Here is a 56,673-nt window from a genome sequence, read left to right on the forward strand (position 1 = left end):
GGCGACGATACCTCCTTCATCGCCAAACCGTAGGATTTTTCAGCAGCCTGCTAATGGGAGCTGGGCATCCAGGTGTTCGACGAGGCGTTCGCCCGCGAGCAGCCCTATGACGTGCTCGACGCGACCAAGCTGATCCCCGAGGAGGACGTGCCCGTCCGCATCATCGGCAAGCTGACGCTCAATCGCAACGTCGACAATTTCTTCGCCGAGACCGAGCAGGTCGCGTTTTTGCCGACCAACATCGTGCCGGGTATCGATTTCTCGAACGATCCGCTGCTGCAAGGGCGGCTGTTCAGCTATCTCGACACGCAGAATTCGCGGCTGGGGACCAACAATTTCCACCAGATCCCGATCAATGCCCCGCGCTGCCCGTTCGGCAATTTCCAGCGCGACGGCAAGATGCAGACGCACGTTCCCAAGGGGCGCGCGAATTACGAGCCCAACAGTCTGGCCGAGTTCGGCGAGGATGGCGGCCCACGCGAGAGCCCGACGCGCGGCTTCGTGACGACCAACGCAAGGGCGGCGGCGCGACGCTCGCCGATGGGTCGAAGCGCAAGGCCGATGGCCAGGTTGCAGGCATGCCTTCGCAATTGTTCGACGCGGTGGCGGTGGCGGTGGCGGTGGCGGTGGTGCTGTCGGAGGAGGGCACCGCGATGCTGCTCAAGGAAGCGGCGGCGGTGCAGTTTGCGATGGATGCGTTCGGGCATCTCAAGGCGATCGGCGCGAGCGATTCGGCCACGCCGTTGCTCGACAGGGCGGGGGTCGAGGCCGATGCCGGGGTCACCGGGCTGGGCAGCGATTTCATCGCGGCAGCGGCGCACCGGTTCTACGATCGCGAGCCCAAGGTACGCACGCTGGCGTGAGCTTGCGGCGGTCGTGTCGGGAGAAATTGGCTCAAGCGAGCCGGTCCTTCGATACGCCGCTTCGACGGGCTCAGCGGCTACTCAAGACGAACGGACGGGAATTGGGGCAACGGCGACGCCTCCTCCTCCGTTCGTCCTGAGTAGGGGCTGAGCGAAGGCGAAGACCCGTATCGAAGGGATATTGCCCCAAGCGGGCCGCTCCTTCGAGACGCCATCTCGACAAGCTCAATGGCTACTCAGGACGAACGGTTGCGGGAAGGCCGCCTCACCCCACCGTCACAAAGCTATCCATTACCCGCTTGCGGCCGGCAGTCTCGAAGTCGATCTCCAGCTTGTTGCCCTCGATCAGCGCGACGCTGCCATAGCCAAATTTCTGGTGGAATACGCGCAAGCCGACCGAAACGTCGCCGCGCCCCTTGTTTCCAAGGCTCACCGCCGACGCTCGCACTTCGATGATCCTTGTCGGCTCGCGGACGAACGTCCCGGTCGACGCCGCGCGCTGCCAGCCCGGCCCGCGCCCCGATCCGCGCGCCACGTCGGAAAACGGATCGCCTTTCTCGCTCCAATTGGCGCGCCACAGGCTTTCGCCGCCGGACATCGTCGTTTCGGCTTCGATATGCTCAGGCGGCAGCTCCTCGACGAAGCGCGAGGGCAGGCTCGACGTCCATTGGCCATAAATTCGCCGGTTGGCGGCGTGGAGGATCGTCGCCTTCCGCCGCGCGCGGGTGATTGCGACATAGGCGAGGCGGCGTTCCTCCTCGAGGCTCGCCAGCCCGCCTTCGTCGAGCGCGCGCTGCGAGGGGAAGATGCCTTCCTCCCAGCCGACCAGGAACACCGTGTCGTATTCCAGGCCCTTGGCGGCGTGGATCGTCATGATCGTCACCTGCGCGTCCTGCTGGCGATTCTCATTGTCCATCACCAGGCTGACATGCTCGAGGAATGCGCCGAGGCTTTCATATTCCTCCATCGCGCGCACCAGTTCGGTGAGGTTTTCGAGCCTGCCCGCCGCCTCGGCTGATTTCTCGGCCTGGAGCATCGCGGTATAGCCGCTTTCGTCGAGCAATTGCCGCGCCAGTTCGGCATGCGGCAATTCGCCCGCCATCGCGCGCCAGCGTGCCATGTCGCCCACGAGGTTGCCGAGCGAGCGCCGCGCCTGCGGGGTCAGTTCGTCGGTGTCGAGGATCCGCGCGGCGGCGGTGGTGAGCGGAATGCCCTCGGCGCGCGCGAGCTGGTGGACCTTCTGCACCGCCTTGTCGCCCAGGCCGCGCTTGGGGACATTGACGATTCGTTCAAACGCCAGATCGTCGGCGGGCTGCGAGACGACGCGCAGATATGCCAGCGCATCGCGAATTTCGGCGCGTTCATAAAAGCGGAAGCCGCCGACGATTCGATAGGGCATGCCGATCGCGATGAAGCGATCCTCGAACTCGCGAGTCTGGTGCTGTGCGCGGACCAGGATCGCGAAGTCGTTTAGCGACAATCCGCCCTCTCCGTTTCTTGGGCGCATCTCGCCCTCGATCTGCTCGCCGACGCGGCGCGCTTCCTCGGGGCCATCCCACACCCCGACGACGCGGACCTTCTCACCCTCATTCGCTTCGGTCCACAAAGTCTTGCCGAGGCGCCCGCCATTATGCGCGATCACCCCTGATGCGGCGGCAAGGATATGCCCCGTCGAACGGTAATTCTGCTCGAGCTTGATCACCGCCGCGCCGGGAAAGTCGCGCTCGAACTTCAGAATATTCTCGACCTGCGCGCCGCGCCATGAATAGATCGACTGGTCGTCATCGCCCACACAGCACAGATTTTTGCGCGCCTGCGCCAGCAGCCGAAGCCACAGATATTGGACGCTGTTGGTGTCCTGATATTCGTCGACCAGCATGTAACGGAAGCGCTGTTGATATTGTTCGAGCACTTCGCGATGCGTCCTGAGCAGCACCAGCGCGTGGAGCAGCAGATCGCCGAAATCGCATGCGTTGAGCGCCAGCAGCCGTGCCTGATAGGCGGCGTACAGCTCCTGGCCCCGGCCATTGGCGAATAATTCGGCCTCGCCCGCGTCGAGGTCCTTGGGGGTCATCCCCTTGTTCTTCCACCCGTCGATCAGCCCGCCCAGCTGGCGCGCGGGCCAGCGTTTCTCGTCGAGATCGGCGGCGGCGATCAGCTGCTTCAACAGGCGCAACTGGTCGTCGGTGTCGAGGATGGTGAAATTGCTCTGCAGCCCGATCAGCTCGGCATGGCGGCGTACCATCTTGGCACCGATCGAATGAAAGGTGCCCAGCCACGGCATCCCCTCGACCGCGTCGCCCACCAGCCGCCCGACTCGCTCGCGCATCTCGCGCGCGGCCTTGTTGGTGAAGGTGACCGCCAGGATCTCCGACGGCCATGCCTTGCGGGTGTAGAGCAGGTGGGCCAGCCGCGCGGTGAGCGCCGCGGTTTTGCCGGTGCCAGCGCCCGCAAGCACCAGCACCGGGCCGTCGGTGGTGAGCACCGCCTGGCGCTGCGGTGTGTTCAGGCCGCGCAGATAGGGCGGATCGTCGAGGCTTGGTTGGGGTAGCGACATCGGTGAACAGGTAGGGAACGGCACGCGGCGGGGCAAGCGTTTCGGGATTGGCGCTGGCGGATTGCGGTGGTACACAACGCGAACATCAGCGTTGGGAGTGGGTGATGCTGACCGGACGATGCCATTGCGGTGCGATTTCCTATGTAATGCTGGCGCAGGTGCTGCACCACGCGCTTTGCCATTGCGCCGATTGCCGGCGATCGGCTGGCGCGCCGATGGTGGGGTGGGCGATGCTGCCCGCCGACCAGTTGCAGGTTAGCGGCGAGCCAAAGAGCTATGCCTCATCGGCCGATGCTCGCCGCGAATTTTGCGGCAATTGCGGCACCGGGCTGTTCTATCGCAACGAAGCGATGCTGCCGGGGCTGGTCGACGTCCAGACCGCGACTCTCGACGATCCCGACGCGATCCCGGCGCAATCGCACATCCAGGTCGCCGAGCGGATCGGCTGGATGCAGGGTGTCGAGGCATTGCCGGCGTTCGAGCGCTTTCCGCCGTTCGAATGATCCGGACGCCTGACACCATTCATTGAAAGGAATATCCTGTATGCCGTTGTACCGGCTGGTGTTGTTGGTCCTGTCGATCCTGTTGCTGCCGACCGACGCTTTCGCCGCGCCGGCGCGCGTGCTGGTTTTTTCGCATACCACCGGATACCGCCATGCCTCGATCGAGGCGGGGATTGCGGCGTTCAAGCGGCTGGGGGCGCAGCGTGATTTCACCGTCATCGCCAGTGAAGACCCGGCGATCTTCAGCACGCAAAGGCTGAAGGACGTCGATGCGATCGTTTTTCTGAGCAGCACGACCAATCCCGCCGATGCTTCGTCGGAGTGGCTGGTGGGCGACCGGCGGGCGGCGCTCCAGGCGTTCGTGCGCGGCGGCGGCGGGATCGTCGGGGTGCATGGGGCTGCAGATTCGCATCTGTTCTGGCCCTGGTATGGGCAGATGATCGGCGGCTGGTTCGAGCGTCATCCAGAGGGAACGCCGGTTGGCGCGGTGACGGTCACGGATGCGTCGCATCCGGCGAACCATAATCTGGCCAAAGCCGCGCGGCGCGCCGACGAATGGTATTATTTCAAGGATTTCGACCCAAGGGTCGATTTGCTGGCGACGGTCGACTCGGTATCGATTGGCGAGAAGGACATCAATCCGAACCCGGTGGCCTGGGCGCATGAATTCGAAGGTGGGCGGGTATTCTACACCGCGATGGGCCATAGTGATGAGAGCTATAGCGAGCCTTGGTATTTGCAACATCTGGCGGCGGGCATCGATTGGGCACTTCGCCGCCGATAGAAGCTACACCGCCGGACGGAGATACTCGCTGACCTTATGCGTCAGCGAGTCCCAGCGCTCGCCGATCGAATGGTCATTTCTGCCATCGGGCTGGACGAACGCCAGCAGCAGTCCGGCACCGGCCACCATCAACAAGGCGGTCCCTATCCGATATGTTCGTTTCCTGGCCATCGCCGTTTCCCATCGCGCTATCACCGTTGATTGCATTATAGCATCGAGGCTTAGCGGATGATGAACCTGGCAGCAGGTAATCGGGCGAACGGACCGCCGGGGCCGGTTCCCCGGTAGCCCAGCTACTCGTGCGGTTCGGGCGACGCGGCCATTGCGGGCCTTAGCAAGGTGAGCTTCGCCTTGCCGTGCTTGCGTTCGGCGTCGATTTCGAAGCCGGCGACCTCGACCTTTTCTGTATGGCCGGTCTCGATGCTGATCCAGGTGGCGGGGCCGACCCAGCCGAGCCGCTGAAGCCGGTCGAGCGCCACCACCCCCGCGCCGGTGCCGTAGGGCGGGTCCATCAAGATCACGTCGAGCGGCTTTACCGCCGGCCCGAGCGTCAGCACTGATTGCGCGCGGATGTCGGGCTTCACCCCCAATTTGGTCGCGTTGGTCCGCAATGCGTCGAGCGCGGCCTTGTCCTGTTCGACGAACAGGCACGATGCCGCACCGCGCGACAGCGCCTCGAAACCGAGTGCGCCCGATCCCGCGAACAGATCGGCGACGGCCAATTCCTCGAAGCTGCCGAGGCGGCTTGCGAGCATCGAGAACAACGCCTCGCGCACCCGATCGGCAGTGGGGCGGGTGTCTTCGCCCTTGGGCGCGACGAGTGGACGGCCGCGATACAGCCCTGAAATGATACGCATGATGTTCAGCCCTTACGCGAACGATTGCCGCCACCGGGGCGCTTGGGTGCCGGGCCACGCGGGCCGGTCGGGGTACGCGGGCCGGCCGAGGTGCGCGGGCTGGCGGAAGCGCGCGGTGCGGCGGGAGGACGCGAGGGGCGGGCAGTGCCGGTATTTCGCTTGGGCTTGGGGGCAAGCATGCGGCGGTCGGTTTCCATCTGTTCGGTGCGTTCGGCCTTGGCGCGCGCACGAGCGTTGCGCGCGCGATCGGCGGGGGTGAGCGGGGCGCTGGTGCGCTCGATCCGCTCGTCGCGGCGATCGCTCGCACCAGGGCGCTCGGGACGCCCGGGGCGGGGGGCCTCGACCGCATAGGTCGGGGTTCTTGGCGGACGCGGTGAGGCGGGGGCCGAAACCTTGCGACGGCCTTCGGGTTCGCGGCGTGCGGGGGCAGGGGCCGGTGCAAGCTCGATCGGGCGGGCCTTTTGCGCGCGCGGTTTGATGTCGAGTGGTTGGTCGCTGCGTGCGGCGGCGGGCAGCTTCAGCTCGCGGCGGAACGCGACCAGATCATGCTGGCGAATCTCGTCGACCATCCCGGCGGGCATATTGGCCAGCGGGATCGGCCCATAGCTGGTGCGGATCAACCGCGAGACTTGTAGCCCCAGATATTCTAGCACGCGCCGCACTTCCCGGTTCTTGCCCTCGGTCAGCGTCATTTCGATCCAGGTATTGGCCCCGGTGCGCCGTTCCAAATTGGCGTCGATCGAGCCATAGCGAACACCTTCGATCTCGACCCCTTCGATCAGGTCTTCGAGCTGCGCTTGGCTGACGCTGCCATAGGCGCGCGCGCGATAAGTGCGCTTCACGCCGGTCGCGGGCAGCTCGAGCTGGCGCTTCAATTCGCCATCGGTGGTGAGCAGCAGCAGCCCTTCGGTATTGAGATCGAGCCGACCCACCGGAATCACGCGCGGCAGATCGCGCGGCAATTTGTCGTAGATTGTCGGGCGGCCCTTGGGATCGCGCTCGGCGGTGAGCAGGCCCGGCGGCTTGTGATAGCGAAACAGCCGGGCGGGTTCGGCGGCTGCGACCGGGTTGCCGTCGACCGTCACGCCGCGAAGCGAAGTGATGATCGTGGCCGCAGTTTCCAGCGGAACACCGTCGATTGCGATCCGCCGCTCTTCGATCATGCGTTCGATCTCGCGACGCGACGCGATTCCGGCACGGGCCAGCAGTTTGGCGATACGTTGCCCCTCTTTGGGGCCGTCTTTGGGATTGGTTTGTGACACCAGGGCGCTGATAGTCGAAGCTGGGCCGCGCGGCAAAAAGATTGCGACGAGGATCGTTGGGTCGATCGCCCGGTCGGTGTAAGGAATGCTGCGATCGACCGGCGAGCTGTTGCCGGAGTCGCGTAGGAAACGAGATCAGAGATGTTGTTCGGGAGGAAGAAGCGGCGGATTACGCGCGTCCTTATCGTCGAGGACGAGCCGCTGGTTGCGTTTGATACCGAACATTTCCTGACCGCCGAGGGGTTTCAGATTGTCGGCACGCTCGACAGTGTTGCCGATGCAACGGCGGTGCTGGCGGCAGACGGCGATGTCCATCTGGTCCTGGTCGATTTGAAACTGGCCGATGGCAGCGGGATCGACGTCGCGCGCGCGGCGGGCGGTCGCGGTGTGCCGGTGCTGTTCGTCACGGGTAGCTGCCCCACCGAAGCAAAGGATCTGGCCGCCGGTTGCCTGGCCAAGCCCTATCCCCAGCGTGATCTGTTGTTGGCGATCCGCGCGATCGAGGCGGTGTTGGGCGGCGATACGCCCAAAAAGCTGCCCGCAAGCCTTGCCCTATTCGCCCGCGCCGCCTGACATATCCCGCCGGCGGCAAACGGTTCGGCGTGTTGGTGGCTATCCTTCTGCGTGCGTTCGACTAGGTTTGCCGCGATCATAGCGGGGATTGACGTTGGACGATAAGTTGAAGGGGTTTGCACTGGTGCGGGCGGCGGTGCGGAACCGCAAGACGACGGCGATGCTGGTGCTGGGCTTTGGATCGGGCCTGCCCTTCGTGCTGCTGATCGGCACGTTGAATGCGTGGCTTGGCGAACTGCAGGTCAGCTTGGCGACGATCGGCGTGCTGTCGTGGATCGGGCTTGCCTATGCCTTCAAATTCCTGTGGTCGCCGCTGGTCGATCGCGCGCAATTGCCGCTGTTGTCGCGGCTGGGGCGCAGGCGATCCTGGCTGGTGCTGTGCCAGGGGGCGCTGGCGATCCTGCTGTGGATGCTCGCTGCTACCGATCCGCTGACCGCGATGGGCAGCTTTGCCGCGACCGCGGTGATCGCGGCGTTCCTGTCGGCGACGCAAGACGTGGTGATGGATGCGTGGCGGATCGAGATTGCCGACGAGGCGGCGACGGTCGATCTGCTTTCGGCAGTATATCAGCTCGGCAACCGACTGGCGGCGCTGTCGGGCGGCGCGCTGGCGCTGGTGCTGGCGGCACGGCTTAGCTGGCCGACGGTGTATTTCGGCATGGGTTTCGCCATGCTCGGGGTGCTGGCGATGACGCTGTTCACCCCCGAGATCAAACGCGATCTGGAGGAGGAGCGCTCGCCGCTCGCCGGCCATGCGGTGCCGCGTCCGCGTGAGCGGGCGATCGCGCTCGGCATCGTCGCGCTGTGCTGGAGCTGGGCGATCATCACGCTTGGCAGCTTCATGGTGACCGCGCTGCGGCCGCCGGTGCCGGGCGAGACGCCGGCATCGGCGGGCGTGTTTACCCAGACGATGGGACCGTGGATCATCCTGGCAACGGTCATCCTGCCGGCGCTGATTGCTGGCTGGACCAACCGTCTGCCGCATATCGACGGTGCCGATCAACAGCGCCAGGGCGCGCTGCAAACCACCGCCAATCATTGCTATCGCGCGTTGATCCTGCCGCTAGCCGAGATTGTGCAGCGGCTGCGCTGGGGCGCGTTCCTGGTGCTGGCGCTGATCCTGCTCTATCGGATCAGCGATTCGATCTGGGCACCGTTCGCCTTCCCCTTTTACCTCGAATATCTGCAGTATACGAACGACGAGGTCGCGTTCGCGTCGAAGCTGTTCGGGGTCATCATGACGATCGTCGGCGTCGGCATCGGCGGGCTGATGCTGGCGACGCTGGGACGGATGCCGACCTTGCTGACGGGCGGCATCGTCGCGGCGGCATCGAACCTGCTCTATGCCGATCTGGCGATGGGCGGAAGTTGGATCGACGGCTTTGCCGGCGCGCTGATGCTCGACCAGACCGGCGTGGACCCGCGCATGCTTAGGCTGATGCTGGCGATTTCGGGGGAGAATATGGCGGGCGGCTTGGCGGGCACGGCGTTCGTCGCGTATATTTCGTCGATGGCGTCGCGTGAGTATAGCGCGGTGCAATTCTCGCTATTGTCGTCGATGACCTTTCTGGTTGGCGCTGTTGGCCGCGCCGCGATCGGCGAGGCGCTCGACCGGGTCGGCTATGCCCAGATTTTTCTGTTCACGACCGCGCTTGGTGGAGTGGCGGTAGTGCTGGTGCTGATCGAATGGTGGCGCGGTGCGGCGACAGACGCTGTGGTTGCGCCGGGGCCGAAAGAACCCGCAGCGACGCTTATCTGAGCGGTAGCCCAGAATCGGCGAAGGCCTGTGCCACCAGATGCGCGGTCACCGCGACGCCCGATGCGTCGCGTATGCCCAGCAGATCGGCGAGCAACATGCCGGCGGTTTCGGGATTGGCGTCGATCCGGCGCAGGATGGTCAGCAACGTCGCCTCGGCCCCGGTCATGCGGTGGCAGCACCACGGCGCGATCTGGATAGGCCGCGCCGCGACCTGCGACATTTCGTGCATCATCGTTCGCAGCAGGATCAACGGTCGGCGGAAATCGACGCCGAACGCGGTGAGGAATGCCTGCGCGCAAGCGGCGTCGTTCAGGCCATGCGCGCCCATCTGGCGCATCCCGAACAGCAACAGCCGCGCGCCCGGATCATCGGGCTGGGTGTGGGGCAGGGTGCTGGCGAGGCTTGGGGTGGTGAGGTTCAAGGCGAGTCTCCGCTGGCGATGGCGGCAATGTCGCTGCTTGGTTATTGCAAGTCAATATCAATAAAGGGTCAGTGCGGGAGTTCGTCGTTTGCGGCGAGCACTTCGCCTGCCAGATATAGCGAGCCGAGGATGACCACTTGGCGCGGGCGATCGGCAAGCGACTCGATTGCCGCCGGCACATCGGCTGCCGGTGCGGCGTCGATGCCGAGGGCGCGGACACGGCTTGCTAGGTCGGCGGGGTCGAAATGGGCATGGCCCGGTACCGGTACGGTTCGCACCGATGCCAGATGGGGAGCCAATGCGGTGAGAATGCCGTCGGCATCCTTGTTTGCGAGGACGCCCAGGATCGCGTCGATCGGCTTGCCTTGGCCGATCGATGCAAGCGTTTTGGCGAGCGATTCGGCTGCCGAGCGATTATGCGCGCCATCGACCCAAATCGCGCTCCCGCCGGGCAGCCGCGCCAGCAGCGGCCCCGCGCTCAGCCGCTGCATCCGGGCGGGCCACTGGGTCGCGCGGGCGGCGGTGTGCAGTGCCGCTATCGGAATGGTAAATGCCGTTTGTTGACGGAGCATCGCAATCGCCAGGCCGAGATTGTCTGCCTGATGCGGTCCGGGCAATGCTGGAGCCGACAGCATCAGGCTGATCCCGGCATCGCGGTAGAGCAGATTGCGGCCCTCGACCCCCAGGCGCAATTGCCAATCGCGACCGCATCGGAAAAGGCGCGTACCCGCCATTTCGGCAATCGAATCGATTCGGGCGACCAGATCGGGTGCGTGGCGCTGCGTCACCAGCGGCACCGCGCGCTTGGCGATACCGGCCTTCTCGCCGGCGATTTCGATCAGGCTGTCGCCCAGAAACGCCTGATGATCGATCCCAAGGCCCGCGATGCCGGTCACCAGCGGCTGCACGACATTGGTCGCATCGAGCCGCCCACCAAGCCCGACCTCGATTACACAGGCATCTGCGGGGGTGCGGGCAAAAGCGAGAAACGCCGCCGCCGTGGTTACTTCAAAGAAGCTGGCACCGATGTCGCCGCCCTTGTCGAGCACTTCGGCGAGCAGCGGCCCGAGCGTCGAATCGTCGATCAGCGATCCCGCCACGCGAATGCGCTCGTTGAAACGCACCAGATGCGGGCTGGTATAGACATGGACGCGATAGCCCGACGCCTGGAGCGCGGTGCGCAGGAAGGCGCAGGTCGATCCCTTGCCGTTGGTGCCCGCGACGTGAAAGACCGGTGGCAGCGCAAGATGCGGATCGCCGAGCCGCGCGAGCAGCCGGGTGATCCGATCGAGGCCGAGCACGTCGGCGCCTGGGCCGAGTGCGGTCAGGCGGTCGAGTTGTGACTGGACCAGGGGGTCGGAGGAGCGCGCGTGATCCACTTCAGTCCCCCTCTCGGGAGTGGCTAGGCGAGGGCGTGTTTAGTCGCCGTTGCACATAATGAGACAGGCCCTCCCCCGACCCCTCCCGCAAGCGGGAGGGGGGAAGAATGCTTACGCCGCCGCGCGTTCGCTGCACAGATAATCGGCTAGATTGGCGAGGGTCGTCCGTAGATCCTTGCGCTCGACCACCATGTCGATCAGCCCGTGGTCGCGATAATATTCGCTTGTCTGGAAATTCTCGGGCAGCTTTTCGCGGATCGTCTGTTCGATCACGCGGCGACCAGTGAAGGCAAGCGTCGCCTTGGGCTCGGCGATCTGGACGTCACCCAGCATCGCATAGGCCGCCATCACCCCGCCTGATGTCGGATCGGTCAGCACGACGATATAGGGCAATCCCGCCTCGTGCAGCATTTCGATCGCCACGGTGGTGCGCGGCATCTGCATCAGGCTGAGGATACCCTCCTGCATCCGCGCGCCGCCGCTGGCGGTGAAAACGACGAACGGCGCGCGCGCGGCGATGGCAGCTTCGACCCCGGCGATGAAGCCTTCGCCCACCGCCTGGCCCATCGATCCGCCCATGAAGGCGAAGTTCTGGACGCCGATCACCATCCGCTTGCCCAGCACCGTGCCGCGCGCATTGACGAAGGCGTCCTGGTCGCCGGTCTCGGTGCGGGCCGCCTTCAGCCTGCCAGCATAGGGCTTGGTATCGCGGAATTTCAGCGGGTCTTCGGCGACGCGCGGCATCGGCAGGCGCTTGCAGGTGCCCTCGTCAAACAATTGCGCGAACCGCTCATTCGGGCCGATCCGCGAATGATGATCGCACAGCGGGCAGACGTGGAGATTCTCCTGAAACTCCTTCACGAACACCATTTGGCCGCATCCCTTGCACTTGTGCCAGAGATTGTCGGGGGTTTCCTTCTTGGTGACGAAGGCAAGCGCGTTGCGGACGTTGTTCAACCAGCTCATGCAAAAGTCCTTGCGCTCGCCAGGGCATCGGCCAGCGAGCGGATATAGGGGGTGACGGCGGCGGGGGCGGCGGTGCCATGCTGGCCCACCAGTTCGACAATCGCCGATCCGACCACGACGCCATCGGCGACACGGCCGATCTGCGCCGCCTGTTCGGGGGTGCGAACGCCAAAGCCCACCGCGATCGGCAGGTCGGTCGATTGCTTCAGCCGGGCGACCGCCTCGTCAATCGAGCCTTGCGCCGCTTGCTGCAATCCGGTGATCCCGGCGACCGAGACATAATAAATGAAGCCCGACGCGCCATCGAGCACTGCGGGCAGTCGCGCGACATCGGTGGTGGGGGTGGCGAGGCGGATCAGATCGAGCCCGGCATCGCGCAGCGCCGGCCCCAGCGCATCATCCTCTTCGGGCGGCACATCGACGCAGATCACGCCGTCGACCCCCGCTGCGGCAGCCTGGCCCGCGAACCAATCTGGCCCGCGCCGAAGCATCGGGTTAGCATAGCCCATCAGGATCAGCGGCACCGCCGGATGGCGCGCGCGAAAATCCTTGGCGATGGCAAGGATGTCGGCGGTGGTGGTATGCGCCGCCAGGCTACGCAGGTTTGCGGCCTGGATCGCGGGGCCATCGGCCATCGGATCGGTGAAGGGCATGCCCAGCTCGATCACATCGGCCCCGCCCGCGACCAGCGCGTCGAGGATCGCCGGGGTGGCGGCAGGCGTAGGATCGCCCGCAGTGACGAACGCGACGAGCGCGGCGCGGTGGTCGCGCGCGGCGGCGGCGAAGGTGGCGGAAAGGCGGGTCACTTACCGACGAGCTCCTGCTGCATCACGAGATTGTCGGCGCTTGATCCGACGCTGGTCGAGCAAAAGTGCACCCCAAAAAAGAAGTATGAAAATTGGCAGGAGAACGGTCGATTGTTGAATGGTAGGAAGCGATTTACCCAACATCCAATTGAATACATTCAATCCTACGAAGAGGAATACAGCGCTGAAAACGGCCCGGATCACGATGCTGGCGGTCATATCTCCACCCCCAGCGCCTGCGCGACGGTGAAGATGTCCTTGTCGCCGCGGCCGCACAGGTTCGCCAGGATCACGCCATCGCGCGGCATCTGGCGCGCGCGCTTGGCGACGGCGGCGATCGCGTGCGCTGGTTCGAGCGCGGGGATGATCCCTTCGACCCGGCACAGCAACTGAAACGCATCGAGCGCTTCGGTATCGGTGATCGAGGTATATTCGACCCGGCCGATGTCCTTGAGCCAGGCATGTTCAGGGCCGATGCCCGGATAATCGAGCCCAGCCGAGATCGAATGCGCCTCAGCGATCTGGCCGTCCTCGTCCTGCAGCAAATAGGTCTTGTTGCCGTGGAGCACGCCCGGCGATCCGCCCGCGAGGCTGGCGGCGTGCAGATTGTCTAACCCATGACCCGCAGCCTCGACGCCGAGCATCTTGACGGCGACATCGTCAAGGAAGGGATGGAACAGCCCGATCGCGTTCGATCCGCCGCCGATCGCCGCGACCAGCAGGTCAGGCAGGCGGCCGGTGCGCGACAGCATCTGCGCGCGCGCTTCCTTGCCGATCACGCTCTGGAAATCGCGCACCAGCTCGGGATAGGGATGCGGGCCGGCGGCGGTGCCGATGATGTAGAAGGTGTCGTGGACATTGGCGACCCAGTCGCGAAGCCCCTCATTCATCGCATCCTTCAGCGTCGCCGCGCCCGAAGTGACCGGGCGGACTTCGGCCCCGAGCAGCTTCATGCGGAAGACGTTGGGCTGCTGCCGCTCAATGTCGCGCGCGCCCATATAGATCACGCAGGGCAGGCCGAAGCGCGCGCACACCGTCGCGGTGGCGACGCCGTGCTGCCCCGCGCCGGTTTCGGCGATGATCCGCGTCTTGCCCATGCGGATCGCCAGCAGGATCTGGCCAATGCAATTGTTGATCTTGTGCGCGCCGGTATGGTTCAGCTCGTCGCGCTTGAACCAGACTTCAGCCCCCATGCCGTCGTCGGCGCTTTCGCGCAGCGTGTCGGTGAGCCGTTCGGCATAATAAAGCGGGCTGGGGCGGCCGACATAATGTTCGAGCAGGTCGTCGAACTGCGCGGCAAAGGCGGGGTCCTGCTTGGCGGCGCGATATTCGCGATCGAGCTCCAGGACCAGCGGCATCAGCGTTTCGGCAACATAGCGGCCGCCATATTGGCCGAAATGGCCGCGTTCGTCGGGCTGCTGGCGCAGACTATTGGATGCGTTCATACGCTGCGCTTTAGCATAGGCATCGGGTGTGTCGAGCGGGGCGAAGGGTGGGGTAGCGCCTCGCCCGACTGCCACAGACTTCGGCGGCATTCTCAGTGATGCGCGACAGCCGCCAGGAACGCGGCGATCCGCGACACGTCCTTCAACCCCGGCGCACTTTCGACGCCCGAGGAAACATCGACGATCGGCGCGCCGGTTCGCGCGATCGCCTCCCGGACATTGATCGCGTCCAGCCCGCCCGACAGCGCCCAGGGCAGCGGATGGCGATAACCGTCGAGCAATGCCCAGTCGAAGCGCAGGCCCATGCCGCCGGGCAGGGCCGCTCCTTCGGGGGTTTTTGCGTCATACAGGACGCGATCGGCCAGTTCGCGGTGGTGGCCGGCGGCATCGAGATCGGCGCGCGTCCGCACTGCGATCGCCGCCCAGATCTCAAGGCCATGACGCTGCCGAATCGCCGCGATCCGTTCGGGCGCGGTCTTGTGGAGTTGCAGCACGTCCAGCCCGCCAGCGTCGATCGCTTCGCCCAGCAGCGAATCGTCGGGATCGACGAACACGCCGACCTTGCCGACATGGCCGGGCACCGGTGCGGCGAGCATCCGCGCCTGATCGAATGACAAATGGCGCGGCGAGGGGGGGAAGAAGACGAAGCCGACATGGCTCGCCCCGCCGCGAAGCGCAGCGGTGACGGTCTCGGCAGTCGAAAGGCCGCAGATTTTGGCGGTCGTCATGTTGTGGCTTTCTTCGGGCGCGGCGCTGCGCCGGTCAGAGCGTTGCCTCGATCGCGCGGGCGGCGACATCGGGGTCCGCCGCCTGGGTGATCGGGCGTCCGACGACGAGGATCGAGGCACCGGCATCGAGCGCGGCGCGCGGCGTGACGATGCGTTTCTGATCGCTGGCATTGCCGCCAGCGGGGCGGACGCCGGGCACGACGAAAAAGCCCTGCGGCCAGACCTTTTTCGCCGCCGCAACTTCAAAGCCCGAGCAGACGACGCCGTCGATCCCGGCATCTCGCGCCAATTCGGTCAGGCGAACGACTTGCTCGTGCGGATCGGGCGCATGACCGATCGATCGCAGGTCTTCGCCATCAAGGCTGGTGAGCATCGTCACCGCGACCACTTTGGTACCCGGCTGTGCCGCTGCCTTGGCATCCTCCATCATCGCGCGACCACCCGATGCGTGGATGGTCAGGATCGCGGGATTGAGCGGCCCGAGCGCCTGAATCGCCTTGGCCACGGTATTGGGGATGTCGTGAAACTTCAGGTCGAGGAAGATCGGCAGGCCGATGTCGGCCATTTCGCGGACACCCGATCTGCCATTGGCCATGAAGAACTCAAGCCCCAGCTTGATGCCGCCGACATGGTGGCGAACCGCGCGCGCCAGCGTCCGCGCGCGTTCGATGTCGGGGGTGTCGAGCGCGACATATAAAGCGGAACTCATGGCTTCGAACTCACGGTTTTACCTCGCCAAAGGGGCGTGCTTCCGGGGTGATAGGGTCGACAAGCGGCTCGTATACTGGCGGGGCGGGTGCGGCATCGACCGCATCGGCCTCGATCGCCGGAACCTCGGACGGCTGCGTAGCGGCACGCAGGTCCGCCAGCGCGCGCTCGGCATTGCTCAATCGTGACTTCAACCGCCACTGGCCAGCGGCATGCACCAGATAGAGCGGGATGAAACCGATCGCGAAGGCTATCGCCAGCAGCAGCGGCAGATTGATGTCGGCGATCAGGCCGGCCCATAGCCGAACCGGCACCGTCACCCAATTGTTGATCGAAAAGGCGACGACGATCCCCGCCAGCAATACCCAAATCAGCGTTCGCAGAAACTGCATTGGCCCCAGCCCCCTTGCGCGTGTGACCTTCCGCTTAACCCCTCCGCCAGCGCATGGCCACCCTCAGCCGATTTCGGCGCGAATCGATGCGATCAGGCCGGGGGTGGCGGTTAGCCGTGGTTCCTCCTCATCGAGTATCGCCAGGAACAGCGCGCGCTTGATCGCATGGGCGCGGCCAGGCTTAAGGCGGATGGCGGCGGGCAGCGTCGACAGCACGATGTCGGTGAGCCGATCGGCACCGTGCAAACGGCCCCACAAATAGTCGTTCTCGCGATAGGCGCGGCTGAAGAACGCGCCGAAATTACTGAACTGTACCCCTTTGAGCGTTGCCGCAGCGCCGCCCGCCCGGATCGCGGTGGCATCATCGGGGGCGATGCGATCGACCAGCACCGGATCGAATTCGTCCAGCCCTTCGCCCTGCATCAGCGGCAACGTGGCGATGTCGAAAAAGGGAAAGCCCAGATAGGCCAGCAGTAGCGAGCGGCGGGCATCGCGTGGCAGTTGGCTCAAAGCAGCCGCAATCCGTTCGTCCGCGCGCGAGTCCAGCGAATCCAGATCCAGCGCCGCCTCCAGTTCGGTCAGCAATCCGTCGGCATCGGCGGGAAGTTGCCGAACACGGTCGCATAGCGCCGTCATGTGCGCGGCGCGGTGGCGATCGAGATAGGCGGCGAGCGAATCATACACCGCCTCGCGTATCTCGCGCAGCTCGGCTCGGTCATGATCGCCGTCGAGTTCGGTGATCCGGCGCACCATCAGCCGCAGCCGGCGAATGCGAAAGCCGAGGTCGAAGCCGCGCAGCAGCGCCACCGCTTGCGGGCTGGCCCCATTGGCGTGTTCGGTCCCAACCTCAAAGCCGCCGCGTGCGCGAACCGCCTGCGCCACCGCAAGGCGGATCGACCGCCGCCGCTCCTGGCCAGGCTGATCGCTGATGTGCTGCAGGATGCTGGTGATCCGGTCGATCACGCCTTCGGCCTTGACCAGCGCATAGCCGGCATGGCCATAGCCGGCCTTGCCCGCCGCCGCCGCCTGCGCCCGCCGCCGCCAGGCGACCAGCCGCTTGGGCGTCGGGTAATCGAGGAAAAACGTGTAACCGAACAGCGATTCGACCTGCCGCTCGACCTCGCCGCGCAGTTGGTCGAGGATCGCCAGCTTGCGTTCGATCTGGTCCGATCGGTCCATCAGCAAATCGAGATCGTCGCGGATCGGCTGTTGGCGCGGGATTTCGGACAGCGCTCCGGCCATCGTCTGGAAGAAACCCGGTTTGCCATCGGGCCGGCTGCCAAAGGCAAAGCGGAAATCGGGCACCGGATCGATGAACACGAACCGGCGATCGACCTGTCGCCGCGCCGGTCGTTCGCGCAGCGCATCAATGGCCGGGCGGAACGGCGCATTGGCGAGGACCGAACCGTCGATGAACGCGGCTTTGTCGATCGTGTTCGCGGCCATTTGGCGCGGCAACACGCGCGTGAGGAAGGCAATCCGCCCCGGCCAATTGGCACCGCGATCAGCCAGCACTTCGTCGAGCTCGCTGACCATGAAGGCCGGAAACGCCCCCGGAAAGCTCGACGTCGATCGCGCCGCAAACGCCAGTTCGGCGTGATCGGCCAGCGTATCGACGGGGTTGCCGTTATCGCTGAACGACAGCACCAGGCGATGTTCGGTCTCGACCACTTCGGCCGGCGAATGCAGCCGCAGCCGTTCGGGATGGCCGCCGAAATCGGTGACGGTGACGAACAGGTCGAGCGGCTGGCCGGGGGGCAACAGGCGCGGGCCACGCGGGCTTGCGTCCATCGCGGCGAAGGCATCGAGCAGCATGCTCACCATCCGCTTGCCCCCGAAAGGTGGCTCGAACCAGCGCGCGCGCACCAGCGTGTCGAGCTTGGTGCGGATTTCGTCGCGCGCTGCATGCTCGACGGTTTCCTCGATCGCTTTGGCACCGCGCGCCATCCAGGCGAGCGGGCGCGCCCAGAATTTGGTCATGCCCGTCGCCGGTGCCTGATCGGGATCGATCAGCGAATCGATGTCGGCCTGTTCCAGCCACATGTCGGTCAGCGGATCCAGGCTTTGCCCGGTGCTGATTGCCTGTGCGAGGAACACGCTGTTGATCCCGCCGGCGCTGGCCCCCGCCAGAATATCCACCAGCACCCGAACCCGCAGCCCCGACGCCTCGGCAATTTCGGCGAGCAGGGTGCGATAGACATCCTCTTCGCGACTGCCGGCGTGGGTGGCCGGATCGCAAAAGGCCTGGCTGGCACGCGCCAGCCGCCAGACCTCCTTAGTGATGCCGTGCATGTACACCGCCAGGCTGATGCCGCCATAGCAGACCAGCGCCAGCCGTAATTCCTTGTCACGCATCTTTAGCGGTCACCCTTGCCCAGATCGGCAGATGATCGGACGCGGTACGCGCCACCATGCTGTTGTGGACCCCGCATTCGGCGATTGCCAGATCGCCGCTGACCATGATCCGGTCGAGCCGCGCGATCGGGCGGCGGGCGTGAAAGCTGGCCCCGGTATCCGCCTGGGTGAAGCTGCGGCAGAAATCCTGGACACAGCCGGCGGTGGGCCGCCATTCGTTCAGGTCGCCCATCAGGATCGTCGGCAGCGGCTCGCAATCTTCGAGATGCGACAGAATGGCATGCGCCTGTCGCCGTCGCCATAGTCCCGACAAATCCAGATGCATGCCAATCACCCGGACGGTGATTCCGCGCAGCCGCACATCGACCGAAACCGCTCCGCGTGGCTCCAGCGCGGGCAAGTGGATCGGGGTGCAATCGACGATCTCGGCCTCGCGCCGCACCAGCAGGACATTGCCGTGCCAGCCCATGCTGAGCGCGCGCACCGCGATCGGCACCGCCTTATAGTCGCTATGTTCGGCCAGCAGATGCGGGGTGAAGATCGCCTCGCGCCTGCCGAAGCGGCGATCGGCCTCTTGCAGCGCGACGATGTCGGCGTCGATTTCGCGCAGCACCTCCAGCGTGCGCTCGGGCCGCCTGCGGCGATCGATGCCGACGGCCTTGTGCATGTTGTAGCTGGCGAGTGTGAGCATGGGTTCCGGGGGAATGCGGGAGGGGTGGGGAAGTTCCTGATGCAGCCGATCAGCCGCGCGGCAATTCGATCCGGGCGACCAGTCCGCCGCCGTCGCGGTTGACTAGCGAAACCCGCCCGCCGGCATCGCGAACGATCGCGCGGGTCAATGCCAGCCCCAGCCCGATGCCGCCGGTATCGCGATTGCGCGAGGTTTCGATTCGCGTGAACGGATCGAACACCGCATCCAGCTTGTCATCGGGGATGCCGGGGCCGCGATCGGACACCTCGATCGCCACGCGGTGCGGCTCGACCACCACGCGCACCGCACAACTACCCGCATATTTCACCGCATTTTCAATGAGGTTGCGCACCGCGCGCCGCATCAATGACGGGCGCAGATACATGCGGGTGCGCGGGGTTTCTTCGAACGCGACTTCGTGGCCCAGGTCGCGGAAATCATCGACCACGGCATCGACCAAAGCGGCGAGATCGACATCGGTCGGCGGTTCGCTGGGGCGGCCAAGCCGCGCGAGTGACAGGATGTCTTCGAGCATCCCGGTCATCTCGTCGATCGTGTCGGCCATGCGCTGGCGATCATTGTCGTCCTCGACCGATTCGATCCGCACGCGAAGTGCCGCCAACGGCGTGCGAAGGTCATGGCCGATGGCGCCCAGCATCCTGTCCTTCTCGTCGAGCATCGCGCTTACGCGCTCGGATAATCCATTATAGGCGGCGATTACCGCGCGGACATCGCCGGGGCCGCGCTCCTCGACCGGGGCAGGCGGGCCGCCCGGCGTGAAGGCATGCGCCGCCCTGGCCAAGGTCTGCAGCGGCTGCGCCACCCGCCGACCGATCCACAGCACCGGCAGCAGCACGAAGGCATAGAGCACCAGCGTCTGCGCGATGAGCTGCCAGATCAGCATCCGCTCGGTACGCGGCCAGGGCGCGTTCAGCACCAGCCAGCCGCGACCGGGGACTTCGACGGCAACCACCAGCACGCCGCCCATGCTGGCGAAACGCTTGGCGCGGTTATCGGAAATCTGGCCGAGCCTAAGTTCGCGCCGATCGAAATCGCGGATGCCGGCGGCGATCGTGCCGAGGCGCAGTCCCGAATCGAGTGCGCCTTGCCTGATGCCTTCCTCCACCTCGTCGACGCGCGGCCATCCTGACGCGACAGGGTTGTTGGGCAACAACCGAATGCGCGCGCGCGGCCGCTCGAACGGCGCGATCCGCCCGTTTTCTAATCGTTCGGCTGCATCGACCATCCGGGTGATCGCGGGCGCGGTGATCTGGTTGAAGCGCAAGGCCTGGCGTTCGCGGTACAGCAGGCCGAAATTGATCGCCTGCGCGACGAACAGCGCCGCTGCAACCAGCAAGGCGATTTGTCCGCCCAGGCTCGACGGCCATAGCCGGAGGCGTTTCACAGCCGGGTGACCTCGCTGGCCAGTGTATAGCCGCCGCCCCACACGGTCTTGATGAGCGTGGGATTCTTGGCATCAAGTTCGATCTTCTTGCGAAGCCGGCTGACCTGATTGTCGATCGCGCGATCGAACGCCGCCGCCTCGCGCCCTTGGGTCAGGTCGAGCAACTGATCGCGCGTCAGCACCTGACGCGGCCGGGTAACCAGCGCCAGCAGCAGATTATACTCGCCCGTCGACAGCGGCACCGAAAGCCCTTCGCGATCGACCAAAGTGCGCTCGCCGGTTTTCAGCACCCAGCCCGAAAAGGAATAGGCACCGGACTCGGGCGCGTGCTGGCGGGTGCCGCCGGTCTGGACGCGGCGAAGGATCACCTTGATTCGGGCCAGCAGCTCGCGCGGCGAGAAGGGCTTCACGACATAATCATCGGCACCCATTTCGAGACCGACGATCCGATCGGTCTCCTCGCTGCGCGCGGTGAGCAGGATGACGGGGATTTCGCCGGTTTCGCGGATATGGCGGGTCAGGCTCAGCCCGTCTTCGCCGGGCATCATGATGTCGAGGATCGCCAGGTCGATCGAATAGGCCGCCATTCGCGCGCGCGCGCCTTCGGCATCGCCCGCCTGAGTCACGCGAAACCCTTGCTTGGTCAGATATTGCGCGAGCGGTTCACGGATCGATCGTTCATCATCGACAAGCAGCAAATGAGGTTGGTCGGCCATATCAGCCATACAAGCATCCTTTGGCCCGGTTCCCAAGGGGGAGGGCGAACCGGGCGGGGTGGCTGATGCCCCGCCCGGTTCGTTTCGTCAGTTGGCAGGGGCGGCCGGCGTTGCGCGGGCATCGCGACGATCGGCCATTTTTTCGCGACGTTCGCCACGCTTTGCGTCGATCGCTGCCTGTTCGGTCGCATCGACGCGACCGTCGCCATTGGTGTCGATACGGGCGAATTGCTTCAACGCTTGCGCGCGGAACTCTTCGCGGCTGATGTTGCCGTCCTTATTGGTATCGACGCGCGCCAACATGCGGTCGGCACCCCGCCCCCCGCGACCCCAGCCCTTCTTCATCGCGGGGCCTTTGCCGTTTGCTTCGCGGCGTTCGGCTGCCATCTCACGCATGGCGGTGCGCTCGGCCTGGCTGATCTGGCCGTCCTTGTTCGTATCCATCCGGGCGAACATCTGGTCGGCGCGTTGGATGACTTCGGCGCTGGTGGTGGGCGGGGCAGGGCGCTGCATTTTCTGGCCGGCGGGAGCGGGTGCGCCTTGCGCGGCGATGGCAGTGCCGGTGAGCGCGGTGACGCCTAACAGCGATGCGAGAATAAATTTCTTCATCGGGAATTCCTTGATCGAGGCCGGGATCATCCCCGGCGATGAACAAGCTATGCCCCGCGCCTGTCGCGAGGGTTTGTCGGCAGTCGGCTTTATTGTCGCAACTTGTCGCAGTTGCGCCCTCAAAAAGGTATCTCTTCGCCATCCCAGGCGAAAACCTTGCCGCTATCGACGGGCTTCAGCCCCTCGATCACATCGAGCAGTTGCAGCGCCGCGCGTTCGGCGTCGAACAGCTTGCCCGGCGCGACGTTGGTCTGGAACGGCTTGGAAAGGCCGGTATCGACGGTGCCGGGGTGCAGTCCGACGATGATACAGCGTTCGCTCTTGCGCTTGGCCTCGATCGCAAAATTTCGCAGCATCATGTTGAGCGCGGCTTTCGACGCGCGATAGCCGTGCCAGCCGCCCATCCTGTTGTCGCCGATGCTGCCGACGCGCGCCGACAATGCGGCGAATACCGGCTCGCCGGTGCGGGGAAGCAGCGGCAGGAAATGCTTGGCGACCAGCGCCGGGCCGATCGTGTTGATGACATAGACGCGCGCCAGCCATTCGGCATCCAGGTCGCGCAGCGCCTTTTCCGGGCCGCGCTCGCCTTCATGCAACAGGCCGGTCGCGACGAATATCAACGTGGGGGCAGGGCCGGTCGCAACCTGTGCCGCCGCCGCCGCGATGCTTGCCTCGTCGGTCAGGTCGAGATGACGATCGCCGTCAAAGGCGCGCGCGAAACGCCAGACGCGGTCAAAGCCGCCTTCCTCCTCTATCGCGTCCGCCATTGCCCGGCCGATCCCGCCCGATGCACCGATAATCACTGCCGATTTCGCCATGCTCCTGCGCTAGCCGCCGCAGGGCTTTCCGTCAAAGCTGAAGGAAACTCTGGCGTTCAAAGAGCGTTCAGTGATGTTAGGCGACAGCGCTGAAGCTTGCACAGCTTGAACCTGCGCGCCGGGACTTATAGGGATTGGGGCAGCCCCCAGAGGAGAAGTATATAATGTCGATCGTTTCCAAAACGGCTCTTGCCGCGATGCTGGCGCTGGGAACCTTGGGCGCTGTGGTTGCGACGCCAGCCGACGCCCAGCGCAAGAAGAAGGGGCAGGAAGAAGCCGGCCCACCCGCAATGAAAGTCGGCGAGCCGTTCCGCGTTGCTGCGGTTGCCGCGCAGGCGGCGTTGCAGGCAAAGGATCTGGCCACCGCCGAAACGCAGCTCGCCGCTGCAGAAGCACTGATCCAGAATGATGACGAGCGTTATTTCGCTGCACAGCTCCGTCTGCCGCTCGAGGCGCAGAAGAATAACAACGCCGGGATCAAGAAGGCGCTCGACGTACTGATCCCCAGCCCGCGCACTGCCGCCGTGGATGTTGGCCGGCTGAACTTCGTGCGCGGCACGATCGCTCGCAACGAAAAGGATTATGCCGGCGCGATCCAGTATCTGTCGCGCGCGCGTGACCTCAATTTCGACAATCCCGATCTGCCGCTGTTGATCGCGCAGACGCAGGTCGATTCGGGTAATGTCGCTGCGGGCGTGGCCGAAATCGGGCGAGAGATCGAGCGCCGAAAGGCAGCCGGGCAAAAGGCTCCCAATGAATGGTACAGCTATGCGATTTCCAAGCTGTATCAGGCCAAGCAGCCGGTCGAGACCGCAAAGTGGCTGCGGATGCAGCTGATCGATTACCCGACCACAAAGAACTGGCGCACTTCGCTGCTGGTGTATCGCGATGCGGTGACGCTCGACAATCAGGCCAAGCTCGATCTGTTCCGCCTGATGCGCAGCACCAAGGCGCTTGCCGACCAGAACGACTATATCGAATATGCCGACATGGCGTATCGCGCGGGCTTGCCGTTCGAGACCAAGGCGGTGCTCGACGAGGGGCGTGCATCGGGCAAGTTGCCCGCCAGTGCCGGCGGGCGGCTGTATACCGATGCGCAGACGGCGATCAAGAACGAGGGTTCATTGGCTGCATTGGAGAAGCCGGCACGCTCGGCCGGCAGCGGGACCGCCGCTGTGCAGTTGGCCGACGCCTATCTCGGTAGCGGCAACAATGCCAAGGCGATCGAATTCTATCGCCTGGGCCTGGAAAAGGGCGGGGTGAAGAATGACGAGGTCAACACCCGCCTCGGCAACGCGCTGGCCAATGCAAGCCAGCAGCCCGAAGCCAAGGCGGCGTTCGATCTGGTCAAGGCGCAGCCGCGCGCCGAACTGGCGACGTTCTGGAAGCTGTGGATCGATCAGGGCATGACCGTCGTCGCGGGCTGATTGCCGGTATAGAACGGAAAAAGGGCCAGCGCGGCGATGCGCTGGCCCTTTTTGATTCGCTGGTCAGCGTCCAGGCAGAGCCTGCGACTTCAGGCGGCGGGCACCGGGATGCCGGGGAGCAGCTTGGTCGTGCGGATGGTGAGGGAGGTTTTCACACTTGTGACATTCGATGCCGTCGTCAGCCGGGTCGTGAGGATTTCCTGAAAATTCTTCAGGTCGGGCGCCACGATCTTCAGGATGAAATCGATCTCGCCGTTCAGCATATGGCATTCGCGCACCTCGGGGATGTCGGCGACATGCGCTTCGAACGCGGCCAGATCGCTTTCGGCCTGGCTGCGAAGACTGACCAGGGCGAACACGGTGATGCCATAGCCCAGCGTCACCGGGTCGAGCGTGGCGTGATAGCCCTTGATCGCGCCGGCCTCTTCCAGCGCCCGAACCCGGCGAAGACAAGGGGGCGCAGTCAGCCCCACCCGCTCCGCCAGTTCGACGTTTGTCATCCGGCCATCTTCCTGTAGCAAGGACAGAATTTGGCGGTCGATACGGTCGAAACTCATGGGTACTCCAGCTTGGTTATTTTCGGATTGGACGGGCCAGTAGCAGCATAAGATAATTGCTTCAAAGCGCAATTGTCCCATAACGCGACGGACCGAAAATGACTGGTTTCGGGCGGACGTTCGAAGCGTTAAGAAATGGTTACGGCACGCCCTTCGGCGGTCGGGGGAACAGATTACATTGCGCTTCGATGATACCCTCGACACGGTTTTGGCGACGGACCTTTCATCCCCCTTCGAACAGCAATCGGTCTATCGCCAGCTGGTGGACCTGATCGGTAGGGGACGGGTGCCTGCGGACGATCGGGCGCTGACGACACTGGCCCAACTGGCACCGCTGGTTCCGCTTCCCGTCCGGTCGGCAAGCGCGCGCGGGCTGGCATTCGCACGGCCACCGGCGGCACTGGTCGATTTGCTGTCGCGCGACGAACTCGCGGTTGCGGCACCAGTGCTGCGTACCGCGATGCTCGACGATGCGGAGTGGACAGCGTTGCTGCCGGCGCTTTCTCCCTCGGGGCGCGCGATTCTGCGCCATCGCCGCGACCTGCCCTCGGCAGTGGTTCGCGCGCTCGACAGTTTCGGATCGACCGATTTCGTGTTGGGGGATGACCGCGAAATCGCTTCGCCTGCCGAACTGCCGCCCGCAATTTCGGCTGAAACACGTGCTGCCCCAGCCACGACACCAGAGGGCACGACGGCGGTTCGGCCTGATCCTTTGACCAGCGGTCCCTTCAGCAGCTTCGGCGCGGTGGCGTTGAACATCCCGATCGTCGCCAATGCGGTGCGCGAGGCCGAAGCGCGCGATGATGCATCCGACGATGCCAGCGTTCCGGAAGGACCGTTCGAGATTGCCGATGTCGTGGCACGGATCGACGCCTTTCGCGAGCAACGCGAACGCAGTGCCCCGACCACCCAGACCAAGGCACCTGAAACCGCCGCGGCGGACCGCTTCCGGTTCGAAACCGATTCGCAAGGGGTGATTCGCTGGGCCGACGGCATCGGGCGTGCGCCGTTGCTGGGGCGTTCGCTGATGCTGGCCGGGCAGGTCGGCTCGGCCAGCATCGATGCCGCGGCGGCAGGTGCCTTTCGCCAGCGCGCACGATTTCGTGATGCGCGGCTGACGATCGACGGGGCAGGGCTGGCGGCGGGCGGCTGGCTGATCTCGGGCGTGCCGGTGTTCGACCCCGCGACCGGTCGTTTCACCGGCTATCGCGGGACCGCACGGCGGCCCCGTACCGGCGAACTTGCCGAACCTACGCGCGCCGAGCGCAACGCCCGGCCCGATGCGTTTCGCCAATTGGTGCATGAATTGCGCACGCCCACCAACGCGATCGTCGGCTTCTCCGAGATGATCGAGATGCAGATATTGGGGCCGGTTGCCGATCCGTATCGTGAGCAAGCAAACGCGATTCGCCGGTACGCCCGCGATCTGTTGGGCGCGATCGACGATCTCGACCTGGCGGCGCGGATCGAGACCGATGCGCTTACCCTTCGCCCCGAAGCGGTTTCGCTGCGCGCGGTGATCGGCTCGGTCGTCGACGATTTACAGCCCTTGTCCGAATTGCGCGGGGCGACCATCGCGGTGCCTTCGCAGGATGCAGCGGTGCAGGGGGATCGTCATGCGATCGAGCGGCTGCTGGGGCGGCTGTCGGCGACCTTGCTGTCGGCCACGCGCGTGGGTGAGGTCGTCACCATGACATTGGCACCGGCGGACGATGGTCAAGTGGCGCTATCGATCGCGCGGCCCAAGGCGTTGGCGATCGATCCGGTGATGGCGATCGATGATGCCGATGATGATTCATCGCTCGACACGGTGCCGCTGGGCACCGGCTTCGCGATTCGATTGGTGGGTAATCTGGCGCGCGAGCTTGGCGGATCGCTGGTGATCGATTCGGATTGCGTGACCCTGAAACTTCCGGCGGCCGAGGCGCTGCCGGCGCAACACGCTCGAAACCTTTAGCGGTTATGCGGTTGCGATGTCCGCGACCGCCGTTCAGACCGCCTACCGCCACGCTGCCCCTGACCCCGCCGATCGGTTTGCCTGGCCGAGCGACTTCGGCACTCGTTTCGCTGTCTGCATCGACACCGAGGAGGAGTTTGACTGGGATTCGCCGCTGTCGCGCGATTCGTGCGGGGTCTCGGCGATCGATGCGCTGCCGGACATGCATCGCTGGTTCGCAGCGCGCGGCGTGCCGCTGACCTATCTGGTCGATCATCCGGTCGCCACCACACCATCCTCGATCGCCGTGCTGCGGCAGTTGATGGCGGATGGTGTGACGACGATCGGCACTCACCTGCATCCGTGGGTGACGCCGCCGTTCGATGAGATCGTCAGCCCCGAAACCAGCTTTGCCGGCAATCTGGATCCGGCGCTGGAGGGTGCCAAGCTCGACGTGATCGGCGCGGCGATTACTCAGGCGTTTGGCGTGAAGCCGCAAATCTATCGCGCCGGGCGCTATGGGCTCGGTCCCAGGTCGCTGGGGCTATTGGCTAAACGCGGCTATCGAATCGATAGCTCGATGCGATCGGGCTATTGCTATACCGGGCAAGGCGGTCCCGATTTTCGCGCGATCGACAATCACGCCTTCCGCTGCGGCCCCGAGGGCGCGATGGTGCAATTGCCGCTGACGACGATCTATACCGGGATGCTCGCTGGCGGCGGTGCCAGGCTGCATGACGCACTGGGCCGGGTGCCAAAGGGCAGGGGGCTGGCCTCGCGGCTCGGGCTGCTCGACCGGGTCGCGCTGACGCCCGAGGAAATGCCGCTCGACGCCGCGCTGACCGCGATTCGGGCCGCGCTGGATCAGGGCCTGACGTTGCTCAACTTTTCCTTCCATTCACCGACGATCGTGCCTGGCCATACCCCCTATGTCCGCAACGCCCGCGACCTGGCTGCCTTTTATGCCTGGTGGGAAGGGGTGCTGGCTTTGCTGTCGGCGCGCGGCGTTAGGCCCGCCAGTGGGCACGCGCTGTTGGCGGCACTTGCATAGGCCGCCAACCCTCCGCTAGGCGGAAGCGTGGTTGGGGCCTGTAGCTCAACTGGTTAGAGCTGGCCGCTCATAACGGCTAGGTTGCGGGTTCAAGTCCTGCCGGGCCCACCACCGCAACCAGCACCGCCTGCGCGCCATATCCACAGGTCGTTTGCCGTGCGATTGCGCGTGTTGCAGTATTTGGGTTGCCATCGCCCGCGCTATACGGCTAGGGGCTATCGCGTCGGGGAGTGGCGCAGCCTGGTAGCGCATCTGGTTTGGGACCAGAGGGTCGCAGGTTCGAATCCTGTCTCCCCGACCATCAATCGAAATCATTGCATTGGCGCCCGAGCGCTGCCCGCTTGGGCCCTGCTTCCTATACCGCGCAAATATATGCGCCGCAGCGGGAAGTGGCTGGCACTCGGCTCCGGCGTTCACGACTTGTTCGCTCTGCCCGCAAAAATCGGGCGATTCTTTCCTGGCATCGACGTCTGCCTGGTCCCGATTACAACGAAATGTAGGCTGCAACCACAAGCGGGACGGCCTTCACGCCTTGGGAACCATCCGCGGTGATAGGCGCTGTTGGCAATGGCGGGTAAGTAAAAGGATGCCGCTATGTCACGTGTTGATTTTCTTTCGTCGCTGAACTTGATGACGCTGATCGCGGTGCTGCTTGCTGCCATTATCGCGCTCGCCTGGTTCATGCGGAAACGTTCGAATGCACATTCGATGGATGGCAAGCAGGAGCGTAATGTCGGTCGCGATCTCGATGCTGGCAGAAGCGCGCCCGATCACTCGCCACCGACCTGATCGCAGCGCGAGCGGGTGGCTTGGCCGTCGGTTAGCGGTTATCCTTGGCAAAATGACGCCAGGAACGCGGTCGATCAGGAGGAAAGCGATGAGCAACAACGGGCTGACGCGGCGTGGTTTCATCGGAGCCAGCGGTGGTGCGCTGGCATTGTCCGCAAGTTCGGCGGGGGCGTTGTTGCAGGTAGGCGACGGCGCGCGGGTGGCCGGTCAGCCGATGCCCGGCGGCGTGAAACTTCCCGCTGCCCCGCCGCAACGCAAGCGTGCCGACAGCATCGGCTTCGCGATTGTCGGCCTGGGCGGCTATGCGCTCAACCAGATGATGCCGCGCTTCGTCCAGGCGGAGCGCGCGCATATTGCAGCGATCGTATCGGGCAATCCCGACAAGCTTCGGCGTGTTGGTGATGCCTATGGTGTGGCCGAGAATGCGCGCTATTCCTATGAAAGCTTCGCGCGGATCGCGTCGGACGACCGGATCGATGCGGTCTATATCGTGCTGCCCACCGGCCTGCATGCCGACTGGACCGAGCGTGCCTTTGCCGCGGGCAAGCATGTGCTGTGCGAAAAGCCGATGGCGCTTTCCAGCGCCGAGTGCGAGCGGATGATCGCGGCGGGCAGGCGCGCGAACCGCAAGCTGATGATCGCCTATCGATCGCATTTCGAGCCGTACAACATCGAAGCCATGAAGCTGATGCGGCAAAAGGCGGTCGGCGAGGTCCGCTTGATGCGAACCGAGCAATCCTATCGGATGGGACCGACCAGCCCGAGCCAGAATTGGCGGGCGAACCGGGCGCTGGCGGGCGGCGGCCCGTTGGAGGATTACGGCATTTATGGCCTGCAATCGGCGCTGTATCTGACCGGCGAGATGCCCGAGAGCATCAGCGCCACCACGTTCCGGCCCGCAGGCGATCCGCGCTTTGCCGAGATATTCGCGCATGTGTCATCGCAGTGGCGCTTTCCATCGGGAGCGGTCGCGCAGCTCGTGACTTCGTATGATTCGGCGGGCATTAATTTTGCCCAGGTTCGCGGCACGGAGGGTTCGCTGCTGATGGACCCGGCGACCAGCTATGCCGGGCAGACGCTGCGGGTGGAAGGCCACGACGTACGGACGTTCACGCCCGGCGACCCCGACGTGCAGTTTGCGCGCCAGCTCGATCACTTCGCCAACGCTGTCCGCGACAATACCGCCATCCTCACGCCGGGCGAAATGGGCCTGCGCGACGTGCGGCTGATCGAGGCGATCTATGCGTCAGCGGCTGCCGGCCGCACGGTGAAGCTGACACCCGATGGCAGGATGCGGTGACGCCTCGGCGCTGACGGGGGCGTCACCGATTGTCCGTTAGCCGATGCTGAAGCTGTGCTGGCCGGTCACGCGGTGTGTGTCGCTGCCGACGACGTACCAGTCGATGCGGTAGGTGCCGACGGGCAGCGGCTTGGCCAGGCTAAGCTCGAGCGATTTGCCATCGGCACCGATGCTGGCGGTGACGCCGGGTATCTTCATGTAGGGGTGGTTGGCCATGCCGGGCATCCCGGTCATGATCAACGCCGCCCCCGATTGCTGCGGCGTCAGCGTGTCGCTGAACTTCAGCACGATCAGCTTGGTGGTGGCCGCGCTGGCGCTTGCGTTGGCGGCGGGGCTGGCCGAGACCAGCGTAAGGTGCGCCGATGCCGGCGCGGCAAGGGCGGCACCGGACAATGCAAGGGCAAGGGCGAGCTTCGAAAACATGCGCATTGGGTTCTCCTTGGGTCGTGCTAGTCATTACGCACGCGCGGCACTGATCCCTCAACCGCGAAGTTGAGGGTTTTGCGATTGCCGCGCGTATCCAGCGAACACGGGCTCTGGATGCGATGATGAACGATCTCGACGAACAATTATCGGCACTGGCGATGGTGGAAGCGCCCGGCGGCCTCGACGGGCTGGAGCAGCGCGTGCTGGGAGCGATTGCGGAGCGGCGCTTCGCCGCGCGAATGGCGGGCTATGTCGCGGCGGGTGCGCTCACGATCGGCGTGGCCAGCGCGATGCTGCCGCCGCGCCAAGCCGTCGCGGCACCGATCGATCCGGTTTCGGGGTTGAGCCCGCTCGCGCCGTCGGCGTTGTTGCTCGAATGATCCGGCGGTATCTGTCGATTGCGCTGATCGCGTTCGTCGCGGCGTTGGCGGGGGTATTGCTGGGCCAGCGGCTTGCGCCGACGCCGGTGGCACCCGGCACCGAATTGCACGCGGTGCTGCACGGCCAGCTCGACCTCGACCCCGGCCAGCAACGCGCGCTCGAACAGCTCGAGGCGACATTCGCGGTCCGGCGCCGGGCGTTGGAGGACAGGATGCGCGCCGAAAATCGCGCGTTGGCGGCTGCGATCGCTGCCGAGGATGGCGATGGTCCGCGCGTTGCCGCTGCGGTCGATTCATCGCATCGGACCATGGGGCAGCTGCAGAAGGAAACGATCCGCCACATTTTCGCGATGCGTGCGCTGTTGCGGCCCGATCAGGCGGCCACTTTCGACGCCGCCGTCACCAGGGCGCTGACCGAAGATCGCCGGTGAGTGCTGACGATGCGCCGGACGACGCCGATCTTGCGGCGGCGGCGCGCGCCGGGGACCAACGCGCGTTCGCCGCGATCGTCAGCCGGCACAAGGCATCGCTGCACCGGCTGGTCGCCCGCGTGATCGGCGATCCCGAACAAGCAGTCGACGTCGTTCAGGAAAGCTTCGTCGCCGCCTTCGGAGCGCTTGGCCGCTATGATCCGGCGCGACCGATGCGCGCTTGGCTTGGCCGCATCGCGATCAACAAGGCGCGCGATTGGCAACGGCGACAGGCGGTACGGCGCTTTGTCGGGGCGATGCTGCCCTTCGCCGATGCGCCCGATGTTGCGACCGAGCAGCCCGGACCCGATCGCATCGCCGAGGACCGCCAAGCGGTGGCACAGCTCGAGCGGGCGATCGCCGCGCTGCCGCCACGGCTGCGCGAGGTGCTGGTGCTGCGGACGATCGAAGGGTTTGATCAGGCGCAGACCGCCGAGTTGCTGGGGATCAGCATCAAGGCGGTCGAGACGCGGCTGTATCGCGCGCGCAGCCAATTGGCCGAATGGATTGAGGGGTAGCGCCGCTTCGCGCGTATTGCCGGACATGACAGCATCGATGGAACGAGCATGAACAGGACGATCGACCGCCGCACATGGCTGCGCGGTGCCGCCACCGGGAGTGCCGGGATGGCGCTGGCGGCGTGGATGCCCGGTTGGGCGCAGACCAATCATTCGGGGCTGGTCGGCGCCTTGCCAGCCGTGACGGGGGAGGACATCCGCCTGACGATCGGGCATGTGATGCGGACGATCGATGGGCGTCCCAGCCACGGCATCGGCATCAACGGCACCGTCCCCGGCCCGCTGATCCGGTTGCGCGAAGGGCAGACGGTGCGGCTGCACGTCGACAACCAGCTCGACGAAGACAGCTCGATCCACTGGCATGGCCTGATCCTGCCGTTCCACATGGACGGCGTTCCCGGCGTGAGCTTTCCCGGCATCGCTGCGCGGTCGACCTTCACCTATGAATTCCCCGTCCGCCAGGCGGGCACCTATTGGTATCACAGCCATTCGGGATTGCAGGAGCAGATGGGACATTATGGCCCGATCGTGATCGATCCCGCAGGCACCGACCCCCTCGCATCGGATCGCGAGCATGTAATCGTCCTGTCGGACCACAGCCCGATGCATCCGCATATGATCTTCGAGAAGCTCAAGCAGATGGGCGGCTATTTCAACTTCCAGAAACAGACGTTGGTCGATCAGCTACAGGGCAGGGGGCAGTCGGCGGCGCAGCGTGCCGAATGGGGCGCGATGCGGATGGACCCCACCGACGTGGCCGACGTCACCGGCTCGACCTACACCTATCTCGTCAACGGCCATGGCCCGAAGGACAATTGGACGGCGCTGTTCCGTCCGGGCGAGCGCGTGCGGCTGCGGTTCGTCAATGCTTCGGCGATGACGACGTTCAACGTTCGTATGCCGGGGTTGAAGATCACCATCGTCCAGTCCGACGGGCTGCCGGTGCGCCCGGTAACAGTCGACGAATTCCAGATTGCGGTTGCCGAAACCTATGACGCGATCGTCGAACCTGCGGACGACCGGGCCTATCCGCTGATCGCCGAAAGCGTCGATCGGTCGGGGATGGCCGTCGCGACACTGGCCCCCAGGGCGGGGATGGCGGCGCAAGTGCCGCCGCTGCGGCAGCGGCCACTGGCGACGATGAAGGACATGGGAATGGATATGGGCGCGATGGACCATGCCGGGCCGGCAACGGCGGCGGAATCGGCCATCGACCCGGCTTGCCCGCCTGAACACGCCCAGATGGGACATTGCACGCCCGCGGGCGCGGGGGTGGTTCCCGCTGCCGGTGCCGCTGCTGTCGACCATGCCGCGATGGGACATGGTGCCGCCAGCATGGACCATTCGATGCGCGACTTTTCGGTCGTGCCGGACAGTGTCGCCAAGACACCGACCGTCCAGACCATTTCGCCGATGCCGACCGATCGCACCGGCGAGCCCGGCCAGGGGCTTGCCGATGTCGGGCATCGCGTGCTGGTCTATCGCGACCTGATCGCGGTGGCGCGCAATCCCGATGTGCGCGCGCCCGACCGGACGCTGGAAATCCACCTCACCGGCAATATGGAACGCTATATGTGGGCGTTCGACGGGCGAAAATTTTCCGAGATCACCGAGCCGATCCCGTTCATTGAGGGGGAGCGGGTGCGGGTGAAGCTGGTCAACGACACGATGATGGGCCACCCCATCCATCTTCATGGTCATTTCTTTGAACTGGTGACCGGGCACGGCGATCATTCGCCGCGCAAGCACACGGTGAACGTCCAGCCGGGCGGGGTGGTGACGTTCGATTTCACTGCCGATGCAGTGGGTGACTGGGCGTTTCACTGCCACATGCTGTATCATATGCATGCAGGCATGATGCAGGTCGTTTCGGTTCGGCCGCGTGAGCAGGCGGCATGATCGTGTTTGCATTGGGCGCAGCGTCGCTGGCGCTGACGATAGCGCAGGACCAGCCGAGCGGCTGTACGCCCGAACATGCGGCGATGGGGCATTGCGAAATGCCGCCCGCAGCCGTTCCGGCAGCACCGGCGGGCGATCCCGATTGTCCGCCGGAACATGCCGCGATGGGCCATTGTGTTCCCAAACCGGCGCTTCCCGCTGATCCCGCCGCCAGCGGCACTTCGCTGCCCGCAGGAGACGCCCCTGCGCCCCGTATCTCCGAGGCGAGCTATGCCGATCGCATCTGGGGTCGCGACGCGATGGCGGCGTCGCGCGCGGCGATCCGACGCGAACATGGCGGGGCAAGATTCAGCCAGATCATGGTCGACATCGCCGAGGTGCAGATCCGCGAGGGCCGCGAGGGCTATCGCTGGGAGGGCGAAGGCTGGTTCGGCGGCGACATCCACCGGCTGGTCGTAAAGACCGAGGGTGAGGGCGGCTTTGGCGACAGTGCCGAGGATGCCGAGGCGCAGGCGCTCTACAGCCGCGCGATCGGCCCATACTTTAACCTGCAGGCGGGGGTTCGTCAGGATTTCGCACCGGCGGGCAAAAGCTATGCCGCGATCGGGGTCGAGGGGCTGGCCCCCTATTGGTTCGAGCTGGAAGCGCATGGCTTTGTCTCGACCGATGGCGACGTGCTGGGCCGCGTCGCTGCGAGCTATGATCAGCGCATCACCCAGCGGCTGATCCTGCAACCGCGCTTCGAACTCAACCTTGCGGCGCAGGACGTGGTGCGGAGCCGGATCGGTGCGGGGCTGTCCGACGTCGAGCTTGATTTGCGGCTGCGCTATGAAATCCGGCGGGAATTTGGGCCTTATATCGGCGTGTCGCATGCACGGTTCGTGGGGCGCAGCGCCGATATGGCGCGATCGATGGGCGAGGATCGCGCGTCGACGGTGGTCGTGCTCGGCATCCGAAGCTGGTTCTGATGCCGCAGCGAATGCGTTAGCCGGTGGGTTCCTCGTTCGATGCCGGCAATTCGAGCCAGTCGGTTGGCGGCAAGCCATAGAGCATGTCGAAAAATTCGAGCTGCAGCCTCGCCGCGCGGCCATGATTGCTGTTCCACAGCATCACGATGCCGCTTTTGTCGGCGGGATCGAACAGGATCAGCGAGCCATAGCCATCGACCGATCCGCGATGCCCGACCAGCGCGCGGCCAGCATAGGTGAAGCTGCGCCAGCCAAGGCCATAGGCTGCATCGCCCAGCGCCCGGTCCATCGCCGATCGCGCGCCGCGCGGCGGGGTGGCCACGCGGGGGCGGTGCATTGCTTCGAGGGCGGTCGGCGACAGAATGTCGGGTGCGTCGCCCATCTGCGCCTGCATCCATCGGGTGAGGTCGAGGATCGATGAATTGACCCCGCCCGCAGCCGGCACGCGATAATAGCTGTCATTCACCGTAGTCGGCCGGCGGCTGCCGCGATGCGGTTGCGCCCAGCTTTTGGCGCTCTGCAATCCCGCCCGCCCGACACTCGCGCTGGTCATGCCGAGCGGTGCGAACAGCCGTTCCTGCGCCGCGCTGGCATAGCTTTGGCCGGTCGCCTGCTCGACCAGTTCGCTGGCAGCATCGAAGGCGATGTTCTGATAGCCGTAACACGTCGCCGGCGGACAGAATTGCGGGAGAGTGCCGAGCGCCGCGCGTAACGTCCGCGGATCTTCGCCCGCCTCCAGGCGATCGTCCCAGGCGTTGCGAACCAGGCCGACTCGATGCGCCAGCAGGTGGGCGACGGTAACGGCACCGGCATCGCCCGGCAGGGTCAGCGTGGTGCCCATGCCCGCCAGCGGCGCATCGAGCGACAGCTTGCCCTCTTCGGCCAGGCCGACCACCAGCGCCGATGCCACCCCCTTCGACACCGAAGCCCAGCGAAAGACGGTGTCGGGCGTCACGGACTGTCCCGACCCCGCCAGCGTTTCGCCATAGCCCTTGATAAACCGCACCTGCCCGCGCTCGACCGTGCCGATCGCGAGGCCGACCATATCGGGCTGAAGCATCAGCGCCTCGATACGGGAATCGAGCAGGTCATAGTCGACGATCGACGGCTGTCGCGTCGCCGATGGGTCGCCGATCGCATCGATCACACGGGTAGTGCGCGGTTCGCTTGGGGCCTGCATCCGCAGGATACCGAACGTCACGACGGCGATCAGCGCGACGATGAGCGCAGCCGCCAACGCCCAGGGTAGTTTTGTCAATCGCTTCGCCAACCCATCGTCCATTTTGATGCCATCGTCGATCGCGTGCATAGCGCATGGTTACCGCTGCGATACAGACCGTTGCGGTGGCGGCTGCACGGCTGAATCGCAAGGTGCCGCGCGGATGCTTTGACACCGCAATCGCATTGATGGGACAGCGGACGCCCCCCGGCAAGCGACGCCGGGTTTCGCCATCGGAGGCTGTATGACCGAAAAGCTGTTGGTGTTTCTGGGATCGGAGCGGGTGTCCGGGCCGCCGACGCCGGCGCGCCTGGGCGCGCGCGTCGCTGCCGCCTGCCTTGGCCGGCTCGAAGACAAAGGCATCGCTGCCGAACTGATCGACCCGATCGAGCTGGATCTGCCCGGTCGGTTCAAGCCGCACTTCGCCTATGCGCGCGGTCAGGTGCCCGAGCAGCTCGATCGCCTGGCGCAGCAAATCGCGCAGGCCGACGGCTATGTCATGGTCAGCCCGGAATATAATCACCTGATGAGCCCGGCGTTGAGCGATTTGCTGAACCATTTCGGCAGTTCGCTTTTCTCCTACAAACCAAGCGCGATCGTGACCTATTCCGCCGGGCAATGGGGCGGCACGCGCGCTGCCGTGAGCATGCGGACCTTTTTGTCCGAACTCGGGTGCCTGCCGGTTTCGGCGATGGTGCATGTGCCGCATGCCCAGGATGTGTTCGACGAAAGCGGCCAATATGCCGCAGGCGTCGATGCTGCGCGGTGGGATGGCTATCTCGATCGCACGCTCGATCAACTATGCTGGTGGGCCAACGCAGCAGCGCGGAAGCGGATGGACGGCAGCAAACGCCCCGCCGCGTTTGTTTCCAACCCAAGCCAGCGAAACGCACCTTGACGAGACGAACACCGCCCGGCTCTGGTGGCCCCGCCATGGCCCCGCCATGGCCCCGCCATGGCCCCGCCATGGCCCCGCCATGGCCCCGCCATGGCCCCACCATGGCCCTTACGTGATCGTCGCGGCGTGGCTATAGCCCGTTGACCGGACCGTTACTCGGCCGCCGCCGGACAGAGGGAAGCCCATGAAACACACCACGCTAAGCCGTTTTCTGATCGAACAGCAACGCACGGCGGGGGTGCTGCCAGCCGAACTTCGGCTGCTGGTCGAGATCGTCGCGCGTGCCTGCAAGGCGATCAGCCATTCGGTGAATCGCGGTGTTTTGGGCGGCGTTCTGGGCAGCCTCGAGAGCGAAAATGTGCAGGGTGAGGTGCAAAAGCGCCTCGACGTGATCGCCAATGAAAAGTTGCTCGAGGCCAATGAATGGGGCGGCCATCTGGCGGCGATGGCGTCGGAGGAGATGGAGACCATCCATCTTATCCCCAACCGTTTTCCCAAGGGCGAATATCTGTTGCTGTTCGATCCGATCGATGGATCGAGCAACATCGATGTCGGCCTGTCGGTGGGCACCATTTTCTCGGTGCTGCAAGCGCCCGCCTCGTCGGCGACGCGCGAAGTGGTCGAGGCCGATTTCCTGCAGCCGGGGCGAACCCAGGTCGCATCGGGCTATGCCATTTATGGGCCGCAGAGCCTGTTGGTGCTGACGGTCGGCACCGGCGTGTTCGAGTTCACGCTCGACCGCGAAGTGGGTTCGTGGGTGCTGAGCGATTCGAACATCACCATGCCGTCGGGCACCCGCGAGTTCGCGATCAACATGTCGAACCAGCGCCACTGGTCGCCCGGCACCACGCGCTATATCGACCAGTGCCTTGCCGGATCGACCGGGCCGATCGGCCATGATTACAATATGCGCTGGACCGGATCGATGGTGGCCGACGTCCATCGCATCCTCAAGCGTGGCGGCGTGTTTCTGTATCCGGCGGACAGCCGCACCGGGCAGGGCAAGCTTCGGCTGATGTACGAGGCCAATCCGATGGCCTTCCTGATCGAGCAGGCGGGCGGCGCGGCAACCGATGGCGTCACCCCGCTGATGGACGTCGCACCCAGCAAATTGCACCAGCGCATCGGCGTCGTTCTGGGCGACAAGGCCGAAATTGAGCGGATCAGGGGCCTCGCGACCAGCGAAGGCTAGCCGCCGCCCGCCGGGGGGGCGCCGCTGATCGGTTGACATCAATTTCTCGCGATTTATTGGTAAGACCAATAATGGGAGAGATTGATATGCGGTCGCCGAACCTTTGCTCGCAAGCCATGACCGCAATCGCGATCTGCCTGCCGGCGGCGCTTCCCGCCCATGCGACGCCATCCGATGCCATCGCCGAGCAGCGATCGGTTGCGGAAAGTCCCCGGCAAGTGGTGCTGCTGCACGATGACTGGCGCTTCCGCTTCGGCGGGGACGCGAAGGGCGTGACCGATCCCGCTTATGACGATACTGCGTGGGAAACCGTGGCGCTGCCGCATAGCTGGAACCGGCTGGGCGGCTATCAGTCCACCCGCTCGCCCGATACCAATGTCGAACAGGGCATTGGCTGGTATCGGCTGAACTTCACTCCGCCGCCACGCAGCGGACGGCAGCGGCAGGTCATCCAGTTCGACGGCGTCGGCGCGGTGGCTGAACTATGGGTCAACGGCGTCCGGGTCGGCGGTCATGCAGGGGCGTTTTCGACCTTCCGCTTCGACATCACCGATCAGCTTCGCAGCGGCGCGCTCAACACGATCGTCGTGAAGGCCGACAACAGCAAGCCCGCTCCGGGCAGCGCCACCGCCAACGTCATCCCGCTGGGCGGGGATTTCTTTGTCCACGGCGGCATGTATCGCGGTGTTTCGCTCATCACGGTGGGTGAAGCGCAATTCGATACGCTCGATCATGGTGGGCCGGGCGTCTATATCAGCACCCCCAATGTCACCGATGCAGCGGCGCAAGTTTCGGTGCTGTCGCGGCTCCGCAATCTTGGCGGGTCGGCGCGGATGTTGCGGCTGAAAACCCGCATCATCGACGCCGACGGGGCCGTGGTCGCAAGCGGTGAACGTCCGGTGACGCTGGCGGCGGGCGCGACGTTTGACGCCGGGCAAATGCTCGCCATCGCCAAGCCGCGCCGCTGGCATGGCCGGAAAGACCCTTATCTGTACCGGGTCGTCGCCGAATTGTTCGATAAGGGGCGGGCGATCGATCGGGTCGAGCAGCCCTTGGGCGTCAGGAGCTTCGCCTTCGATGCCGATCGCGGCTTCATCCTGAATGGCGAGCCGATGAAATTATACGGCGCATCGCGGCACCAGGATAAGCAAGGAAAGGGCTGGGCGATGACGCCGGCGGATCATGCGCTCGACATGGAAATCATGGCCGAGATGGGCGTGAATAGCGTCCGCCACGCGCATTATCAGCATGCCCAGCAATGGGCGGCGGAAGCCGACAAGGCCGGCATGGTGGTGAAAGCCGAACTGCCGTTCGTCCATCAATCCGCGCTTGGCAGCGATGCGCCGACGCCCGAATTGCTGGCCAATGCTCGGCAGCAACTGATCGAGCTGATCCGGCAAAACTACAATCACCCTTCGATCATGCTTTGGTCGGTGGGCAATGAAATCGACATCGGCGCGGCGATCGGCGCGCTGCAAAGGGGCGGGAAGGGGCCGCCTGCACAATCGCGCGACATGCTGGTGGCGCTGAATGGCCTCGCCAAGCAGGAGGATCCGAGCCGGCCGACTGCCTATGCCGATTGCTGCGAGAGCGTGCCTTCGCCGCTGGCGTTGCCGGGGGCGCAGATACTGAATGATGTCACCGATGTCATCGGGCTGAACCGCTATTTCGGCTGGTATTATGGCAAGCCCGGTGATGTCGCGCCGGCATTGGCGGCGCTTCACGCGAAATATCCCGACCGTGCGATCACGCTGACCGAATATGGTGCCGGCGGTGCCTTCACCCAGCATACCGACAATCCCCGCGGCGGGCCGGTCAATGCCAATGGTCGCCCGCATCCCGAAGCGTTTCAGGCGCTGGTGCATGAAGAGACGTGGAAGGCGCTGAAGACGCAAGATTATCTGGCGGCGACCTGGATATGGAACATGTTCGATTTCGCGTCGAACAGCCGCGAAGAAGGCGAGGCATTCGACCTCAACGACAAGGGGCTGGTCAGCTATGACCGCAAGACGCGCAAGGATGCGTTCTATTTCTACAAGGCGAACTGGTCGGCCGAGCCGGTGCTGCACCTGACCGGACGCCGCTATACCGATCGCGCTTATGCGGTCACCGATGTCCAGGCTTATAGCAACGCCGATCGCGCCAGCCTGTCGGTGAACGGTCGTCAGATCGGGACGGTGGCGTGCGCCGACAGGATTTGCATCTGGCCAAAGGTGGCGTTGCAGCCTGGACGCAATGATGTCGTGGCGACGGCGTCGATTGGGGGCGTGGCGCTCACCGATTCGATCGCGTGGACTGCGCCGGCAGCGGACGCGGGCATGCGGATCCGGGTCGGTAGCCTGACCGGCCTGAGCACCGTAGCAGGGGAACGATTTGGGTCGGACGATTTTTTCGTCGGCGGCAAGGTGCCCGAGCTTCGCATGGGGGCACGGGGCAAGCTGGCGCCGAGCGATGTCACCGGCACCGATGACCCCGAACTCTATGCTTCGTATCGCGAAGGCAGTTTCCGGTATGACCTGCCGCTGCCCGATGGCCGCTGGATCGTGAAATTGCATATGTTCGAACCGGATAGCGCACAATTGGCGACACGCAGCTTCAATATCGACGTCGATGGTCGGCGCGTGCTTTCCAAGTTTAGTCCCGGCAAGGCTGCGGGCGCGGCGCGCACCGCGATTGTGCGGGCGTTTCCGGTCGAGGTGAAGAACGGATCGATGTCGCTGAGCTTCACCGCCGGCGGCGGCCCTGCGGTCGTTTCGGCGATCACCGTCCTACCGCAATAATCCGAAACATTCGGGGATGTGAAAAATACTTCGTGACAGGATTGTAAGCTCCGCAGATTGGCCTTACCACATTAAGCAGAATCGGTCACTTTAGATGGCCAGGCTGAAGGGGAGGGTATCATGAACATCATGTCCGTGTTGATGGCGACGACCGCGTTGATGGCAGGCATGCCGGCGATGGCGCAGGAGATCGCAGCCGAATCCAGCGCGGCGCAGGACAGCGCTGCGATCGCCGACATCATCGTCACCGCGCAAAAGCGCGAACAGAATATCCAGGATGTGCCGGTCGCCATCACCGTGGTCAGCGCCGACGCCCTCGCCAGCGTCGGCGGCAGCCAGCTGGAAGACCTCACCAAATTGGCACCCAGCCTAACCATCACCCAAGGCGGCGACCTTAACAACAATGTCATCAGCCTTCGAGGGGTGGGTACTTCGGCGTTTTCGGTCGGGGTCGAGCAGAGTGTCCTGGTGATCGTCGATGGCGTGGCGAACGGCCTGCCCGGGCAGGGGTTCAACGACCTCGACGATATCGAGCGGATCGAGGTGTTGCGCGGGCCACAAAGCACGTTGTTCGGCAAGGCAGCGTCAGCGGGTGTCATCAGCGTGACCACCCGGGCACCCAGCGACAATTTTACCGGCGAGGCGCAGATCCTGGTCACCGATGACAATGAGCAGCGCTATTCGCTGGGCCTGTCTGGGCCGATCACCAGCACGCTGGGGTTTCGCATCAACGGATCGGTCGGCCGGTTCGAGGGCAATATCAACGAGTTGCAGACCGGCACCACGATCAACGGCCGCGACAGCGAGAATGTACGCGCCAAGCTGCGTTTCGAGCCGTCATCGATTTTCGACGCAACGCTGATCGGCTTTTACAACAAAACGCGGACCGATTGCTGCGCTTTCGTCACCATCGAGCGGACGCCGGGCGCGGTATCCTCCTTCGGCCTGCCGTCATCGGTCAGCCTGGCCGGCATCACCCCGGGCAAGGATAATTTCGACGTTCGCGTCGATCCGATCCCCACCGCCGATTCAGAAAGCTATGGCGGGTCGCTGGCGATGAACCTGGAGGTGGGCAGCCATACGCTGACCCAAATCTTCGCGATGGCGCACTATAATTCGCAGGATTTGTCCGATTTCGACGGTTCTTTCGGTCCTGGCTTTGGCCAACCTAATGGGCTGGTGCAGGGGGGCAACTTCGACGGGAACACGTTGAGCCACGAGCTGCGGCTGACATCGCCCGGCGGCAACGCGCTGCAATATGTGATCGGCAGCTTTTATGCGCGTAACGCCAATGAACGCACCTTCCGCCGCGTCGGCCCGATCGCCAACGCCAATTGGGTCGGGCGCTCGACGTCGGAAACCATCGCGGTATTCGGCCAGGCCGATTGGGAAGTCGTAACCGGCAGCCGGATCATCGCTGGCCTGCGTGTGAACCACGAGGATGTCTCGTTCCAATATCAACGCTTCAACAGCAATGGCGGCAACCCGCCCTTTTTCACCACCGGTGATGCCGCCGATACCGCACTGACCGGCAAATTTGGCGTCCAGCAGGACTTTTCCAACGACGTGATGGCATTTGCGACCTATTCGCGCGGGTATAAGGGGCAAGGGTTCGACCTGACATCGTCGTTCGTTCGCCCAACCCATCCTGCCAGCCGGCCGATCGAACCCGAAACCGCCGACAGCTATGAACTGGGCCTGCGCAGCAGCATGTTCGATCGGCGGGTGACGGTGAACCTGACGGCGTTCTGGACCGACTATGACAATTTCCAGTCGCAAGCGCTCGAACCCGAACTGGGCGGCGCATTCATCCTGGCCAATGTCGGATCGGTTCGTACCCGCGGTGTCGAATCCGAGCTGTTCGTTCGCGCGACCGACTGGCTTCGGTTCAACGGCAGCGCCGCTTATATCGACGCGAAGGTGCGATCCTATCCGAATGGCGAATGCTATTTCGGACAAACCGCCGCGCAAGGGTGTCTTCCCAATGCGACGGGTGGGCGATCACAGGATCTAGTCGGCGCGGCGCTACCCAATTCGCCCGAATGGAAGTTCAATGTCGGTGCCGACATGAACGTGCCGCTGGGCAACCTGCCAGTCGATCTGACCTTCAACAGCAATTATACGTGGCAAAGCGAGGCGTTTTTCGCGCTCACCAATGATCCGGCGACGCGGCAGGATGCGTATGGCATCACCAATTTGAGCATCGGTTTCGAGGAAAAGAAGAGCCAGCGCTACAGCATCACCTTGCTCGCCCGAAACCTGTTCGACGTGAATTATTTCGGGACGATCCGAAATGATGCGAGCAGCTTTGCCGACAATCCCTATCCCAATGCATCGCCGGTCACGAACATCATCGGCCTGCGTGCCCGCGATTCGGCGCGCTATTTGGGGGTGCGGTTGGCGTTCCGGTACTGACCGATTGCCGGCCCGCGCAACATGATCGCCGGTGGACGGGGCAAGCAGGTTGCCGCGTCCACCAGCTTCATGCTTATCCGGCAGCCGTCGGAACGCGATAGCGCGCGCGCGTGGCCGCGACCGATCGCTTCGCTTCTTCGATCGCGCGCTCTTCGGTCGTGAACAGCAGATGCTCCATCACCGCCGACAGATGCGCGTGCATCGCCGCGCGCGAGGCAACGGGGTCATGCGCGCGTAGAGCATCCAGGATGGCGCTATGTTCGGCGACTACCGGGCGGATCTTGGCGTGCCGTGCCTTGTCGTGCAGCAGCGCACATTCGGCGGATGTCGCGCGGATGCGCCAAAACTCTTCGATCGCCATGTGGATGGCGTTGTTGCGCGTGGCCTTGGCGATGGCGAGGTGGAACTGGCGATCGGCAATCTCGGTCACCTCGGGCAACAGGTTTTCGATGCTGATTTGCTCGACCAGTGCTTCGAGTTCGTCGAGTTCGGCATCCGTAATATGCACGGCAGCGAGCGCCGCCGCTTCGCCTTCGAAGATGATGCGCGCTTCGGTCAATTCAAAGGCGGTGATCGCGAAGCCCGGCCGGTCTTCGTCGCCGGGCAGGCGGCGGACGAATGCGCCCGCCCCGACCCGGACATCGATATAGCCCTGCACTTCGAGCGCGATCAGCGCCTCGCGTACCGCGGGGCGGCTGACATTATATTCGACCGAGAGTTCACGCTCGGCGGGCAGCCGATCGCCGATAGCGTAGCGGCCAGCGACCAACTGTTCGAACAGAGTCTGTGCCAGGCGCTGGTATAAACGGCCACCACCGTTGGACAGCTTGTCGGCGGCGATCATGGAGTCGGACATGGCATGCTCGAATTAAAGGCCTGACCAATGCATGGGCCGCTTGGTTCGAAGGCGATAACCTGTTGTGCTGGCATTGGTTGCGTTTCGCAACCCTCAAAGCGCCCGGCAATGTTAGCGCAATCACCCAACGGTCCCGAAGCGCCCGAAAGCGGTATCCTCAAGGTGGAATCGGCGCATAAGCAAAGATGCAGTCGCCAATAGCTTAGCACTGGTAAGGCCAATCACGCGCAGCTATCACCCCCCAAGAGAGGGGCTGGATATGTCGAATCAATCGCCGGCGCAGAGGGGGACGATGCCGGGAAAGCGCGCACTGGCCGCCGCGCGGAACCTGCCGCTGCGCTGGAAACTGATCGGGCTGGTGACGATCGGCACGATCCTGAACTATCTGGCGCGCTCGACGCTGTCGGTGGCTGCACCGCAGCTGAAGACCGAATTCGGCATGACGACCGAGGATTATAGCTGGGTCGTGCTGGCATTTCAGGCGAGCTACACCGTAATGCAGACGGTGGCGGGCGGGGTGCTCGATGCGCTTGGCACGCGGCTTGGCTTTTTTCTGTTCGGGATCGGCTGGGCGCTGGCGAACATGGCGCACGCTCTGGCCACCGGCTGGCCGAGCCTCGCCTTTTTCCGCGCGCTGCTGGGGGCGAGCGAGGCAGCGGCGATCCCCGCCGGTGCCAAGGCAGTGTCCGAATGGTTTCCACCGCGCGAGCGATCGCTGGCGACCAGCGTGTTCCAGATGGGCACCAGCGTCGGCAACATGATCGCGCCGCCGCTGGTCGCCTTTTGCATCCTGCTGTGGAATTGGCAGGCAGCGTTCCTGGTCACCGGCGGATTGAGTCTGGTCTGGGCGTTTCTGTGGTGGTGGGGTTATCGCAGCCCACAGGATCATCCGCGAGTCAGCCAGGCCGAACTGGCCAAGCTTGTCGCCGCGCGCAACGAAGATGTCGGGACCAAGCCGGCGACGCGCCGTGAATTGCTGCACAGCCGCGCCTTTTGGGGAATTGCGGTCCCGCGCTTCCTGGCCGAGCCGGCATGGCAGACGTTCAATTTCTTCATCCCGCTTTATCTTGTCGCGGTGTGGAATCTCGATTTGAAGAGCATCGCGCTTTGGGCGTGGTTGCCGTTCCTCGCGGCGGATTTCGGCAGTCTTGCCGCCGGCGTGCTGCCGGGCTGGCTGATGCGGCGCGGCGTGGCGCTGGTGGCGTCGCGCAAGATCACGATGACGGTGGGTGCGTTGTGCATGATCGGCCCGGCCTGTATCGGCCTGGCGACATCGCCCGGTATGGCGATTCTGCTGTTCTGCATCGGCGGCTTTGCCCACCAGATGCTGAGCGGCGCGTTGATCACCTTATGCGCCGACATGTTCGACAGCCGCACCGTTGGCACCGCCAGCGGGATGGCGGGAACATCGGCGTGGATCGGCGGCATGTTGTTCACCCTGCTAATCGGCCAGAGCGCCGATGCCTGGGGCTATGACCCGCTGTTCGTGGCGCTGGCCGCGCTCGACCTGATGGCGGCGGCGATATTGTGGAGTTTGTTGCGCGCGCATCGGCGCGGCGACGCTGAAGTATAAGAAGGATAGACGGGTGTTGACGACGAAGACCTTGCGCTGGTTCGGGCCGACAGATCCGGTTCGCCTGCGCGATATTCGCCAGGCTGGCGCGACCGAGGTGGTGACTGCATTGCATGAACTGCCCAATGGCGCGGTGTGGCCGCAAGCCGCGATCGCCGCGCGCAAGGCCGAGATCGCGGCGGCAGGGCTTGGCTGGACCGTGGTCGAGAGCCTGCCGGTCGACGAAGCGATCAAGACACGGTCGACCGATTGGGACCGGATGATCGATCATTATTGCCAAAGCCTGCGCAACCTTGCCGCCTGCGGGATCACGGTCGTCACCTATAATTTCATGCCGCTGCTCGATTGGACGCGAACCGATCTGGCGTGGGAATTGCCCGATGGCGCGCGCGCGCTTCGCTTCGATCCGATCGCGCTGGCGGTGTATGACCTGCATATGCTGCACCGCCCCGGGGCGGATGCCGACTATGACGATTCGGTGCGCGATGCGGCGGCGCGGCGCTATGCCGTGATGGATGCGGCAGCGCGCGGCACGCTCGAGCGGACGATCATCGCCGGGCTGCCGGGTAGCGAGGAGGGGTTCACCTCGCCCGCGTTTCTGGCGGCGATCGGCAGCTATGACGCGATCGATGCCGAGATGCTTCGCGCCAATCATGTCGCATTCCTGGCGGCGGTGTGTCCGGTGGCTGATACTGTCGGCATCCGGCTGGTGGTGCATCCCGACGATCCGCCGTTTCCGATTTTCGGCCTGCCGCGCGTGGTCAGCACCGAGAGCGATGTCGCGGCGCTGTTCGCCAAGGTGCCGAACCGGTCGAACGGGCTTTGCTTCTGCACCGGATCATTCGGGGTTCGCGCCGATAACGACTTGCCCGGCATGGTCGATCGGCTGGGCGATCGGATCGGCTTCCTGCATTTGCGATCGGTGCAGCGCGAGCAGGGTGGCGCATTCCACGAGGCAGCACACCTGGAAGGGGACGCCGATATGGCGGCGGTGATGGCGGCGGTGAACCGGCTGTCCGCGCGCGAGGGGAAGAGCATTCCGATGCGGCCCGATCATGGGCATCAGATGCTCGACGACCTCAACCGCACCACCAATCCGGGCTATTCGCTGCTGGGCCGGATGCGCGGGCTGGCCGAATTGCGTGGGCTGGAACTAGGCATCGCCTATGCGGCGGGGCGGATCGGGTAATCGGCGAGCGGCCCCGGCTTCAGGCGGGGCCAGCGCTTCGTCGGCAAAGCATTCGGTGTCAATCTGTGCTTGCTGCGCCGCCGAATAGCGCGCGCCGTGGACAGCGCCCGGAGCGAACAGCGTATCGATCGCGGCGATCGTCTGGTCGTCGAGGGTCAGTTGGGCGGCGGCGAGGTTTTGATCGAGATGCTCGATGCTGCGCGTGCCCGGGATCGGCACGATCGCGGCGTCGCGCGCCAACAGCCATGCCAGCGAAAGCTGCGCCGGGGCTACCTCGATCGATCGTGCGAGCGTATCGAACTGCGCCACGAGCGCCAGGTTCCGCCGCAAATGATCGCCCAGGAAGCGCGGCATCGTCAGACGGATGTCGCCGGCAGCATAATGATCGTCGGCCACCGCGCCCGCCAACATACCGCGCGCGACGGGCGAGAAGGCCACGAAGCCGATGCCGAGCGCGCGGCAGGTGTCGAGCACCGCGATTTCGGGGTTTCGCACCATCGGCGAATATTCGCTTTGCACCGCGGCGATCGGGTGAACGGCATGCGCGCGCCGGATCGTCGCGGCGCTCATTTCGCTGAGTCCGATCGCGCCGATCTTGCCCGCTTCCTTCGCCCGCACCAGCGCGCCGACCGACTCCTCGATCGCGATCCGGGAATCGAGCCGGTGAAGATAATATAGGTCGATATGATCGGTGCCGAGTCGCGTGAGCGCGGCATCGAGCGTGCGCGCGATCGCCTGGGGCGACCCGTCGACCCAGCGCTTTCCGTCGTACAGGTCGAGCACGCATTTCGATGCGAGCACGAATTCCTGGCGGCGATGCATGACCGCGGCAGCGATCAGCCGCTCGTTCGCGCCGCCGCCATAGAGCGCGGCAGTGTCGAGCAGGGTCACGCCGCTGTCGAGCGCGTGGTTCAACAGGCGCCCCCCGGCATCGGCGGGCGGCGGATCGCCATAGGCGTGGCTGAGGTTCATGCAGCCCAACCCGATCGCCGATACCGAAATGCCGCCGATGTCTCGGGTGGGAAGGGTCGTCACAAGGGCAATCCGATATAGTTTTCGGCAATGGCGCTCTGCATTGCCACTGAATCGGCGACATAGTCCAGTTCGGCACGCTGCATGCGATGCTCGAACGCGCCGTCCTCAGGAAAGCGGTGCATCAGCCGGGTCAGCGACCAGCTGAACCGCTCGGCCTTCCAGATGCGGGCGAGCGCGCGTTGCTGATAGCCGTCGATCCCCGCCGAGCGGCCATGCTTGAGCGCGTCGATCAAGGCTTCGCTGAGGTACACGACGTCCGATGCGGCCAGGTTCAGGCCCTTTGCGCCGGTGGGGGGAACGATGTGCGCTGCGTCGCCCGCCAGGAACAGGCTGCCCCGGCGCATCGTTTCAAACACATAGGAGCGAAGCGGCGCGATCGACATTTCGAGCGCGGGGCCGCGCGTGACCGGCAAATCGGCGAGCAGCGCGAACCGGCGTTCCAATTCGTCCCACAGCCGCTCCTCGGGCCAGTTTTCGATCCGTTCGGTCAGTGGCAGCTGGATGTAATAGCGGCTGCGCGTCGGCGAGCGCATCGACGCCAGCGCAAAGCCATCGGCGGTGTTGGCATAGATTAATTCGGGATGGCAGGGCGGCACATCGGCCAGAATGCCCAACCAGCCAAAGGGATAGGCGCGTTCGAATTCGGGACCGTCGCCGATCGCCTTTCGGCTGGGGCCATGAAACCCGTCGCAACCGGCGATGAAGCGCGCTTCGAGCCGATGTTGCTCGCCGTCATGGGTGAAGGTGACGCATGGCGCATCGCCGTCAATATCGTGCAGCGCCACGTCGCCGGCATCGAACAGGATCGGCAAGCCGCGCTCGGGAGCCGCATCGATCAAGTCGCGCGTCACTTCGGTCTGGCCATAGACGGTGACATGGCGGCCGGTGAGCGTCTTGATGTCGATGCGGATGTTGCGATCGTCGGTTGCCAGGTTGAAGCCGTGTTCGATCAACCCTTCAGCATCGAGGCGCTTGGCTAGGCCCAGATCGCGCAGGAGATCGGTGGTCACCGCTTCGAGCACCCCGGCGCGGATCCGCCCCTCGACATAGCGCCGGTTCTGGCGCTCGACGATGACGCAGTCGATCCCCGCCTGGCAAAGCCGGTGGCCGAGCATCAGGCCGGCCGGACCGGCACCGATGATCGCCACATCGGTGCGGCGAACCAACGGCGCGCTCATGGCTGAAGCTGGGCTTCGAGGCCGTGCAGCACCCGGTAACAGGGCAGCACCTGCGCCACCGAAGCATTGGGTTCACGCCCCTCGCGGATCGCGGCGATGAATTCGCGGTCCTGCAATTCGATGCCGTTGGTCGACACAGCGACGCCCGACAGATCGATCGGCTCTTCCTTGCCGGTCACCAGATCATCGTAGCGCGCGATCCAGGTACCGTTGTCGCAGATATAGCGAAAGAACGTCCCAAGCGGCCCGTCATTGTTGAAACTGAGCGACAGCGTGCAGATCGCGCCGCTTTCGGCCTTGAGCTGGATCGACATGTCCATCGCGATCCCGAGTTCGGGATGCAGCGGCCCTTGCACCGCATTGGCTTGAACGATCGGCCCGGCCTGATAGGCGAACAGATCGACGGTGTGCGCGGCGTGGTGCCATAGCAGGTGATCGGTCCATGACCGGGGCTCGCCCTTGGCATTCATGTTCTTGCGGCGAAAGAAATAGGTCTGCACGTCCATCTGCTGGACCGAAAGCTGCCCCGCGACGATCCGGTCGTTCAGATATTGATGGCTGGGATTGAAGCGCCGGGTGTGGCCGACCATCGCCACCAGCCCGGTCTCCTGCTGCTTGGCCAGCACCGCTTCTGCATCGGCAAGGCTGTCGGCCAGCGGAATTTCGACCTGAACATGCTTGCCAGCAGCCAGGCACTGGATCGCCTGCTCGGCATGCATCTGGGTGGGCGTGCACAGAATGACGGCGTCGACATCGTCGCGCGCCAGGCTGTCGGCAAGGTCGGTGGTCGCATGGCCGATGCCATATTTCGCGGCCACCGCCTGGGTGGGTTCCAGCCGGCGACCGACCAGGCTCACCACCTCGGCCCCGTCGATCTGCCGGATCCCGTCGAGATGCTTTTCGCCAAAAGCACCTGCGCCCGCCAGGGCGATACGAATTGTCATGTCATTCTCCAATGCCGATCGTCGCCGCCGCGGCGGCGACGCCGGTTGCGTCATTCGGCGGCGATGGCGGGTTGCGCGCTGTCGCTGCCGGTCATGTCATACTCCTCGCCATTGTCAGGGCGCAGCACGACATGGCCGATCGCGGTGTTCGAACAGGGGACGTGATAATGGCGATGCAGCGCGCGGGTGTTGCGCCCCAGCGCGCCGCGCATGATCAGCCACATCACCATTTCGATCCCCTCGGACCCGGTTTCGCGCAGATATTCGATATGGGGAATGCGGCGCAGATGGTCGCTGTCGCCGATCAGGCCGTCGATGAAACGGTTATCCCATTCACGATTGATAAGTCCCGCGCGTGGCCCCTGAAGCTGGTGGCTCATGCCGCCGGTGCCCCAGATCTGAACATTCAGGTCTTCACCAAAGCTTGCCACCGCGCGACCGATCGCCTCGCCCAGCGCCCAGCAGCGATTGCCCGATGGCGGCGGATAGGTGACGACGTTCACTGCCAGCGGGATGACCTTGCACGGCCATGCATCGGGTTTGCCGAACATCATCGACAGCGGCACGGTCAGGCCGTGATCGACGTCCATCTCGTTGATGATGGTCATGTCGAATTCGTCGAGGATCAGGCTTTGCGCGATATGCCAGGCAAGATCGGGATGCCCATCGACCGCTGGCACCTTTCGCGGTCCCCAGCCTTCGTCGGCGGGCTGATAGCGTTCGCCGCAGCCGATCGCGAAGGTCGGGATGATCTTCATGTCGAACGCCGAGGCGTGATCGTTGAATACCAGGATGACGACGTCGGGCTTTTCGGCCTTTTCCCATTCGCGCGTCCAGTCATAGCCCGAAAAGATCGGGCCGAAATAATCGTCGCCATCCTTGCCGAAATCGGATGCGACGCCCAGCAGCGGCACGTGGCTGGATGCGACGCCTGCGGTGATCCTGGCCATGTCAGCTCTCCTTCTGATCGGATGTGCCGCCAGCGGCATTTGCCCTGATCGAGCGATTGCCCTCGGGCGAGCGGCCGCCGGCGAGCATCATTTGGGTATAGGTTTCGAAATCCATGTCGGTCATCGTCGAGACCGCCTGCGCGAAGCTTTGCCCGTCGGTGGAAAAGAGCTTGGCGAGGAAATAGACGTTGCCGCCAAGATCGAGGCAGCGATTATAGTCGCGCTTGAGCACCGCGTCCTTTTGCTCGTCGGTCAGCGACCAGGCATCGAGATAGGCCGATTCATCGGCGCGAAATTTGGCGCGGTTTTCGTCCTGCATCAGGCTCATCGCGAATTGATTGAGATGATAGCCCTGGCGCGCGCGCACGGCGGTGAATACCCGCGTGCCGGGAATATCTTCAAGCTCCGCCAGATAGGCGTGGATGTCCTGCACGGGTTCAGTCATGACCATTCACCTTCCATTCCTGCCATTCGAAGGGCAGCGGGGCTTCGCGAAAGGCGAACCGGTTGAGATGTTCCTCAACCACGCCGCGCATCCGATCGTCATTGCCGTCGGTCGGCACACTCAGCACCAGCGCCAGCGAATCGTCATGCGCGGTTAGTTCGAGCACCGCGCCATTGTCGAAGGGAACCCGCCCCGTCGCCGCGTCGAACTCGACCGCGAAACGGCGGCTCCAATGTTTGCACAATTGCTGAAGATACCGACTGGCACTGGCGGTTGCCACGCGCCCTTCGCACTGGTTGGTCATACCCCTCGCTCCTTCAATTTGGCGTCTAGGCGTGGAAACACGCGCCGCGCATTGCCTTCGAAAATGGCGTGTCGCTGTTCGTCGCTGATCGGCAGCGCATCGACATAGCGTTTGGTATCGTCGAAATATTGGCCGGTGGTGGGATCGATCCCGCGGACCGCGCCGACCATTTCGCTGCCGAACAGGATGTTCTTGGTGTCGATCACTTCGGCCAGCAGATCGATGCCGGGCTGATGATAGACGCAGGTGTCGAAGAACACGTTGTTCATGACATGACCGTCGAGCGCTGGCTTGTTCAGCATGTCGGCCAGGCCGCGATACCGCCCCCAATGATAGGGCACCGCGCCGCCGCCATGCGGGATGATGAAGCGCAGCGTCGGAAAATCGGCGAACAGGTCGCCCTCGATCAATTGCATGAAGGCGATGGTGTCGGCGGCGATGTAATAGGCGCCGGTGGCGTGCATCGCCGGATTGCAGCTGCCCGACACATGGATCATGGCCGGCACGTCGAGCTCGACCATCTTCTCGTAAAAAGGATACCAGAAGCGATCGGTGAGCGGCGGGTGTGCGAACCGGCCACCGCCCGGATCGGGATTGAGATTGCAGCCGATAAAGCCGAGGTCGGTGACGCAGCGTTCGAGCTCGGCGACCGATCCCGCCATGTCGGCGAGCGGACTTTGCGGCAGCATGCAGACGCCGGCGAAAATGTCGGGATACAGGCCGACACAGCGCGCGATCAGGTCATTGTTTGCGCGCGCCCAGGCGGTCGCCACCGCCTCGTCGCCGATATGCGGGGCCATTGCCGATGCGCGCGGGCTGAAGATCGTCATGTCGGCCACGCGCTCGCGCAGCAGGCGAAGCTGGTTCGCCTCCAGCGTTTCGCGAATCTCGTCATCCGAAATCGCGGGATAGGCAGGCGCGGAGTCGCCGGCCTTGAACGCCGCCTTTTGCGCGTCGCGCCAGGCCGAATGCGCGGCGGGTGCCGTCGTGTAATGACCGTGGCAATCGATCACGAGCGTCATGCGGCATCATCCCATGTTGTCAGCGATGGCAGCAACGCGCGCAGCTTTTGCGTCAGGCCTGCCGGCGGTGTTTCGCCCAGCCTGCCGATCGTGCGTTGCCGTTCGGCGGTGGCGCGGCTCATCGCACTGCCGGTGCCGAGGGCATCGAGCGTGGCGACGACCTCCTCCATCTCGGCAGTGCGGCGATTGCCGTGCAGCATCATCCGGTCGAGATTATAGTCGAAGCGCCGGCCCCAATCGGCACCGGGCCAGCTTGCGTCGAGCGAGGCGATCACCGCCGCACGCACCCCGGCGGCTTCGGCGGCGAGCGCGCATTCGGCCGACAATGCCTCGATCCCTTTCACCATCACCGATCGGATCATCTTGATCGCCGACGCATCGCCGATGCTCTCGCCGGCGATGGCCACCTGGGTAAAGCCCATCGCCCGAAGCGCGGCGGCACCGGCAGCGGCATGGGGGCCGGCGAGCAGGATCGGGACATTGCGCCGGGCGGGTTCAACCGGAGCCATGATCGCCATGTCGACATAGCGGACCTGCGGCCCCAGCGCGGCTGCGGCAGCGCGCTTGGTATCGGGGGCGACCGAATTGCCGTCGAGCCACAGTGTGCCGGCATTGGGCACGGCGGCGCGGGCGACCGTAAGCGCTTGATCGGCGGTTACCAGCAACAGGATCGTCGATGCGCCGGTGACAGCTTCGCCGAGGCTGGGGATCGCGGTGACGCCTGCTGCTGCAAAATCGGCTTGCTTGGCGGCGATTGTCGCTGGGTCGGTGAGTTTCAGGTCATGGCCGCGGTCGCCGGCACGCGCGAACGCCATCGCCGCTTCGCCAAAACCGATGAAGGTGGGAGGTGTCTCCATGAGCAGACGGTGTAGAAAGCCGATCGGCGGGCAACCAATCGAAATGCACGGCAGTCATTCGATTTTGGGAATTCCAATGTCCTTCGCGGTCTCTTCGATCAGGTTCATCAGCCGTTGCTGCGCCGCGCTGGGCCGCCAGGCGGCGCGCGTCGTCAGGCCAATCGATCGGATGCTGTCGGGCAGCGGCGGGCCGATCATCCCGAGCATGCCCGCGTCGATCTCCAGCGCCACCTGATCGCGCGACAGCAGCGCGAGCAGGTTCGAATCCTGCAAGATGCCGCGAATGACCATCACCGATCCGCATTCGAGCGGGGCAGGCGGCAGCGGATGGCCAGCGAACAGCGCGTGCCATTGCTGGCGCAGCGGCGTGCCGCGCGATCCCACCACCCAGGGGTAGCGCGCAAGTTGTTCGGGGCTGGGTCGGCTGATCGCCGCCAGTGGATGGCCGGCGCGGCCGATCACGGAGAGATGATCGGTAAACAACGGGCGTTGATCGAGGTCGGCTGACGGGGTTTCGCGCACGGCACCGACCATCATGTCGAGCACACCATCGCGCAGCGGATCGACCAGTTCGCGCCACGATCCTTCGACCACATCGATGACCACGGTGGGCGAGATGCGCGTGAAGCGCGCCAGCGCACGCGGCAGCAGCAGCGCGCGCGACAGGGGCATCGCGCCGATGACGATCCGTCCGGCATCTTCGGGATCGGGGGAAATTTCGGCGATGCCGGCGGCAATCTCGCGATGCGCCAGCCGAACCGCGCGCGCCATGCGGTGGCCGTGCTGGGTGAGCACGGTGCCGCGCCCGCGCCGCTCGACCAGCGCGACCCCGCTCACCTGCTCGAGATCGCGAACGGCACGGTGCAGCGCCGGGGGCGACAGGCCATAGGCAGCCGAGGCCGCCGCAAAGCCGCCGGCATCGGCGATGCGGAGGAAAGCGTCGAGTTGCGTGGCGGTCATCAGCCGATCAGGCGTGGCAAAGCCCCGCGCGGCGGGCGGGCGGCTGCGAACCGCCGACGCCAGATGGGCAAGTGCCGCCTCGGCGCGCTGGGCCAGCGCCTCGCCCGCCTGAGTGACGCAAATGCCATCGGGCCGGCGATCGAACAACATCGTTCCCAATTGGCGTTCGAGCTTGGCGATCCCTTGAGTCAAAGCGGGCTGTGACAAGCCGACGCGGGCGGCGGCGGCGCTGAGGGTGCCGTCGTCGCGAATGATCGCCAACGCGCGCAGATGGCGCAGGTTGAGGTCGAAGGGAGTGAGCGGCATGGTGCTGGCGATAGCAAAAACTTATCGGCGCTGCATCCGGCGATGTTGGCACGGCACCGGGTTGGGCCGGGCCGATGATTGCGGAAAACTTATACCAGCCCGAACAATCTATTGGGCGCGGGCAGGGCGTCATGCTTAGCTTTTGGCCTGCTCATGCGATGTGAAAGGATTAGAGCCATGGCCGGACGGGTAGTTCGCACGATCGAACGCGCAAGCCGCGAGGTGATCGATGGGCTGGCCGCAGCCGGCGTTGCCACAGTACACGAAGCGCAGGGGCGGATCGGCTTGCTCGGCCATTATATGCGACCGATTTATCCGGGCGCGCGCATCGCCGGATCGGCGATCACGATTTCGTCCCCGCCGGGGGACAATTGGATGCTGCATGTCGCGATCGAGCAGCTTGGGGAAGGCGACATCCTGGTCCTGGCCCCGACTTCCCACTGTTTCGACGGTTATTTCGGCGATCTGCTGGCGACCAGCGCGATGGCGCGCGGGTGTCGCGGGCTGGTGATAGATGCCGGGGTTCGCGATGTCCGCGATCTGACGCAGATGGGCTTTCCGGTCTGGTCTAAAGCGGTGTCGGCGCAAGGGACGATCAAGGCGACGCTGGGATCGGTCAACGTGCCGATCGTCTGCGCCGGGGCTGCGATCGATGCGGGCGACGTGATCGTCGCCGATGACGATGGCGTCTGCGTGGTCAAGCGCGCCGATGCCGAGGCGGTGCTGGCAAAGGCCCGCGCGCGCGAGGCCAATGAAGAGGCCAAGCGCCAGCGGCTGGCCGCCGGCGAACTGGGGCTCGACATTTACGACATGCGCGGCACGCTGGAGCGGATGGGCCTGCGCTATGAATGAGGGGCGTGCGATCGCGTGCATGTGGATGCGCGGCGGCACGTCGAAAGGCGGGTTCTTCCTGGCCGATGATCTGCCCGCTGACCCTGCCGAGCGCGATTCGCTGTTGCTGCGGATCATGGGATCGCCCGATCCTCGCCAGATCGACGGCATGGGTGGCGGCGATCCGCTGACCAGCAAGGTGGCGGTGATCGCGCGATCGGCGCGCGAGGGCGTCGATGTCGATTATCTGTTCCTGCAGGTATTCGTTGATCAGGCGATCGTCAGCGACAGCCAGAATTGCGGCAACATGCTGGCGGGTGTCGGCCCCTTCGCGATCGAACGCGGGCTGGTCGCCGCCACCGGCGACCGGACCAGCGTTGCGGTGTACATGCAGAACACCGGACAAGTCGCGGTGGCGACGGTGGAGACGCCCGGCGGCTGCGTATCCTATGCCGGTGACGTCGCCATCAGCGGCGTGCCGGGCAGCAGCGCGCCGATCCCGCTGGTGTTTCGCGATACCGCCGGATCGTCGTGCGGCGCGCTGCTGCCGACCGGGAACGCCACCGATGTGATCAACGGGGTTGCGTGCACGTTGATCGACAATGGCATGCCCTGCGTCGTGATCGCGGCGAGCGATGTCGGGATAGCGGGCGATGAAGATCGCGACACGCTCGACGCCCATATGGCGATGAAGCAGCAGGTCGAGGGGATACGATTACAGGCGGGGCCGATGATGAACCTGGGCGACGTCACCGAAAAATCGGTGCCCAAGATGATGCTGGTATCGGCCCCGCGCGGCGGCGGCGCAATCGCGGTGCGATCGCTGATCCCGCACCGGGTGCATGCCTCGATCGGGGTGCTGGGTGCGGTCAGCGTCGCCACCGCCTGCCTGATCGAAGGATCGCCGGCGGCCAGGGTCGCGGTCATCGCCGATGGCCGGGAAAAGCGCATCGCGGTCGAGCATCCCAGCGGCGTCACCGAATGCGTTGTGACCGTCGACGAGAATGGTCATCCGGTCGCGGCAGGCATGTTGCGGACCGCGCGCAAGCTGATGGACGGGATGGTGTTTGCATGACGATCGACGCGAATGGCCGGGTGCGTAGCTGGACGTTGACGCCGGGCAAGCCGCACTTCACCCCGCCGCCAGGATCGATCGACGCGCATTGCCATGTCTTTGGCCCCGCCGATCGCTTTCCCTTCAGCGCCAAGGCGAAATATCTGCCGCAGGATGCAGGAGCCGATGCGCTGTTCGCGCTTCGCGACCGGCTGGGCTTCGCGCGCAACGTGATCGTCCAGGCCAGCTGCCACGGCACCGACAATTCGGCGACACTGGACGCAATCGCCCAATCGGACGGGCGTGCGCGCGGCGTCGCGGTGGTCGATCCGGCGATCGACGCAGCG

The 56,673-nt window shown here is 64.8% G+C and carries 55 protein-coding genes, 2 tRNA genes and 1 pseudogene (1 of these 58 only partly in view); 26 read left to right on the forward strand and 32 right to left on the reverse strand.

From position 1 onward, the window contains the following. Positions 1-54: 54 nt before the first annotated feature. Positions 55-863, forward strand: a pseudogene (locus QU44_RS17765) (catalase); the annotation flags it as partial. A gap of 265 nt (positions 864-1,128) precedes the next feature. Here QU44_RS17765 and QU44_RS08775 read toward each other — a convergent pair. Beyond that, positions 1,129-3,420, reverse strand: coding sequence for an ATP-dependent helicase (locus QU44_RS08775; RefSeq protein ID WP_033921622.1), 2,292 nt, complete (start codon positions 3,418-3,420; stop codon positions 1,129-1,131). Positions 3,421-3,524: 104 nt separating this feature from the next. Here QU44_RS08775 and QU44_RS08780 point away from each other — a divergent pair, with 104 nt between their 5' ends. Beyond that, entirely contained in the window at positions 3,525-3,923 is a 399-nt protein-coding gene (locus tag QU44_RS08780) for a GFA family protein (RefSeq protein ID WP_033921624.1), read from the forward strand. 40 nt (positions 3,924-3,963) lie between these two features. Further along, the gene (locus QU44_RS08785) at positions 3,964-4,707 is read left to right on the forward strand and encodes a ThuA domain-containing protein (RefSeq protein WP_033921625.1); all 744 of its coding nucleotides are present in this window, start codon (positions 3,964-3,966) and stop codon (positions 4,705-4,707) included. A gap of 3 nt (positions 4,708-4,710) precedes the next feature. On the opposite strand, the gene QU44_RS18865 is transcribed toward QU44_RS08785, so the two are convergent. The 3 genes from QU44_RS18865 to QU44_RS08795 all read right to left on the reverse strand — a co-directional run bounded on the left by QU44_RS18865 (position 4,711) and on the right by QU44_RS08795 (position 6,826). Continuing rightward, a complete protein-coding gene (locus QU44_RS18865; RefSeq protein ID WP_269429166.1) occupies positions 4,711-4,842 on the reverse strand; it encodes a hypothetical protein in 132 nt (43 codons plus the stop codon). 158 nt (positions 4,843-5,000) lie between these two features. Further along, positions 5,001-5,564, reverse strand: coding sequence for a 16S rRNA (guanine(966)-N(2))-methyltransferase RsmD (rsmD, locus tag QU44_RS08790; RefSeq protein WP_033921626.1), 564 nt, complete (start codon positions 5,562-5,564; stop codon positions 5,001-5,003). A 5-nt stretch (positions 5,565-5,569) separates the two neighbouring features. Next, positions 5,570-6,826 carry a pseudouridine synthase gene (locus QU44_RS08795; RefSeq protein WP_052134514.1) on the reverse strand — a complete coding sequence of 419 codons (1,257 nt, stop codon included), beginning with the start codon at positions 6,824-6,826 and terminating at the stop codon, positions 5,570-5,572. Between the two features lie 141 nt (positions 6,827-6,967). On the opposite strand from QU44_RS08795, the gene QU44_RS08800 reads away from it, so the two are divergent. Together QU44_RS08800 and QU44_RS08805 are read left to right on the forward strand one after the other, a co-directional pair. Continuing rightward, entirely contained in the window at positions 6,968-7,399 is a 432-nt protein-coding gene (locus QU44_RS08800) for a response regulator (protein WP_033921628.1), read from the forward strand. 94 nt (positions 7,400-7,493) lie between these two features. Continuing rightward, positions 7,494-9,158: an AmpG family muropeptide MFS transporter gene (locus tag QU44_RS08805; protein ID WP_231621679.1), complete on the forward strand. Its 1,665-nt coding sequence runs from the start codon at positions 7,494-7,496 to the stop codon at positions 9,156-9,158. Here the strand turns inward: QU44_RS08805 and QU44_RS08810 are convergent. The 15 genes from QU44_RS08810 to QU44_RS08875 form a co-directional block, all read right to left on the reverse strand. Next, positions 9,151-9,579 (reverse strand): DUF6628 family protein, encoded by a 429-nt coding sequence (locus tag QU44_RS08810; RefSeq protein ID WP_033921632.1) that lies wholly within the window; start codon positions 9,577-9,579, stop codon positions 9,151-9,153. The genes QU44_RS08805 and QU44_RS08810 overlap by 8 nt on opposite strands. A gap of 68 nt (positions 9,580-9,647) precedes the next feature. Next, complete coding sequence (locus QU44_RS08815) at positions 9,648-10,958, reverse strand: bifunctional folylpolyglutamate synthase/dihydrofolate synthase (protein ID WP_033921635.1); 1,311 nt, start codon at positions 10,956-10,958, stop codon at positions 9,648-9,650. A 111-nt stretch (positions 10,959-11,069) separates the two neighbouring features. Further along, positions 11,070-11,924 carry an acetyl-CoA carboxylase, carboxyltransferase subunit beta gene (gene accD, locus QU44_RS08820; protein ID WP_033921636.1) on the reverse strand — a complete coding sequence of 285 codons (855 nt, stop codon included), beginning with the start codon at positions 11,922-11,924 and terminating at the stop codon, positions 11,070-11,072. Then, positions 11,921-12,730: a tryptophan synthase subunit alpha gene (gene trpA, locus QU44_RS08825; protein WP_033921638.1), complete on the reverse strand. Its 810-nt coding sequence runs from the start codon at positions 12,728-12,730 to the stop codon at positions 11,921-11,923. Before trpA ends, accD begins: the two co-directional genes overlap by 4 nt. Further along, entirely contained in the window at positions 12,731-12,949 is a 219-nt protein-coding gene (locus QU44_RS18205) for a hypothetical protein (protein WP_156141048.1), read from the reverse strand. Then, a complete protein-coding gene (gene trpB, locus QU44_RS08830; protein WP_033921640.1) occupies positions 12,946-14,175 on the reverse strand; it encodes a tryptophan synthase subunit beta in 1,230 nt (409 codons plus the stop codon). Before trpB ends, QU44_RS18205 begins: the two co-directional genes overlap by 4 nt. Positions 14,176-14,267: 92 nt before the next feature. Beyond that, complete coding sequence (locus QU44_RS08835; protein WP_033921697.1) at positions 14,268-14,903, reverse strand: phosphoribosylanthranilate isomerase; 636 nt, start codon at positions 14,901-14,903, stop codon at positions 14,268-14,270. Between the two features lie 34 nt (positions 14,904-14,937). After that, positions 14,938-15,612, reverse strand: coding sequence for an orotidine-5'-phosphate decarboxylase (gene pyrF / locus QU44_RS08840; RefSeq protein ID WP_033921642.1), 675 nt, complete (start codon positions 15,610-15,612; stop codon positions 14,938-14,940). A 10-nt stretch (positions 15,613-15,622) separates the two neighbouring features. Continuing rightward, the gene (locus QU44_RS08845) at positions 15,623-16,003 is read right to left on the reverse strand and encodes a LapA family protein (protein ID WP_033921644.1); all 381 of its coding nucleotides are present in this window, start codon (positions 16,001-16,003) and stop codon (positions 15,623-15,625) included. Between the two features lie 63 nt (positions 16,004-16,066). After that, entirely contained in the window at positions 16,067-18,358 is a 2,292-nt protein-coding gene (locus QU44_RS08850) for a patatin-like protein (protein ID WP_033921646.1), read from the reverse strand. Beyond that, on the reverse strand, positions 18,351-19,049 hold the full coding sequence (locus tag QU44_RS08855; protein WP_033921648.1) for an endonuclease/exonuclease/phosphatase family protein: 699 nt from the start codon (positions 19,047-19,049) through the stop codon (positions 18,351-18,353). Before QU44_RS08855 ends, QU44_RS08850 begins: the two co-directional genes overlap by 8 nt. A gap of 49 nt (positions 19,050-19,098) precedes the next feature. Further along, positions 19,099-20,454, reverse strand: a complete 1,356-nt coding sequence (locus QU44_RS08860; protein WP_033921650.1) for a sensor histidine kinase — start codon at positions 20,452-20,454, stop codon at positions 19,099-19,101. Next, positions 20,451-21,170 (reverse strand): response regulator, encoded by a 720-nt coding sequence (locus QU44_RS08865; protein ID WP_033921652.1) that lies wholly within the window; start codon positions 21,168-21,170, stop codon positions 20,451-20,453. Before QU44_RS08865 ends, QU44_RS08860 begins: the two co-directional genes overlap by 4 nt. A gap of 87 nt (positions 21,171-21,257) precedes the next feature. Continuing rightward, a complete protein-coding gene (locus QU44_RS17420) occupies positions 21,258-21,779 on the reverse strand; it encodes an EF-hand domain-containing protein (RefSeq protein ID WP_081987941.1) in 522 nt (173 codons plus the stop codon). A 119-nt stretch (positions 21,780-21,898) separates the two neighbouring features. Next, a complete protein-coding gene (locus tag QU44_RS08875; RefSeq protein WP_033921654.1) occupies positions 21,899-22,597 on the reverse strand; it encodes an SDR family NAD(P)-dependent oxidoreductase in 699 nt (232 codons plus the stop codon). Positions 22,598-22,761: 164 nt separating this feature from the next. Between QU44_RS08875 and QU44_RS08880 the strand changes: the two genes are divergently transcribed. Continuing rightward, a complete protein-coding gene (locus QU44_RS08880) occupies positions 22,762-24,024 on the forward strand; it encodes a hypothetical protein (RefSeq protein ID WP_033921656.1) in 1,263 nt (420 codons plus the stop codon). An 89-nt stretch (positions 24,025-24,113) separates the two neighbouring features. Here QU44_RS08880 and QU44_RS08885 read toward each other — a convergent pair whose 3' ends face one another. Continuing rightward, complete coding sequence (locus tag QU44_RS08885; RefSeq protein WP_033921658.1) at positions 24,114-24,581, reverse strand: Lrp/AsnC family transcriptional regulator; 468 nt, start codon at positions 24,579-24,581, stop codon at positions 24,114-24,116. 208 nt (positions 24,582-24,789) lie between these two features. Between QU44_RS08885 and QU44_RS08890 the strand changes: the two genes are divergently transcribed. The 6 genes from QU44_RS08890 to QU44_RS08910 all read left to right on the forward strand — a co-directional run bounded on the left by QU44_RS08890 (position 24,790) and on the right by QU44_RS08910 (position 29,657). Further along, positions 24,790-26,538, forward strand: coding sequence for a sensor histidine kinase (locus tag QU44_RS08890; RefSeq protein WP_081987942.1), 1,749 nt, complete (start codon positions 24,790-24,792; stop codon positions 26,536-26,538). A gap of 16 nt (positions 26,539-26,554) precedes the next feature. After that, positions 26,555-27,568, forward strand: a complete 1,014-nt coding sequence (locus QU44_RS08895) for a polysaccharide deacetylase family protein (RefSeq protein WP_033921660.1) — start codon at positions 26,555-26,557, stop codon at positions 27,566-27,568. Between the two features lie 34 nt (positions 27,569-27,602). Beyond that, positions 27,603-27,679, forward strand: a tRNA-Ile gene (locus QU44_RS08900). A gap of 113 nt (positions 27,680-27,792) precedes the next feature. Then, positions 27,793-27,869, forward strand: a tRNA-Pro gene (locus QU44_RS08905). Positions 27,870-28,162: 293 nt separating this feature from the next. Next, positions 28,163-28,357, forward strand: coding sequence for a hypothetical protein (locus QU44_RS18210; RefSeq protein WP_131602037.1), 195 nt, complete (start codon positions 28,163-28,165; stop codon positions 28,355-28,357). 88 nt (positions 28,358-28,445) lie between these two features. After that, positions 28,446-29,657: a Gfo/Idh/MocA family protein gene (locus QU44_RS08910; RefSeq protein WP_033921662.1), complete on the forward strand. Its 1,212-nt coding sequence runs from the start codon at positions 28,446-28,448 to the stop codon at positions 29,655-29,657. Between the two features lie 36 nt (positions 29,658-29,693). On the opposite strand, the gene QU44_RS08915 is transcribed toward QU44_RS08910, so the two are convergent. Next, positions 29,694-30,086 carry a copper resistance protein CopC gene (locus QU44_RS08915; protein WP_033921663.1) on the reverse strand — a complete coding sequence of 131 codons (393 nt, stop codon included), beginning with the start codon at positions 30,084-30,086 and terminating at the stop codon, positions 29,694-29,696. Positions 30,087-30,205: 119 nt separating this feature from the next. Here QU44_RS08915 and QU44_RS08920 point away from each other — a divergent pair, with 119 nt between their 5' ends. From QU44_RS08920 to QU44_RS08940, 5 genes are read left to right on the forward strand one after another with little or no spacing between them, the layout of a single operon-like run. After that, complete coding sequence (locus QU44_RS08920; RefSeq protein WP_033921700.1) at positions 30,206-30,463, forward strand: hypothetical protein; 258 nt, start codon at positions 30,206-30,208, stop codon at positions 30,461-30,463. Beyond that, positions 30,460-30,894 carry a periplasmic heavy metal sensor gene (locus QU44_RS08925; protein WP_033921665.1) on the forward strand — a complete coding sequence of 145 codons (435 nt, stop codon included), beginning with the start codon at positions 30,460-30,462 and terminating at the stop codon, positions 30,892-30,894. Before QU44_RS08920 ends, QU44_RS08925 begins: the two co-directional genes overlap by 4 nt. After that, a complete protein-coding gene (locus QU44_RS08930; RefSeq protein WP_033921667.1) occupies positions 30,891-31,451 on the forward strand; it encodes an RNA polymerase sigma factor in 561 nt (186 codons plus the stop codon). Before QU44_RS08925 ends, QU44_RS08930 begins: the two co-directional genes overlap by 4 nt. Before the next feature lie 48 nt (positions 31,452-31,499). After that, a complete protein-coding gene (locus QU44_RS08935) occupies positions 31,500-33,350 on the forward strand; it encodes a copper resistance system multicopper oxidase (RefSeq protein WP_033921669.1) in 1,851 nt (616 codons plus the stop codon). Beyond that, positions 33,347-34,318, forward strand: a complete 972-nt coding sequence (locus QU44_RS08940; protein WP_033921670.1) for a copper resistance protein B — start codon at positions 33,347-33,349, stop codon at positions 34,316-34,318. Before QU44_RS08935 ends, QU44_RS08940 begins: the two co-directional genes overlap by 4 nt. A gap of 16 nt (positions 34,319-34,334) precedes the next feature. Here QU44_RS08940 and QU44_RS08945 read toward each other — a convergent pair whose 3' ends face one another. Beyond that, positions 34,335-35,600: a serine hydrolase domain-containing protein gene (locus QU44_RS08945; RefSeq protein ID WP_033921702.1), complete on the reverse strand. Its 1,266-nt coding sequence runs from the start codon at positions 35,598-35,600 to the stop codon at positions 34,335-34,337. A 181-nt stretch (positions 35,601-35,781) separates the two neighbouring features. Here QU44_RS08945 and QU44_RS08950 point away from each other — a divergent pair, with 181 nt between their 5' ends. The 4 genes from QU44_RS08950 (at position 35,782) to QU44_RS08970 (ending at position 42,822) form a co-directional block, all read left to right on the forward strand. Then, positions 35,782-36,435 carry an NADPH-dependent FMN reductase gene (locus tag QU44_RS08950; protein WP_033921671.1) on the forward strand — a complete coding sequence of 218 codons (654 nt, stop codon included), beginning with the start codon at positions 35,782-35,784 and terminating at the stop codon, positions 36,433-36,435. A 184-nt stretch (positions 36,436-36,619) separates the two neighbouring features. After that, positions 36,620-37,627, forward strand: coding sequence for a class 1 fructose-bisphosphatase (locus tag QU44_RS08960; RefSeq protein WP_033921673.1), 1,008 nt, complete (start codon positions 36,620-36,622; stop codon positions 37,625-37,627). A gap of 116 nt (positions 37,628-37,743) precedes the next feature. Beyond that, on the forward strand, positions 37,744-40,407 hold the full coding sequence (locus QU44_RS08965; RefSeq protein WP_033921674.1) for a glycoside hydrolase family 2: 2,664 nt from the start codon (positions 37,744-37,746) through the stop codon (positions 40,405-40,407). Positions 40,408-40,527: 120 nt separating this feature from the next. Continuing rightward, the gene (locus QU44_RS08970) at positions 40,528-42,822 is read left to right on the forward strand and encodes a TonB-dependent receptor (RefSeq protein ID WP_052134519.1); all 2,295 of its coding nucleotides are present in this window, start codon (positions 40,528-40,530) and stop codon (positions 42,820-42,822) included. A 73-nt stretch (positions 42,823-42,895) separates the two neighbouring features. Here the strand turns inward: QU44_RS08970 and QU44_RS08975 are convergent, their stop codons facing one another. Next, positions 42,896-43,678 carry a FadR/GntR family transcriptional regulator gene (locus QU44_RS08975; protein ID WP_231621680.1) on the reverse strand — a complete coding sequence of 261 codons (783 nt, stop codon included), beginning with the start codon at positions 43,676-43,678 and terminating at the stop codon, positions 42,896-42,898. A 292-nt stretch (positions 43,679-43,970) separates the two neighbouring features. On the opposite strand from QU44_RS08975, the gene QU44_RS08980 reads away from it, so the two are divergent. Both QU44_RS08980 and uxuA read left to right on the forward strand, forming a co-directional pair. Continuing rightward, a complete protein-coding gene (locus QU44_RS08980; RefSeq protein WP_052134520.1) occupies positions 43,971-45,251 on the forward strand; it encodes an MFS transporter in 1,281 nt (426 codons plus the stop codon). 13 nt (positions 45,252-45,264) lie between these two features. Next, on the forward strand, positions 45,265-46,440 hold the full coding sequence (gene uxuA, locus QU44_RS08985) for a mannonate dehydratase (RefSeq protein WP_033921675.1): 1,176 nt from the start codon (positions 45,265-45,267) through the stop codon (positions 46,438-46,440). Here the strand turns inward: uxuA and QU44_RS08990 are convergent. The 9 genes from QU44_RS08990 to QU44_RS09030 are packed head-to-tail and all read right to left on the reverse strand — an operon-like array spanning position 46,405 to position 54,441. Further along, a complete protein-coding gene (locus tag QU44_RS08990; protein ID WP_231621681.1) occupies positions 46,405-47,475 on the reverse strand; it encodes an aldo/keto reductase in 1,071 nt (356 codons plus the stop codon). The genes uxuA and QU44_RS08990 overlap by 36 nt on opposite strands. Next, entirely contained in the window at positions 47,472-48,653 is a 1,182-nt protein-coding gene (pobA, locus tag QU44_RS08995) for a 4-hydroxybenzoate 3-monooxygenase (protein ID WP_033921676.1), read from the reverse strand. The genes QU44_RS08990 and pobA overlap by 4 nt, the downstream gene beginning before the upstream one ends. Then, on the reverse strand, positions 48,650-49,591 hold the full coding sequence (locus tag QU44_RS09000) for a Gfo/Idh/MocA family oxidoreductase (RefSeq protein WP_033921707.1): 942 nt from the start codon (positions 49,589-49,591) through the stop codon (positions 48,650-48,652). The genes pobA and QU44_RS09000 overlap by 4 nt, the downstream gene beginning before the upstream one ends. Before the next feature lie 56 nt (positions 49,592-49,647). Then, on the reverse strand, positions 49,648-50,547 hold the full coding sequence (locus QU44_RS09005) for a class III extradiol dioxygenase subunit beta (RefSeq protein ID WP_033921677.1): 900 nt from the start codon (positions 50,545-50,547) through the stop codon (positions 49,648-49,650). Between the two features lies 1 nt (position 50,548). After that, positions 50,549-50,992: a protocatechuate 4,5-dioxygenase subunit alpha gene (gene ligA / locus QU44_RS09010; protein ID WP_131602064.1), complete on the reverse strand. Its 444-nt coding sequence runs from the start codon at positions 50,990-50,992 to the stop codon at positions 50,549-50,551. Then, the gene (locus QU44_RS09015) at positions 50,985-51,296 is read right to left on the reverse strand and encodes a DUF2218 domain-containing protein (protein ID WP_033921679.1); all 312 of its coding nucleotides are present in this window, start codon (positions 51,294-51,296) and stop codon (positions 50,985-50,987) included. The genes ligA and QU44_RS09015 overlap by 8 nt, the downstream gene beginning before the upstream one ends. Continuing rightward, entirely contained in the window at positions 51,293-52,318 is a 1,026-nt protein-coding gene (locus QU44_RS09020) for an amidohydrolase family protein (protein WP_033921680.1), read from the reverse strand. Before QU44_RS09020 ends, QU44_RS09015 begins: the two co-directional genes overlap by 4 nt. Continuing rightward, positions 52,315-53,175, reverse strand: a complete 861-nt coding sequence (locus tag QU44_RS09025) for an NAD(P)-dependent oxidoreductase (protein ID WP_033921681.1) — start codon at positions 53,173-53,175, stop codon at positions 52,315-52,317. Before QU44_RS09025 ends, QU44_RS09020 begins: the two co-directional genes overlap by 4 nt. Positions 53,176-53,229: 54 nt before the next feature. After that, positions 53,230-54,441, reverse strand: coding sequence for a LysR family transcriptional regulator (locus QU44_RS09030; RefSeq protein WP_033921682.1), 1,212 nt, complete (start codon positions 54,439-54,441; stop codon positions 53,230-53,232). Between the two features lie 177 nt (positions 54,442-54,618). Between QU44_RS09030 and ligK the strand changes: the two genes are divergently transcribed. The 3 genes in view from ligK to QU44_RS09045 are tightly spaced (each overlapping or abutting the next) and all read left to right on the forward strand, a layout consistent with a single transcriptional unit that may run on beyond the window. Further along, positions 54,619-55,293: a 4-carboxy-4-hydroxy-2-oxoadipate aldolase/oxaloacetate decarboxylase gene (ligK, locus tag QU44_RS09035; protein WP_033921683.1), complete on the forward strand. Its 675-nt coding sequence runs from the start codon at positions 54,619-54,621 to the stop codon at positions 55,291-55,293. Continuing rightward, a complete protein-coding gene (locus tag QU44_RS09040; protein ID WP_033921684.1) occupies positions 55,286-56,347 on the forward strand; it encodes a 4-oxalomesaconate tautomerase in 1,062 nt (353 codons plus the stop codon). Before ligK ends, QU44_RS09040 begins: the two co-directional genes overlap by 8 nt. After that, positions 56,344-56,673 carry the 5' portion of an amidohydrolase family protein gene (locus QU44_RS09045; protein ID WP_033921685.1) on the forward strand. 552 nt of this gene lie beyond the right edge of the window, so only the first 330 of its 882 coding nucleotides appear in the window; the start codon lies at positions 56,344-56,346; its stop codon lies off the right edge, out of view. Before QU44_RS09040 ends, QU44_RS09045 begins: the two co-directional genes overlap by 4 nt.

This window comes from Sphingomonas sp. 37zxx, from assembly GCF_000786205.1.
GTDB lineage: Bacteria > Pseudomonadota > Alphaproteobacteria > Sphingomonadales > Sphingomonadaceae > Sphingomonas.

Excerpts from the sequence above, each read along its gene's own strand:
- QU44_RS08775 (WP_033921622.1), bottom strand. The coding sequence starts at position 3,420 with ATGTCGCTACCCCAACCAAGCCTCGACGATCCGCCCTATCTGCGCGGC.
- QU44_RS08780 (WP_033921624.1), top strand. The coding sequence starts at position 3,525 with ATGCTGACCGGACGATGCCATTGCGGTGCGATTTCCTATGTAATGCTG.
- QU44_RS08785 (WP_033921625.1), top strand. The coding sequence starts at position 3,964 with ATGCCGTTGTACCGGCTGGTGTTGTTGGTCCTGTCGATCCTGTTGCTG.
- rsmD (WP_033921626.1), bottom strand. The coding sequence starts at position 5,564 with ATGCGTATCATTTCAGGGCTGTATCGCGGCCGTCCACTCGTCGCGCCC.
- QU44_RS08800 (WP_033921628.1), top strand. The coding sequence starts at position 6,968 with ATGTTGTTCGGGAGGAAGAAGCGGCGGATTACGCGCGTCCTTATCGTC.
- accD (WP_033921636.1), bottom strand. The coding sequence starts at position 11,924 with ATGAGCTGGTTGAACAACGTCCGCAACGCGCTTGCCTTCGTCACCAAG.
- QU44_RS18205 (WP_156141048.1), bottom strand. The coding sequence starts at position 12,949 with ATGACCGCCAGCATCGTGATCCGGGCCGTTTTCAGCGCTGTATTCCTC.
- trpB (WP_033921640.1), bottom strand. The coding sequence starts at position 14,175 with ATGAACGCATCCAATAGTCTGCGCCAGCAGCCCGACGAACGCGGCCAT.
- QU44_RS08835 (WP_033921697.1), bottom strand. The coding sequence starts at position 14,903 with ATGACGACCGCCAAAATCTGCGGCCTTTCGACTGCCGAGACCGTCACC.
- pyrF (WP_033921642.1), bottom strand. The coding sequence starts at position 15,612 with ATGAGTTCCGCTTTATATGTCGCGCTCGACACCCCCGACATCGAACGC.
- QU44_RS08845 (WP_033921644.1), bottom strand. The coding sequence starts at position 16,003 with ATGCAGTTTCTGCGAACGCTGATTTGGGTATTGCTGGCGGGGATCGTC.
- QU44_RS08850 (WP_033921646.1), bottom strand. The coding sequence starts at position 18,358 with ATGCGTGACAAGGAATTACGGCTGGCGCTGGTCTGCTATGGCGGCATC.
- QU44_RS08855 (WP_033921648.1), bottom strand. The coding sequence starts at position 19,049 with ATGCTCACACTCGCCAGCTACAACATGCACAAGGCCGTCGGCATCGAT.
- QU44_RS08865 (WP_033921652.1), bottom strand. The coding sequence starts at position 21,170 with ATGGCCGACCAACCTCATTTGCTGCTTGTCGATGATGAACGATCGATC.
- QU44_RS17420 (WP_081987941.1), bottom strand. The coding sequence starts at position 21,779 with ATGAAGAAATTTATTCTCGCATCGCTGTTAGGCGTCACCGCGCTCACC.
- QU44_RS08875 (WP_033921654.1), bottom strand. The coding sequence starts at position 22,597 with ATGGCGAAATCGGCAGTGATTATCGGTGCATCGGGCGGGATCGGCCGG.
- QU44_RS08880 (WP_033921656.1), top strand. The coding sequence starts at position 22,762 with ATGTCGATCGTTTCCAAAACGGCTCTTGCCGCGATGCTGGCGCTGGGA.
- QU44_RS08885 (WP_033921658.1), bottom strand. The coding sequence starts at position 24,581 with ATGAGTTTCGACCGTATCGACCGCCAAATTCTGTCCTTGCTACAGGAA.
- QU44_RS08895 (WP_033921660.1), top strand. The coding sequence starts at position 26,555 with ATGTCCGCGACCGCCGTTCAGACCGCCTACCGCCACGCTGCCCCTGAC.
- QU44_RS18210 (WP_131602037.1), top strand. The coding sequence starts at position 28,163 with ATGTCACGTGTTGATTTTCTTTCGTCGCTGAACTTGATGACGCTGATC.
- QU44_RS08910 (WP_033921662.1), top strand. The coding sequence starts at position 28,446 with ATGAGCAACAACGGGCTGACGCGGCGTGGTTTCATCGGAGCCAGCGGT.
- QU44_RS08915 (WP_033921663.1), bottom strand. The coding sequence starts at position 30,086 with ATGCGCATGTTTTCGAAGCTCGCCCTTGCCCTTGCATTGTCCGGTGCC.
- QU44_RS08920 (WP_033921700.1), top strand. The coding sequence starts at position 30,206 with ATGAACGATCTCGACGAACAATTATCGGCACTGGCGATGGTGGAAGCG.
- QU44_RS08925 (WP_033921665.1), top strand. The coding sequence starts at position 30,460 with ATGATCCGGCGGTATCTGTCGATTGCGCTGATCGCGTTCGTCGCGGCG.
- QU44_RS08935 (WP_033921669.1), top strand. The coding sequence starts at position 31,500 with ATGAACAGGACGATCGACCGCCGCACATGGCTGCGCGGTGCCGCCACC.
- QU44_RS08940 (WP_033921670.1), top strand. The coding sequence starts at position 33,347 with ATGATCGTGTTTGCATTGGGCGCAGCGTCGCTGGCGCTGACGATAGCG.
- QU44_RS08945 (WP_033921702.1), bottom strand. The coding sequence starts at position 35,600 with ATGGACGATGGGTTGGCGAAGCGATTGACAAAACTACCCTGGGCGTTG.
- QU44_RS08950 (WP_033921671.1), top strand. The coding sequence starts at position 35,782 with ATGACCGAAAAGCTGTTGGTGTTTCTGGGATCGGAGCGGGTGTCCGGG.
- QU44_RS08960 (WP_033921673.1), top strand. The coding sequence starts at position 36,620 with ATGAAACACACCACGCTAAGCCGTTTTCTGATCGAACAGCAACGCACG.
- QU44_RS08965 (WP_033921674.1), top strand. The coding sequence starts at position 37,744 with ATGACCGCAATCGCGATCTGCCTGCCGGCGGCGCTTCCCGCCCATGCG.
- QU44_RS08970 (WP_052134519.1), top strand. The coding sequence starts at position 40,528 with ATGAACATCATGTCCGTGTTGATGGCGACGACCGCGTTGATGGCAGGC.
- QU44_RS08975 (WP_231621680.1), bottom strand. The coding sequence starts at position 43,678 with ATGTCCGACTCCATGATCGCCGCCGACAAGCTGTCCAACGGTGGTGGC.
- QU44_RS08980 (WP_052134520.1), top strand. The coding sequence starts at position 43,971 with ATGCCGGGAAAGCGCGCACTGGCCGCCGCGCGGAACCTGCCGCTGCGC.
- pobA (WP_033921676.1), bottom strand. The coding sequence starts at position 48,653 with ATGAGCGCGCCGTTGGTTCGCCGCACCGATGTGGCGATCATCGGTGCC.
- QU44_RS09005 (WP_033921677.1), bottom strand. The coding sequence starts at position 50,547 with ATGGCCAGGATCACCGCAGGCGTCGCATCCAGCCACGTGCCGCTGCTG.
- ligA (WP_131602064.1), bottom strand. The coding sequence starts at position 50,992 with ATGACTGAACCCGTGCAGGACATCCACGCCTATCTGGCGGAGCTTGAA.
- QU44_RS09015 (WP_033921679.1), bottom strand. The coding sequence starts at position 51,296 with ATGACCAACCAGTGCGAAGGGCGCGTGGCAACCGCCAGTGCCAGTCGG.
- QU44_RS09020 (WP_033921680.1), bottom strand. The coding sequence starts at position 52,318 with ATGACGCTCGTGATCGATTGCCACGGTCATTACACGACGGCACCCGCC.
- QU44_RS09025 (WP_033921681.1), bottom strand. The coding sequence starts at position 53,175 with ATGGAGACACCTCCCACCTTCATCGGTTTTGGCGAAGCGGCGATGGCG.
- QU44_RS09030 (WP_033921682.1), bottom strand. The coding sequence starts at position 54,441 with ATGCCGCTCACTCCCTTCGACCTCAACCTGCGCCATCTGCGCGCGTTG.
- ligK (WP_033921683.1), top strand. The coding sequence starts at position 54,619 with ATGGCCGGACGGGTAGTTCGCACGATCGAACGCGCAAGCCGCGAGGTG.
- QU44_RS09040 (WP_033921684.1), top strand. The coding sequence starts at position 55,286 with ATGAATGAGGGGCGTGCGATCGCGTGCATGTGGATGCGCGGCGGCACG.